General features: G+C 68.4%; 53 protein-coding genes (1 of these 53 running past the window's edge). 28 read left to right on the top strand and 25 right to left on the bottom strand.

Going from position 1 to position 56,637, the window contains the following annotated elements; translation table 11 throughout:
* Positions 1-18: 18 nt before the first annotated feature.
* Positions 19-954, bottom strand: coding sequence for a 1-phosphofructokinase family hexose kinase (locus HWX25_RS15680; RefSeq protein ID WP_059542047.1), 936 nt, complete (start codon positions 952-954; stop codon positions 19-21).
* 217 nt (positions 955-1,171) lie between these two features.
* On the opposite strand from HWX25_RS15680, the gene HWX25_RS15675 reads away from it, so the two are divergent.
* A complete protein-coding gene (locus HWX25_RS15675; protein ID WP_175909034.1) occupies positions 1,172-2,968 on the top strand; it encodes an adenosylcobalamin-dependent ribonucleoside-diphosphate reductase in 1,797 nt (598 codons plus the stop codon).
* Between the two features lie 54 nt (positions 2,969-3,022).
* Here the strand turns inward: HWX25_RS15675 and ftsH are convergent, their stop codons facing one another.
* The 3 genes from ftsH to HWX25_RS15660 are packed head-to-tail and all read right to left on the bottom strand — an operon-like array spanning position 3,023 to position 6,159.
* Positions 3,023-4,930: an ATP-dependent zinc metalloprotease FtsH gene (ftsH, locus tag HWX25_RS15670; RefSeq protein ID WP_175909033.1), complete on the bottom strand. Its 1,908-nt coding sequence runs from the start codon at positions 4,928-4,930 to the stop codon at positions 3,023-3,025.
* 32 nt (positions 4,931-4,962) lie between these two features.
* Positions 4,963-5,472 (bottom strand): BCAM0308 family protein, encoded by a 510-nt coding sequence (locus HWX25_RS15665; protein ID WP_175909032.1) that lies wholly within the window; start codon positions 5,470-5,472, stop codon positions 4,963-4,965.
* 39 nt (positions 5,473-5,511) lie between these two features.
* The gene (locus HWX25_RS15660) at positions 5,512-6,159 is read right to left on the bottom strand and encodes a BON domain-containing protein (protein WP_059537371.1); all 648 of its coding nucleotides are present in this window, start codon (positions 6,157-6,159) and stop codon (positions 5,512-5,514) included.
* A 268-nt stretch (positions 6,160-6,427) separates the two neighbouring features.
* Between HWX25_RS15660 and HWX25_RS15655 the strand changes: the two genes are divergently transcribed.
* The 10 genes from HWX25_RS15655 (at position 6,428) to HWX25_RS15610 (ending at position 18,110) form a co-directional block, all read left to right on the top strand.
* Positions 6,428-6,616, top strand: coding sequence for a DUF2964 family protein (locus HWX25_RS15655; protein ID WP_059816764.1), 189 nt, complete (start codon positions 6,428-6,430; stop codon positions 6,614-6,616).
* A 273-nt stretch (positions 6,617-6,889) separates the two neighbouring features.
* Positions 6,890-8,332: an efflux transporter outer membrane subunit gene (locus tag HWX25_RS15650; RefSeq protein ID WP_244135257.1), complete on the top strand. Its 1,443-nt coding sequence runs from the start codon at positions 6,890-6,892 to the stop codon at positions 8,330-8,332.
* Positions 8,329-9,402 carry an HlyD family efflux transporter periplasmic adaptor subunit gene (locus HWX25_RS15645; RefSeq protein WP_175909030.1) on the top strand — a complete coding sequence of 358 codons (1,074 nt, stop codon included), beginning with the start codon at positions 8,329-8,331 and terminating at the stop codon, positions 9,400-9,402. Before HWX25_RS15650 ends, HWX25_RS15645 begins: the two co-directional genes overlap by 4 nt.
* Positions 9,399-12,221: a ribosome-associated ATPase/putative transporter RbbA gene (rbbA, locus tag HWX25_RS15640; protein WP_279610117.1), complete on the top strand. Its 2,823-nt coding sequence runs from the start codon at positions 9,399-9,401 to the stop codon at positions 12,219-12,221. The genes HWX25_RS15645 and rbbA overlap by 4 nt, the downstream gene beginning before the upstream one ends.
* Before the next feature lie 2 nt (positions 12,222-12,223).
* Positions 12,224-13,348: an ABC transporter permease gene (locus HWX25_RS15635; protein WP_175909029.1), complete on the top strand. Its 1,125-nt coding sequence runs from the start codon at positions 12,224-12,226 to the stop codon at positions 13,346-13,348.
* Positions 13,349-13,504: 156 nt separating this feature from the next.
* Positions 13,505-13,690 (top strand): DUF2964 family protein, encoded by a 186-nt coding sequence (locus HWX25_RS15630; protein ID WP_059536579.1) that lies wholly within the window; start codon positions 13,505-13,507, stop codon positions 13,688-13,690.
* Positions 13,691-13,722: 32 nt separating this feature from the next.
* On the top strand, positions 13,723-14,859 hold the full coding sequence (locus tag HWX25_RS15625) for an ABC transporter permease (protein ID WP_175909028.1): 1,137 nt from the start codon (positions 13,723-13,725) through the stop codon (positions 14,857-14,859).
* Positions 14,856-15,560 carry an ABC transporter ATP-binding protein gene (locus HWX25_RS15620; RefSeq protein WP_175909062.1) on the top strand — a complete coding sequence of 235 codons (705 nt, stop codon included), beginning with the start codon at positions 14,856-14,858 and terminating at the stop codon, positions 15,558-15,560. Before HWX25_RS15625 ends, HWX25_RS15620 begins: the two co-directional genes overlap by 4 nt.
* Positions 15,557-16,642 (top strand): biotin/lipoyl-binding protein, encoded by a 1,086-nt coding sequence (locus tag HWX25_RS15615; RefSeq protein WP_059542059.1) that lies wholly within the window; start codon positions 15,557-15,559, stop codon positions 16,640-16,642. Before HWX25_RS15620 ends, HWX25_RS15615 begins: the two co-directional genes overlap by 4 nt.
* Complete coding sequence (locus HWX25_RS15610) at positions 16,620-18,110, top strand: efflux transporter outer membrane subunit (RefSeq protein ID WP_244135256.1); 1,491 nt, start codon at positions 16,620-16,622, stop codon at positions 18,108-18,110. The genes HWX25_RS15615 and HWX25_RS15610 overlap by 23 nt, the downstream gene beginning before the upstream one ends.
* Positions 18,111-18,151: 41 nt before the next feature.
* Here the strand turns inward: HWX25_RS15610 and HWX25_RS15605 are convergent, their stop codons facing one another.
* Positions 18,152-18,601, bottom strand: coding sequence for a hypothetical protein (locus HWX25_RS15605; protein WP_175909027.1), 450 nt, complete (start codon positions 18,599-18,601; stop codon positions 18,152-18,154).
* Positions 18,602-18,870: 269 nt separating this feature from the next.
* Here HWX25_RS15605 and HWX25_RS15600 point away from each other — a divergent pair, with 269 nt between their 5' ends.
* Entirely contained in the window at positions 18,871-20,274 is a 1,404-nt protein-coding gene (locus tag HWX25_RS15600) for an MBL fold metallo-hydrolase (protein WP_175909026.1), read from the top strand.
* 83 nt (positions 20,275-20,357) lie between these two features.
* Here the strand turns inward: HWX25_RS15600 and HWX25_RS15595 are convergent, their stop codons facing one another.
* From HWX25_RS15595 to HWX25_RS15575, 5 genes are read right to left on the bottom strand one after another with little or no spacing between them, the layout of a single operon-like run.
* Positions 20,358-21,398: a zinc-dependent alcohol dehydrogenase family protein gene (locus HWX25_RS15595; RefSeq protein ID WP_175909025.1), complete on the bottom strand. Its 1,041-nt coding sequence runs from the start codon at positions 21,396-21,398 to the stop codon at positions 20,358-20,360.
* Complete coding sequence (locus HWX25_RS15590) at positions 21,395-22,426, bottom strand: bifunctional enoyl-CoA hydratase/phosphate acetyltransferase (RefSeq protein ID WP_175909024.1); 1,032 nt, start codon at positions 22,424-22,426, stop codon at positions 21,395-21,397. The genes HWX25_RS15595 and HWX25_RS15590 overlap by 4 nt, the downstream gene beginning before the upstream one ends.
* Positions 22,423-24,249, bottom strand: a complete 1,827-nt coding sequence (locus HWX25_RS15585; RefSeq protein ID WP_175909023.1) for an alpha/beta fold hydrolase — start codon at positions 24,247-24,249, stop codon at positions 22,423-22,425. Before HWX25_RS15585 ends, HWX25_RS15590 begins: the two co-directional genes overlap by 4 nt.
* The gene (locus tag HWX25_RS15580) at positions 24,246-24,992 is read right to left on the bottom strand and encodes a beta-ketoacyl-ACP reductase (RefSeq protein WP_175909022.1); all 747 of its coding nucleotides are present in this window, start codon (positions 24,990-24,992) and stop codon (positions 24,246-24,248) included. The genes HWX25_RS15585 and HWX25_RS15580 overlap by 4 nt, the downstream gene beginning before the upstream one ends.
* Positions 24,982-25,512, bottom strand: a complete 531-nt coding sequence (locus tag HWX25_RS15575; RefSeq protein ID WP_175909021.1) for a hypothetical protein — start codon at positions 25,510-25,512, stop codon at positions 24,982-24,984. Before HWX25_RS15575 ends, HWX25_RS15580 begins: the two co-directional genes overlap by 11 nt.
* 190 nt (positions 25,513-25,702) lie before the next feature.
* Between HWX25_RS15575 and HWX25_RS15570 the strand changes: the two genes are divergently transcribed.
* The 4 genes from HWX25_RS15570 (at position 25,703) to HWX25_RS15555 (ending at position 29,156) form a co-directional block, all read left to right on the top strand.
* A complete protein-coding gene (locus HWX25_RS15570; protein ID WP_175909020.1) occupies positions 25,703-26,542 on the top strand; it encodes a universal stress protein in 840 nt (279 codons plus the stop codon).
* A gap of 8 nt (positions 26,543-26,550) precedes the next feature.
* Positions 26,551-27,753: an acetate/propionate family kinase gene (locus tag HWX25_RS15565; RefSeq protein WP_175909019.1), complete on the top strand. Its 1,203-nt coding sequence runs from the start codon at positions 26,551-26,553 to the stop codon at positions 27,751-27,753.
* Between the two features lie 69 nt (positions 27,754-27,822).
* On the top strand, positions 27,823-28,326 hold the full coding sequence (locus HWX25_RS15560; RefSeq protein ID WP_175909018.1) for a universal stress protein: 504 nt from the start codon (positions 27,823-27,825) through the stop codon (positions 28,324-28,326).
* Complete coding sequence (locus HWX25_RS15555; protein WP_175909017.1) at positions 28,323-29,156, top strand: universal stress protein; 834 nt, start codon at positions 28,323-28,325, stop codon at positions 29,154-29,156. Before HWX25_RS15560 ends, HWX25_RS15555 begins: the two co-directional genes overlap by 4 nt.
* A gap of 50 nt (positions 29,157-29,206) precedes the next feature.
* On the opposite strand, the gene HWX25_RS15550 is transcribed toward HWX25_RS15555, so the two are convergent.
* Positions 29,207-29,677 carry a universal stress protein gene (locus HWX25_RS15550; protein WP_059816801.1) on the bottom strand — a complete coding sequence of 157 codons (471 nt, stop codon included), beginning with the start codon at positions 29,675-29,677 and terminating at the stop codon, positions 29,207-29,209.
* A gap of 247 nt (positions 29,678-29,924) precedes the next feature.
* On the opposite strand from HWX25_RS15550, the gene HWX25_RS15545 reads away from it, so the two are divergent.
* From HWX25_RS15545 to fnr, 3 genes are all read left to right on the top strand, one after another.
* Complete coding sequence (locus HWX25_RS15545) at positions 29,925-31,919, top strand: PAS domain S-box protein (protein WP_175909016.1); 1,995 nt, start codon at positions 29,925-29,927, stop codon at positions 31,917-31,919.
* Positions 31,916-32,563: a response regulator transcription factor gene (locus HWX25_RS15540; RefSeq protein ID WP_175909015.1), complete on the top strand. Its 648-nt coding sequence runs from the start codon at positions 31,916-31,918 to the stop codon at positions 32,561-32,563. The genes HWX25_RS15545 and HWX25_RS15540 overlap by 4 nt, the downstream gene beginning before the upstream one ends.
* 423 nt (positions 32,564-32,986) lie before the next feature.
* Positions 32,987-33,760 carry a fumarate/nitrate reduction transcriptional regulator Fnr gene (gene fnr / locus HWX25_RS15535; protein ID WP_175909014.1) on the top strand — a complete coding sequence of 258 codons (774 nt, stop codon included), beginning with the start codon at positions 32,987-32,989 and terminating at the stop codon, positions 33,758-33,760.
* Between the two features lie 25 nt (positions 33,761-33,785).
* On the opposite strand, the gene HWX25_RS15530 is transcribed toward fnr, so the two are convergent.
* Entirely contained in the window at positions 33,786-34,775 is a 990-nt protein-coding gene (locus HWX25_RS15530) for a zinc-dependent alcohol dehydrogenase family protein (RefSeq protein ID WP_175909013.1), read from the bottom strand.
* Between the two features lie 172 nt (positions 34,776-34,947).
* Between HWX25_RS15530 and HWX25_RS15525 the strand changes: the two genes are divergently transcribed.
* The 5 genes from HWX25_RS15525 to HWX25_RS15505 all read left to right on the top strand — a co-directional run bounded on the left by HWX25_RS15525 (position 34,948) and on the right by HWX25_RS15505 (position 39,603).
* The gene (locus HWX25_RS15525; RefSeq protein ID WP_059816812.1) at positions 34,948-35,955 is read left to right on the top strand and encodes a nitroreductase family protein; all 1,008 of its coding nucleotides are present in this window, start codon (positions 34,948-34,950) and stop codon (positions 35,953-35,955) included.
* A gap of 19 nt (positions 35,956-35,974) precedes the next feature.
* Complete coding sequence (locus HWX25_RS15520) at positions 35,975-36,310, top strand: c-type cytochrome (RefSeq protein WP_175909012.1); 336 nt, start codon at positions 35,975-35,977, stop codon at positions 36,308-36,310.
* 22 nt (positions 36,311-36,332) lie between these two features.
* Positions 36,333-37,307 (top strand): LOG family protein, encoded by a 975-nt coding sequence (locus HWX25_RS15515; RefSeq protein WP_175909011.1) that lies wholly within the window; start codon positions 36,333-36,335, stop codon positions 37,305-37,307.
* 140 nt (positions 37,308-37,447) lie between these two features.
* Positions 37,448-37,681: a hypothetical protein gene (locus tag HWX25_RS15510; RefSeq protein WP_059816818.1), complete on the top strand. Its 234-nt coding sequence runs from the start codon at positions 37,448-37,450 to the stop codon at positions 37,679-37,681.
* A 164-nt stretch (positions 37,682-37,845) separates the two neighbouring features.
* On the top strand, positions 37,846-39,603 hold the full coding sequence (locus HWX25_RS15505; RefSeq protein WP_175909010.1) for a SulP family inorganic anion transporter: 1,758 nt from the start codon (positions 37,846-37,848) through the stop codon (positions 39,601-39,603).
* A 90-nt stretch (positions 39,604-39,693) separates the two neighbouring features.
* Here the strand turns inward: HWX25_RS15505 and HWX25_RS15500 are convergent, their stop codons facing one another.
* Positions 39,694-39,933, bottom strand: coding sequence for a hypothetical protein (locus HWX25_RS15500; protein WP_059816823.1), 240 nt, complete (start codon positions 39,931-39,933; stop codon positions 39,694-39,696).
* A 48-nt stretch (positions 39,934-39,981) separates the two neighbouring features.
* Entirely contained in the window at positions 39,982-40,632 is a 651-nt protein-coding gene (locus HWX25_RS15495; RefSeq protein WP_059452433.1) for a BON domain-containing protein, read from the bottom strand.
* A gap of 230 nt (positions 40,633-40,862) precedes the next feature.
* On the opposite strand from HWX25_RS15495, the gene HWX25_RS15490 reads away from it, so the two are divergent.
* Positions 40,863-41,528, top strand: a complete 666-nt coding sequence (locus HWX25_RS15490; protein ID WP_175909009.1) for a nitroreductase family protein — start codon at positions 40,863-40,865, stop codon at positions 41,526-41,528.
* A gap of 105 nt (positions 41,529-41,633) precedes the next feature.
* Here the strand turns inward: HWX25_RS15490 and HWX25_RS15485 are convergent, their stop codons facing one another.
* The 4 genes from HWX25_RS15485 to HWX25_RS33450 all read right to left on the bottom strand — a co-directional run bounded on the left by HWX25_RS15485 (position 41,634) and on the right by HWX25_RS33450 (position 44,006).
* Positions 41,634-42,068, bottom strand: a complete 435-nt coding sequence (locus HWX25_RS15485; protein WP_175909008.1) for an Hsp20/alpha crystallin family protein — start codon at positions 42,066-42,068, stop codon at positions 41,634-41,636.
* A gap of 177 nt (positions 42,069-42,245) precedes the next feature.
* Positions 42,246-42,521 carry a DUF1488 domain-containing protein gene (locus tag HWX25_RS15480; protein WP_059452516.1) on the bottom strand — a complete coding sequence of 92 codons (276 nt, stop codon included), beginning with the start codon at positions 42,519-42,521 and terminating at the stop codon, positions 42,246-42,248.
* Between the two features lie 41 nt (positions 42,522-42,562).
* Positions 42,563-43,036, bottom strand: coding sequence for a universal stress protein (locus HWX25_RS15475; protein ID WP_059536668.1), 474 nt, complete (start codon positions 43,034-43,036; stop codon positions 42,563-42,565).
* Positions 43,037-43,190: 154 nt separating this feature from the next.
* Positions 43,191-44,006: a hypothetical protein gene (locus HWX25_RS33450; protein ID WP_244135255.1), complete on the bottom strand. Its 816-nt coding sequence runs from the start codon at positions 44,004-44,006 to the stop codon at positions 43,191-43,193.
* Positions 44,007-44,034: 28 nt separating this feature from the next.
* Here HWX25_RS33450 and HWX25_RS15465 point away from each other — a divergent pair, with 28 nt between their 5' ends.
* A complete protein-coding gene (locus tag HWX25_RS15465) occupies positions 44,035-46,419 on the top strand; it encodes an HAD-IC family P-type ATPase (RefSeq protein WP_175909007.1) in 2,385 nt (794 codons plus the stop codon).
* A gap of 311 nt (positions 46,420-46,730) precedes the next feature.
* A complete protein-coding gene (locus HWX25_RS15460; protein ID WP_175909006.1) occupies positions 46,731-48,335 on the top strand; it encodes a bifunctional aminoglycoside phosphotransferase/ATP-binding protein in 1,605 nt (534 codons plus the stop codon).
* 60 nt (positions 48,336-48,395) lie between these two features.
* Here the strand turns inward: HWX25_RS15460 and HWX25_RS15455 are convergent, their stop codons facing one another.
* A complete protein-coding gene (locus tag HWX25_RS15455; RefSeq protein ID WP_175909005.1) occupies positions 48,396-48,845 on the bottom strand; it encodes a CBS domain-containing protein in 450 nt (149 codons plus the stop codon).
* A 290-nt stretch (positions 48,846-49,135) separates the two neighbouring features.
* Here HWX25_RS15455 and HWX25_RS15450 point away from each other — a divergent pair, with 290 nt between their 5' ends.
* Positions 49,136-49,729: a rhomboid family intramembrane serine protease gene (locus tag HWX25_RS15450; RefSeq protein WP_175909004.1), complete on the top strand. Its 594-nt coding sequence runs from the start codon at positions 49,136-49,138 to the stop codon at positions 49,727-49,729.
* 31 nt (positions 49,730-49,760) lie between these two features.
* Here HWX25_RS15450 and HWX25_RS15445 read toward each other — a convergent pair whose 3' ends face one another.
* From HWX25_RS15445 to HWX25_RS15420, 6 genes are all read right to left on the bottom strand, one after another.
* Positions 49,761-50,225, bottom strand: coding sequence for a hypothetical protein (locus tag HWX25_RS15445; protein ID WP_059700864.1), 465 nt, complete (start codon positions 50,223-50,225; stop codon positions 49,761-49,763).
* A 153-nt stretch (positions 50,226-50,378) separates the two neighbouring features.
* Positions 50,379-51,638 (bottom strand): nitrate/sulfonate/bicarbonate ABC transporter ATP-binding protein, encoded by a 1,260-nt coding sequence (locus HWX25_RS15440; protein WP_175909059.1) that lies wholly within the window; start codon positions 51,636-51,638, stop codon positions 50,379-50,381.
* 119 nt (positions 51,639-51,757) lie between these two features.
* Positions 51,758-53,491: an ABC transporter permease subunit gene (locus HWX25_RS15435; RefSeq protein ID WP_175909003.1), complete on the bottom strand. Its 1,734-nt coding sequence runs from the start codon at positions 53,489-53,491 to the stop codon at positions 51,758-51,760.
* 198 nt (positions 53,492-53,689) lie between these two features.
* Complete coding sequence (locus tag HWX25_RS15430) at positions 53,690-54,649, bottom strand: acetyltransferase (protein WP_175909002.1); 960 nt, start codon at positions 54,647-54,649, stop codon at positions 53,690-53,692.
* Between the two features lie 138 nt (positions 54,650-54,787).
* Positions 54,788-56,164: a nicotinate phosphoribosyltransferase gene (locus HWX25_RS15425; protein WP_175909058.1), complete on the bottom strand. Its 1,377-nt coding sequence runs from the start codon at positions 56,162-56,164 to the stop codon at positions 54,788-54,790.
* 79 nt (positions 56,165-56,243) lie between these two features.
* Positions 56,244-56,637: the 3' portion of a hypothetical protein gene (locus HWX25_RS15420; RefSeq protein WP_175909001.1), read on the bottom strand. The gene runs 62 nt beyond the window's last position; 394 of the gene's 456 nt are visible here — the last part of the coding sequence; its start codon lies beyond the right edge, outside the window — the gene reads right to left on this strand; it ends in the stop codon at positions 56,244-56,246.

Genomic DNA, 56,637 nt, shown 5'->3' with positions numbered 1-56,637 from the left:
CGTCACACCGCGTGGCCGTCAGCTTGCCTGCGCAACCAGTTCGGCATGAATCCGCTCGACGTCCTCGCGCGTGCATAGCGCCGTCCCCGGGTGCTCGACCGACGCGGCCGATGCCGCCAGCGCATAGCGGCACGCTTCGTCGAACGGCACGCCGCGCGCCAGCGCCCAGACCATGCCGCCGACGAAACTGTCGCCGGCGCCGACCGTGCTGCATACCGCTGCCGGCCTGCCGGGCAGGCGCAGCGCGCCGTCGCGCGTGACGACCCATGCGCCGCGCGCGCCGAGCGTCAACGCGACGATGTCGGCTTGCCCTCGCGCGACGAGTTCGCTGGCCTTCCGGCATGCCGACGTGTCGTCGAGCGGTTCGCCGGCCAGCGCGCTCAGTTCGCCGAGACTGGGCTTCACGAGATGAACGCCGGCCTCGAGGGCCGCTTGCAGCGCCCTGCCCGCCGCATCGACGACCACCCGGCTGCCCCTTGCACGGGCGGTCCGCGCGAGCGTCGCATACAGGTCGTCGGGCGCGCCGGGCGGCAGGCTGCCGCTCAGCACGAGGTAGCGCGGCGCCGGTTGCATCGCGTCGATGCGGGCGGCGCAGTCGCGCCACTCGGCCTCGGTGACCATCGGCCCCGGCATCAGGAACCGGTATTCGCGCCCGGTCGCGGTCTCGGTCACGCAGACGTTCTCGCGCGTCTCGCCGGCGATCCGGATGCGCACCGCCGGCAGGCGCTCGGCTTCGAGCAGCAGCGTCAACACGTCGCCGGTCGGCCCGCCGGCCAGGTACAGCGCGACGCAGTCGCCTCCGAGGCGGTGAATGGTTCGGGCGACGTTGATCCCGCCGCCGCCGGGGTCGCGCCGCGGCCGTGCGCAGCGCAGCTTGTGCGTGTCGACGATGTGCTCGACGGACGTCGCGACATCGACGGCCGGATTCAAGGTAACGGTAACGATATCGGTCATGGTGCGTGGTTCGCAGTCGATGGCTGGCGCGACGGACGCCGGCGCGGCGATTCGCGGGCAACCGCCGCGCGCCGGCCGTGGCTCCACCTTACGTTCGACGCCGGTCGCGGCGTTGACCGCCGTCAAGCGATGTCGCGAAGGTGCCCGGTTGCGCTCGATCAACGACACGTTCGGGCAGGCTCTTACAGTGAATCATTCATCGTCGCCGAGCCCCGCCATGGATGAGCAGCCGCTGTGCACCACCGTGTTTGCCGAACGCTATGCGCAACCCGGCGAAACGTCTCGCGCGGCCGTCTTCCATCGCGTCGCGCGTGCGCTGTCGCTCGCCGAGCCGGCCGAGCGCCGTGCGCAGGCGGAGCGCGCGTTCTTCGTGAACCTGCAGCGTGGCGCGATCGGCGCGGGCCGCATCCTCGCGAATGCCGGCGCGGACAACGGCGGCACGATGATCAATTGCTTCGTCCATCCGCTCGCGATTCCGGTCGACACCCCCGTGCAGGCCGTCGACACGGCGCTCGCGCAGGCGCTCGACGAGGCACGGGTCACGCTGCTGATGGGCGGCGGAATCGGCTACGACTTCTCGCCGGTGCCGCCCGCCGACGCTTACGAACGGCGCCTGTCATCCGGGCGCGGCGCATGCGCGGCGATCGACCGCTTCGATGCGATGTGTCGGGCGCTGCCGTTCACCGGCCCGCGCCGGGGCGCGCAAATGGGTGTGCTGCGCTGCGATCATCCGGACCTCGTCGCATTCGTCGCGGCCAAGCGCGGACGCTCGCGCTGGCCGACGTTCAACCTGTCGGTCGGCGTCACGGACGCGTTCATGGAGGCGGTCCGGCACGACCTGCCGTGGGCGCTCGTTCATCATGCGCCGCCCGCCTCCGCTTCCGCCGCAACGCCCCGGCGGCCGGACGGACGTTACCTTTACGCGACGGTGCCGGCCCGCACGCTCTGGCACGAGATCGTCAACGCCGCGCGCGACAGCGCCGAACCGGGGTTGCTGTTCCTCGACACGATCCGCGACGCGAATCCGCTGCGCGAGCACGAGCGGATCGACGCGACGAACCCGTGCGGCGAACAACCGCTGCCGCCGTACGGCAGCTGCGTGCTCGGGCCGATCGACCTGTCGCGGTTCGTTCTTTACCCGTTCGGCGTCGACGGGAAGCCGCGCTTCGATTTCGCGACGCTCGCCGACGCGGTGCGCATCCAGGTCCGCATGCTCGACAACGTGCTCGACCTGACCGCGTGGCCGCTCGCCGCGCACGAGCACGAGGCGCAGCGGACACGGCGCATCGGGGTCGGCGTGACCGGGCTGGCCGACGCGCTGACGATGCTGCGGCTGCGCTACGACAGCGCGGAAGCACGCACGCTCGCACGCGGGATCGTGCTGACGATGCGTGAGCATGCGTTTTCCGCGTCGGCCGCGCTTGCCGCCGAGCGCGGCGTGTTTCCGGCCTACGACCCGGCCGCCTATCTGACCGGCCCCGCGTCTCGCACGCTGTTGCCGCTGAAGGTGCATCACGCGATCGCGCGGCACGGGCTGCGCAACAGCCATCTGCTGTCGTTCGCACCGGCCGGCAGCGTGAGCCTCGCGTTCTGCGACAACTGTTCGAACGGGATCGAGCCGGCCGTCGGCTGGACGCAGCGTCGCATGGTCCGCACCGCCGACGGGCAGGTCCAGCCGTTTCGTGCGGAGAATCACGCTTACCGGCTGTTCCGCGCGCTGCATGGCGAGACCGTCAAGCTGCCGGGCTATTTCGTCACGGCCGCGGAAATCGCGCCGGCAGATCATGTCGCGATGCTCGCGGCGCTGCAGCCGTGCGTCGACGCCGGCATCTCGAAGACCGTGACGATGCCCGGCCAGTGTTCGCTCGCGGAGGTCGACGCGTTGTTCTTCCAGGCGTGGCGCGACGGGCTCAAGGGCATCACGGTTTTTCGGCCGGATCCGCGGCTCGCGTCGGTCGTGACCGATGACGCGGCGCGCGCGCGGCGCGACGGCCCGGTCTGCATCGGCTGTTGAACGATGCGATGGCCGGCGCGGCAGGCGTCCGGCGCGATCGCGGCGGTCGTTTCTTCAGGCGGAGACGCCCGTGGTCGTTTCCGAGTCGGCTTCCGCCGGCCGGGGTGTGTCGCCGGCATCGTCCGGCGGCGCGATGAGCGCCACCAGCATGTCGTGATCGATCGATTCGTGTTGCAGCAAGCTGCACGCGATCCGTTCAAGCGCATCGCGGTGCGCGCCGAGCGTCGCCGTGACTCGCGCATGCGCATCCTCGAGCAGCGCGCGCACCTCTTCGTCGATCAGTTGCGCCGTGTGCTCGCTGCAGTGACCGTCGCCCGGCGTCCACACGCCTGGCGCCCCGCCCTGGCGTGCGCCGTCGTCGAGCGTCGCGAGGCCGACCTTCTCGCTCATCCCGTACTGCATCACCATGTGGCGCGCCAGCGCGGTCGCGCGTTCGAGATCGTTCTGCGCGCCCGTCGACACGTCGCCGAACGCGATTTCCTCGGCCACCCGCCCGCCGAGCAACACGTCGAGCCGGTCGAGCAATTCGCTCCTGCGCAGCACGTAGCGATCCTCGGTCGGCACCTGCTGCGTGTAACCGAGCGCCGCGATTCCGCGCGGGATGATCGACACCTTCTTCACGGGGTCGCAGTGCGCGCGGCTTTGCGCGACGAGCGCATGCCCCGACTCGTGATACGCGATGGTCCGCTTTTCCTGTTCGTTCATCACGCGGCTCTTGCGCTCCATGCCGGTCATCGCGCGATCGATGGCTTCGTCGAAATCGGCCATCCCGATCGCGGGCTTGCCCAGTTCGGCCGCATGCAACGCGGCTTCGTTGACGACGTTCGCGAGATCGGCGCCGACGAAGCCCGGCGTGCGCTGCGCCAGCTCGGCCAGATCGACTTCCGGCGCGAGCTTCACGCGCTTCGTATGCACGGCCAGGATCTGCTTGCGTCCGGTCAGGTCCGGCCGGTCGATCGCGATGTGACGGTCGAAACGCCCGGGGCGCAGCAGCGCGGGATCCAGGATCTCCGGCCGGTTGGTCGCGGCCATGATGATGACGCCCGAATTGGCCTGAAAGCCGTCCATCTCGACGAGCAACTGGTTGAGCGTCTGCTCGCGCTCGTCGTTGCCCGACATCAGGCCGACGCCGCGCGCCTTGCCGAGCGCATCGAGTTCGTCGATGAACACGATGCACGGCGCGCTCTGCTGCGCCTGCTCGAAGAGATCGCGCACACGCGCCGCGCCGACGCCGACGAACATCTCGACAAACGCCGAGCCGCTGATCGTGAAGAACGGCACCGCGGCCTCGCCGGCGACCGCACGCGCCAGCAGCGTCTTGCCGGTGCCGGGCGCACCGACGATCAGCACGCCCTTCGGGATCTTGCCGCCGAGCCGCTGGTAGCGTTCGGGGTTGCGCAGGAACGCGACGATCTGCTGCAACTCGGCCTTCGCCTCGTCGATGCCCGCGATATCGTCGAACGTGATGCCGGTTTCCTTCTGCATGTACACGCGGGCGCGGCTTTTGCCCATGCCGCTCAGGTCCCGCATCCCGCCCGGCCGTCGCATCATGAAACTCCAGATCACGACGAAGCCGATCAACGGGAAGATCCAGGACGCGAGCGTCCCGATCCAGCCCGTATCCGTCGCGCCGCGGTAGCGAATTCCGGCGGCCGTCAGCGCGGCGACCAGGCCTTCGTCGCTCACCCGGTTCGTCGTGAAGCGCCACGGCGGGCCGATCTCCTTCACCTCGGCCGCGTCGGACGCGGGCAGCGCGGCGCCGGCCTGCGGCATGCGCAGCGTGCCCGAGATCGACGTTTGGCCGATCTCGAGATCGTCGACGAGCCGTGCGTCCACCAGGTGGTGAAAATCGCTGTAGGAAATCGACGTCGCCGCCGGCTGGCGCGCCAGCAGTTGAACCGCGACCAGCACGGCGAACGCGATCGGGATCAGCAACCCGGAGTAGTCGAATGATTTTTTCATGGGATCGAACCTGCCCGGCGGACCGCCGCCGCTCACGCGTCGTCGCGCTTCCAGTGCGCTCGCAGCACGTCCTCGCCGTCGCGATAGTTGATCGCGAGATCGCCGTGGTGTGCATGCAGCAACGCTTCGCCGAGGCGACGGACCATATGCACGCCCGTCGTTCGAACGATCAGCGAATCGGCGGATTTCTCGATGTCCATGATGCGTTCGAGCGCGTGCTCGCTCGTCTCCAGATCGGCCTGACGCTCGAGCAGCTCGAGAATCGTCGAGCGGTGCGCGCGCAGATACTCGCCGCGCAACACCAGCTCGCCCGCTGGCACGTTTTCCCGCATGCGCTTGCAGGCTGGGCATTCGAGCTGGCGCCGGTCGAGCGCGGTCGCGGACCAGGTCCAGCGGCCCGCTTCGCAGACCGCGCCGCAGCCTTCGCAGATGCGGTCGCTCGTCGGCCGCTTCGGATCACGGTAACTGTCTTTCGTATGCGGCTGCATGCGCTTGTCGCGGCGCAGATGGTTTCGGCCGGGGCCGGTATGCGGACGGTTCATCGCTGTTTCTCCTGGTAGTAGACAGCACGTGCAAGCCGGTCAGGCAACGGTCAGCCGGTCGACGACCTGCCTGACGCCCCTCACCGACCCCGCCGCGCCGCATGCGGCGCGCCGTTCGGCCAGCGACGCGACCGTGCCCGTCAGCGTGACGATGCCGTCGGTGGCGTCGATCGAGATTCCCGCGGTTTCGCGCTGCGCGCGGCGCGCAAGCGCCTCGGCGATCCGGGCGCCGACGTCCGGCACCGTATGGTCGGCGCGCACCCGGATGCGGTTCGCCACGCCGACGACGCCGATCATCCGGCTCACCATCGCTTCCGCCGCGCGGCTCTGATACGCATGATCGACTTCGCCGTCGAGCGTCACGCAGCCGTGATCGACCTCGACGCCGATCTTGTGATCGCGCAACGCCTCCTGCCATCCGAGCGCGAACGTGATCGCGATCGCCAGTTCCTGGTCCGCGCACGCGTTCTCCGGCGGCGCGACATTCAGTTCGAGCACCAGCGCGCGCGCATCGGCGACGTGGAGTGCCGTTTTCTGCGCCTCGAGCTTCTGGGCCCAGCTGTCGACCGTGCCGCGCAACGTCACGATCCGGTCGCGGACCTCGACGTCGATCCGGCGCGCATCGATCGCCGGATTCCAGAACAACGCCTGCTCGACATCCTGCTTGAGTACTGCATCGGACTTCATGTCGGTCTCCCGTCGGCCCGTGCCGGCCGCAAAGCTGGCGAGCGATGCGTGCGGCACCCAGTTCAGCATCGCGCACGGCCGCGCCGGCGGCTTGACGAGGATCAATCAAAGGCGGGCCGGCGATGGCCGATTTTGTCTGTTGACGCAGATCAACCGTGCGACCACGCGCGACGCGATCATGAATCGGCAGACGTCGTGAAAACCGCGGCAACCGCGACGTTTCGCATTCGTACGACCGTCGACGTCCACCGCTTTCCGGGAGACCGTCATGATCCAGAAGCAGTACCGCATCGTGCTCGCGACGCTCAGCGTGTTCATCGCGATTGCGTCGCTGGTCGGCATCGTTCACGGGATGCTGTTCGACGAGGAGGTGTTCAGGTACTCGATCGTCACGTTGATCTCCAGCATCCTCGCGTTCGTCGTGCTGCTCAATCCCGGGCCGGGCGACCGGCCGTGACGGGCCTTGCGTGGTTCGGTCCGGCACGCCGTCACGAGCCCGGCCGAGGCACGCTGCGACACGCGCGTCAAGCGAGGGGCCGCTCGAAACGCATTCCCGCCCGAGTGATACAGATCAAGGGGAAACCCTGTAATCGTCGGATATAAGTGAATCCGAAGCGGCGACGCCTGGCGGGCGGCGCCATCCCGTATTCCCGCATTTCCGTATTCGACGAGGCATCCCATGCGCGCTGCCGCGCCTCCCGTTCGCTTTCATCCTGCCGTCGTGCGGCGCATGCGTGCCGTCGCGCTCGCGGCGGGCATGGTGCTGCTGTCGGGCTGCCTGTCGCTTGCGCCGCCGGACGAGCGTCCCGCCGCACCGATTCCCGCATCCTTTCCGGATCCCTCCGCCGACGCGACACCGGCGGCACCCGTGCCCGAGTGGCAGGCCTACTTCGTCGACGCACGCCTGCGCGCGTTGATCGGGCAGGCGCTCGCCAACAACCGGGATCTGCGCGCGGCGGTGGCACGCGTCGAGCAGGCGCGCGCGGTCTACGGCATCCGCAGCGCGGATCAATGGCCGACGATCGGTGCGGGCGCCGCGTATGCGCGGTTTCGCACGCCGGGCGGTTTCCTCACTCCGACGCCCGTCATCGGCCAGATTTACGAAGTGCAGCTGGCCGAGACGCAATGGGAGATCGATTTCTGGGGCCGCGTGCGCAACCTGAAAGCGGCGGCGCTCCAGCGCTACCTCGCGAGCGACGCGGCGCGGCAGGCGGTGACGCTGAGCGTCGTCACCGGCGTCGCGGACGCGTATCTGACCCTGTGCGAGATCGACGAACGCATCGCGCTGACCCGCGCGACGATCGACACACGCCGCGAATCGCTGCGGATTTTCCGGCTTCGTCACGCGGCCGGCGCGATCTCGCGCCTCGACCTGACGCAATCGGAAATCCTGCTCCAGCAGGCGGAATCGCTCGGCGTCCAGTTGCAGCAAGCCCGCTCGACGGCGGCCGATGCGCTGGCGTTGCTCGTCGGTGCGCCGCCGGCGCTGGCCGCCACGCCGCTCGCGCTCGACGACGGCGCGGTGCTGCCGTCGCTCGCCCCCGGCCTGCCTTCGTCGCTGCTGACCCGGCGTCCGGACGTGATCGCGGCGGAGCATGAGCTGCAGGCGACCCGCGCGAACATCGGCGCGGCGCGCGCGGCATTCTTCCCGCGCATCGCATTGACGAGCGCGATCGGCTCGGGCAGCACCGCGCTGCATGACCTGCTGTCGTCCGGCACGGGCGTGTGGTCGGTGATTCCCAACGTCACGCTGCCGCTCGTCGACGGCGGCCGCAACCGGTCGAATCTCGCGCTCTCGCATGCGCAACGCGACGAGGCGCTCGCGCAGTACGAGAAGACGCTGCAGCGCGCGTTCCGCGACGTGTCCGATGCGCTCGCGGCGCGCCACTGGCTCGCCGACCAGGTCGCCATCGAGCGCGCCACGCTGGCGTCGCAGGCCGAGCGGGCACGCCTCGCGAAGCTGCGCTACGACAGCGGGGCAACCCGCTTCCTCGAAGTGCTCGATGCGCAACGGGACCTGATGAACGCCGAGCAGCAATTGGTCATGACACGTCGTGCGCTGCTGTCGAGCCGCGTCGCGCTGTACGGCGCGCTCGGCGGCGGCGTGATCGACACCGGCAAGACTGCCGCGGCAACGGCTCCCCTTTCGACAGACTCGGACAACACACCATGAAAACCATCCCGCGCCCTCTTCTGATCGGTGTCGGTGCGGCCGTGCTCGCGATCGGCCTCGCGTACTACGGGTGGACGCGCTGGCGCGACGGCCAGGCGGATGCGGGGCTCGTCAGCGGCAACGGCCGCATCGAGGCGACCGAAATCGACGTCGCGACCAAGCTGCCGGGGCGCGTGACCGCCATGCTCGTCGACGAAGGCGACTTCGTGACGGCCGGCCAGCCGCTCGCACGCATGGACGTCGTCGTCCTGCAGGCGCAGCTCGACGAGGCACAGGCGCGGGAGCAACAGGCGGTGAACACCGCGGCGAGCATCGACGCGCAGGTCGCGCAGCGCCGCAGCGACAAGGCGGCGGCCGCGGCCGTCGTCGTGCAACGGGAAAGCGAGCTGGACGCGGCCACGCGGCGGCTCGCGCGGTCCGAAACGCTGTCGCGCGACGGTGCGTCGTCGATGCAGGAGTTGGACGACGATCGCGCGCGCGCCGGCAGCCTGCGCGCGACCGTGAATGCCGCGCGCGCCCAGGTGGAAGCGGCCCAGGCCGCCGTCGACGCAACGCGGGCCCAGCTCGTCGCGGCGCGCTCGGCCGTGACGGCCGCGCAGGCGACCGTGGCGCGCGTGCGGGCCGACATCTCGGACAGCGAACTGACGTCGCCGCGCGACGGGCGCGTCCAGTACCGGATTGCCGAATCGGGCGAAGTCCTGCCGGCGGGCGGCAAGGTGCTCAACGTCGTCGACCTGTCCGATGTCTACATGACGTTCTTCCTGCCCGAAGCGGTCGTCGGCCGGGTGCCGCTCGGCGCCGACGTGCGGATCGTGCTCGATGCGGCACCGGAATACGTGATTCCCGCACGCGTGTCGTATGTGTCGAGCACCGCGCAGTTCACGCCGAAGACGGTCGAGACGGCCACCGAGCGGCAGAAGCTGATGTTCCGGGTCAAGGCGCGCATCGATCGAGATCTGTTACAGCGCCACCTGAAACTCGTGAAGACCGGCTTGCCGGGCGTCGCCTGGCTGAAGACCGACCCGCACGCGGCCTGGCCGGATCGCCTCGCGATCAGGGTGCCGCAATGAATGCGACGACGCCCGTCGAGACCGATGCCGGATCGATCGACGGTTCGCCGGTGTCGGGCGATCCGCGCATGGTCGCCCGGCTGTCGGGCGTCTCGCTGCGCTACGGCAACAAGTACGCGCTCGACGACGTGACCCTCGACATCCCCGCCGGCCGCATGATCGGGCTGATCGGGCCGGACGGCGTTGGCAAGTCGAGCCTGCTCGCGCTCGTGTCCGGCGCGCGCGCGATCCAGCAGGGCCGCGTATGGACGCTCGACGGCGACCTGTCGTCGCGTCGCCATCGCGCGCGCGTATGCCGGCGCATCGCCTACATGCCGCAAGGCCTCGGCCGGAACCTGTACGCGACGCTGTCGGTCGAGGAAAACCTGCAGTTCTTCGCGAGACTGTTCGGCCACGATGCTGCGGAGCGCCGCCGCCGGATCGACGCGCTGACGCACAGCACCGGCCTGCAGCCGTTCCTGGATCGCCCGGCCGGCAAGCTGTCCGGCGGCATGAAGCAGAAGCTCGGCCTGTGCTGCGCGCTGATCCACGACCCCGACCTGCTGATCCTGGACGAACCGACGACCGGCGTCGATCCGCTGTCGCGCGCGCAGTTCTGGGACCTGATCGGACGCATTCGCGCCGCCCGCCCGGCGATGAGCGTGCTGGTCGCCACCGCGTACATGGACGAGGCCCGGCGATTCGACCGGCTGATCGCGATGGACGCGGGCCGCGTGCTGGCGACCGGCAGCCCCGGCGAGCTGCTCGAACGCACCGGTTGCGCCACGCTGGAAGCGGCGTTCATCTCGTTGCTGCCGGAGGCCCGCCGGCGCGGACACCAGCCGGTCGTGATCGCACCGTTCCAGCCCGATCCGGCGGCCGGCTACGCGATCGAGGCCGACGCGCTGACGATGCGGTTCGGCGATTTCGTCGCGGTCGACCACGTGAGCCTGCAGATCCGACGTGGCGAGATCTTCGGCTTTCTCGGCTCCAACGGCTGCGGCAAGTCGACGACCATGAAGATGCTCACCGGCCTGCTGCCCGCGTCGGAAGGCACGGCGACGCTGTTCGGCCGGCCGATCGCCGCGAACGACATCGACACGCGCAGACGCGTCGGCTACATGTCGCAAGGGTTTTCGCTCTACGGCGAACTGACCGTCCGGCAGAACCTCGTGCTGCACGCGCGCCTGTTCGGCGTACCGGAACCGGATGTGCCCGCACGCGCGACCGAAATGGTCGAGCGCTTCGGGCTCGCGGACGCCCTCGACGCGCTGCCCGAGCGCCTGCCGCTCGGCATGCGGCAGCGGCTGTCCCTCGCGGTGGCGATGGTGCACAAGCCCGAGCTGCTGATCCTGGACGAGCCGACCTCGGGCGTGGACCCGGTCGCGCGCGACGACTTCTGGCGGTTGATGATCGAGCTCGCGCGCAACGATCGCGTCACCATCTTCATTTCGACGCACTTCATGAACGAGGCAGCGCGGTGCGACCGCATCTCGCTGATGCATGCGGGCCGTGTGCTCGCGAGCGCCGCGCCCGAGGAACTGGTGCGCCTGCGCGGTGCGGCCACGCTCGAGGACGCGTTCATCGGCTACCTGACCGACGCGCAGAAAGCGGACGACGCGGGCGATACGGACGACGCGACGGCTGATGCCCCTTCCGACGCCGGCTGGCTCGCCGCGCCGAGCGCTGCGGCCGGCGCCGGCCATGCGGCCGCATGGTTCAGCCCGGCGCGCGCCGGCAGCTATCTGTGGCGCGAAGTGCTGGAACTGCGACGCGACCCGTTGCGCGCGACGCTGGCGCTGTTCGGCTCGCTCGTGCTGATGTGCGTGATCAGCATCGGGATCAGCCTCGACGTCGACAACCTGACGTTCGCGGTGCTCGATCGCGATCAGTCGATCCTGAGCCAGGACTATGCGCAGAATCTCGCCGGTTCCCGCTATTTCGTGCCGCGCGCGCCGCTCGCGGACGACCGCGACATCGAGCGCCGCATGCGCAACGGCCAGCTGTCGCTCGCGCTCGAGATCCCGCCCGGTTTCGCGCGCGACGTGGCGCGCGGCCGGCGCGTGGAGATCGGCGCATGGGTCGACGGCGCGATGCCGATGCGCGCGGAGACGATCCGCGGCTACGTGGCCGGCATGCACGAAAACTGGCTGCGCGACCAGGCGAAGCGCCGGCTCGGCGTGTCGCTCGTCCCGGCCGTGGACATCGCGATCCGCTATCGCTACAACCCCGACGTCAAGAGTCTGCCGGCGATGATTCCGGCGATCATGCCGATGCTGCTGCTGATGCTGCCCGCGATGCTGACGGCGCTCGCCGTCGTGCGGGAACGCGAGCTCGGGTCGATCGTCAACCTGTACGTGACGCCCGTCACGCGGGCCGAATTCCTGCTCGGCAAGCAGGCGCCATATGTCATGCTGGCGATGCTGAACTTCCTGCTGATGGTCGTGCTGGCCGACGTCGTGTTCGGCGTGCGGATCAAGGGCAGTTTCGCGACGCTGGCGGCCGCGGTGCTGATATTCAATGTCGTGGCCACCGGCATCGGGCTGTTCGCGTCGACGTTTACCCGCAGCCAGATCGCCGCGATCTTCATGACGATCGTCGGCACGCTGATTCCCGTCGTGCAGTTCTCGGGCCTGCTCACGCCGCTGTCGTCGCTCGAGGGCAGCGGCAAGTGGGTCGGCACCGTCTATCCGGCCACCTACATGCTCGCGATCAGCCGCGGCGTCTACAACAAGGCGCTCGGACCGGCCGACCTGTCGTCGCAGTTCTGGCCGATGCTCGCGGCCGTGCCGGTCATCCTGGTCATGACCGGCGTGCTGCTGCGCAAGCAGGAGCGCTGACCATGTCGCGCCTGCTCGTCATTTTCCGGCTCGGGGTCAAGGAACTGTGGAGCCTCGCTCGCGACCCGATCCTGCTCGCGCTCATCGTCTATACGTTCAGCGCGTCGATCTACGTCGCCGCCACCGCCCGCCCGGAAACGCTGCACAAGGTGCCGATCGCGATCGTCGACGAGGATGCGTCGCCGCTGTCGGCGCGCATCGCGGCGGCGTTCTTCCAGCCGCAGTTCGCGCCGCCGCCGATCGTCGACGCCGGCGCGGCCGATCGCGGGCTGGACGACGGCGACTACACGTTCTCGCTCGACATTCCGCCCGATTTCCAGCGTGACGTGCTCGCCGGCCGCCACGCGACGGTCCAGCTCAACGTCGACGCGACCCGCATGACGCAGGCGTTCACCGGCGGCGGTTACGTCCAGCAGATCGTGGCGGGCGAGATCGATGCCTTCGTGCGGCGCCATCGCGGCACGTCCTTGCCGCCCGTCGATCTCGCGATGCGGATGCGCTTCAACCCGAATCTCGACGAAGTCTGGTTCGGCGCGCTGATGGAGCTGATCAACAACGTGACGATGCTGTCGATGATCCTCACCGGGGCCGCGCTGATTCGCGAGCGCGAGCACGGCACGATCGAGCATCTGCTCGTCATGCCGGTGACCGCGGCGGAAATCATGCTCGCGAAGGTCTGGTCGATGGGGCTCGTCGTCGCGGCGGCGGCCGTCGCGTCGCTGACGTTCGTCGTGGGCGGCGCGCTGCACGTGCCGATTCCCGGGTCCGTGCCGCTGTTCGTGGCCGGCATGGCGTTGCATCTGTTCGCGACGACGTCGATGGGGATCTTTCTCGCGACGCTGGTGCGCAGCATGCCGCAGTTCGGCATGCTGCTCGTCCTCGTGCTGCTGCCGCTGCAACTGCTGTCGGGCGGGCTGACGCCGCGTGAAAGCATGCCGCCCGTCGTCCAGGACATCATGCTGGCCGCGCCGACCACCCATTTCGTCGAACTCGCGCAGCGCATCCTGTATCGCGGCGCCGGGCTCGACGCGGTGTGGGCCCAGTTCGCCGCGCTGTTCGCGATCGGCTGCGTGCTGTTCCTGCTGTCGCTGACGCGATTCCGCAAGACGATTGGTCAGATGACTTGATCGGCGCGTCGCGCCCGTGACGCCGGAATTTGTCCGTTGATACAGATCAATCGTGCCGGAGCGCGGCACGCGATCATGGCGCCATGTCTTGCGCAACCAGCGGCAGCGACGTCGACGGCAATGCCGTCCACGGCGGCCGCTTCCCGGGAGAACGTCATGATGGGTCTGCCATACCGAAGCGCGCTTGCGACGCTCTGCGTGTTCATTGCGCTCGCCTCGCTGCTGGGCGTCGTGCACGCGATGCTGATCGACGCGCCGGTCGTTCCATACGCGATCATCGCGCTGGTTTCAGGCATCGTCGCGTTCGTCGCGCAACTGGATCCGGCGGCGTCCCGGCGATAGCGGCACGGACCGGGCGCGCTGGATTCGCGATCATGAACGGCATTCTGCGTCTCGCGTTCAAGCTGCTCGTCAACGACAGCGCGAAATTCACCGCGCTGACCGTCGGCATCACGTTCTCGGTGCTGCTGATGATCGAGATGACGTCGCTGTTCGCCGGCATCCTGAACAAGTCGTCGGCGTCGGTCATCAATATCGGCGCGAAGGTCTGGGTGATGGACCCGGCCGTGAAGACGATCGCGAACAGCATCGGCATGCCCGACTACGTGCTCGACGCCGTGCGCAGCATCGACGGCGTCAAGTATGCGGTGCCGCTCTATTCCGGCGGCGCGCTCGTCAAGCTGCGCTCCGGCACGTACCAGGCCGTGACGGTCGTCGGCCTCGACGACGCCAGCCTGCTCGGCCGCCCGACGATGCTGCAGGGCCGCATCGAGGACATTTACGCGGAAAACGGCTTCATCGCGATTCAGGATCCCGAGTTTCGCAAGCTCGAGAATCCGTCCGTCGGCACCGATTTCGAGTTGAACGATCATCGCGGCGTGATCGTCGGCATCGCGAAGGTCGCCGCGAGCGGCCTGTTCGGCACGCCGACGCTTTACACCACCTACGCCCGCGCGATCCGCTACATTCCGTCGCCGCGCTTCACGACCTCGTACATCCTAGTCGAGCCGAAGTCGGATGCGGACGTCGCCCACATCAAGGCCGTCGTGCAATCGCTCGGCTATCGGGCGTACACACGCGACGAATTCATCGCGCAGATCTCGCGTTTTTACAAGTACGAGACGGGGCTCGGCACCAACATCATGCTGATGACGATCATCAGCTTCATCATCGGCCTGTCGATTTCCGGGCAGACGTTCTACGCGTTCATCCTCGAAAACCTGGATAAATTCGGCGCGCTGAAGGCGATCGGCGCAAAAAGCCGCGAGCTGGTCGCGATGATTTTGTTCCAGGCCACGTTCACCGCGCTGACCGGCTACGGCATCGGCGTCGGGCTGTGCGTGCTGATGATCAGTCTCGCGAAACTGCGGATTCCCGACTATGCGGCGCTCGTTACGTACGGCAACCTGTTGCTCGCGTTCGGGATGGTGGTCGTGATCGCGACGATCTCGAGCTATCTCGGCGTGCGGCGCGTGCTGCGCATCGAGCCGTTCGACATCTTCCGGGGCTGACGATGGCCGGCATCGCGATCGACGCGCGCGGCGTCAGCAAGTGGTTCGGCGAAGGCGATGCGCGCACGCAGGCATTGCGCGACGTGTCGATGCAGGCGAACTTCGGCGAGATGCTGCTGATCGTCGGGCCGTCCGGCAGCGGCAAGACGACGCTGCTCAGCGTGATCTCCGGCATCCTGCGGCCGGACGGCGGTTCGGTGTCGATCGACGGTGTCGACCTGTGGGCGCAGCCGAACGACGCGATCGCCGATTTCCGGCTGAACCGGATCGGCTTCGTGTTCCAGGACTACCACCTGTTCCCGCGGCTCACGACCGCCGAGAACGTCGCGATCCCGCTGATCCTGAGGCGCCGGCCGTGGGACGACGCGATCAAGGAAGCGCACGCGTATCTGGACGTGGTCGGGCTCGCGAACCGCGCGCAATTGCCGCCCGTGAAGCTGTCCGGCGGCGAACAGCAGCGCGTCGCGATCGCGCGCGCGATCGTCAGCCAGCCCGACCTGCTGATCCTCGACGAACCGACCGCGTCGCTCGACGGCGACACGGGCCGCATGATCATCGACTTCGTCAAGCACAAGGTGCTCAACGACACGCGCTGCATCGTGATCGTCACGCACGACGCGCGGATCTTCGAGTACGCGGATCGCGTCCTGCGGATGGAAGACGGCAAGCTGAACGGTATCGAGCGCGGAGGTGCACGATGAAACACCGGCTCGTGTTCGTGGCGGCCCTGCTCGGCTTCCTGGCAAGCGTCGTCGCCGCGTGGGTCTACAGCCGCCAGGAGCCGCCGCAGCCGCCGGTATTCAAGCCGGCAGCCAATCCGTACGCACGCGGCGTCTATGCGAACGGCATCGTCGAGAGCGAGCAGCCGGCCGGCGCGAACGTGAACGTCTATCCGGACGTCTCCGGCGCCGTGACGCGCATCCTCGTGCACGACGGCGATCCGGTGAAGGCCGGCGACGCGCTGCTGACGATCGACGACTCGGTGCAACGCGCGACCGCCGCCCAGCTCGCGGCGCAGGCCGACGCGGCAGCCGCGCTGCTCGACGAGCTGAAGGCGCAGCCGCGCCGCGAGGTGCTCGACGTGGCCAGCGCGCAGACCACGGCCGCACAGGCGAGCCTGAAGCTCGCGCAGGATCAGTACGACAAGCAGCGGCACGCGTACGACATCGATCCGAAAGCCGTCAGCCGCGACGCGCTCGACACGGCCGCGAACGCGGTGCGCGTCGCGGCGGCCAACCTGGACGTCGTGACGCGGCAGTATCGTCTGACCAAAGCCGGCGCGTGGAGCTACGACATACGCAACCAGGAAGCGCAGGCCATCGCGCTGCGGCGCGCGGCCGACGCGGCGGCCGCCCTGCTCGCCCGCTACACGCTGCGCGCGCCGGCCGACGGCACCGTTCTGGCGATGAACGCGGCCGTGGGGGCCTACCTGACCTCGCAGGGGCTGTACGACACCTATACGCGCGGCAGCACGCCGGTCGTGGTGCTCGGCACACCGGTCGATCGGTTGCAGGTGCGCTGCTACATCGACGAAATCCTGATCCACCAGCTCCCCGATCTGCATGCGTTGAAGGCGCACATGTTCGTGCGCGGCACGTCGGTCGAGGCCGATCTTCAGTTCGTGCGCGTGCAGCCGTACGTCACGCCGAAGATCGAGCTGTCCGACCAGCGCACCGAGCGCGTCGACGTGCGCGTGCTGCCGGTCATTTTCCGTATCGTGCCGAACAGGAATGTACGGCTGTTTCCCGGGCAGATCGTCGATGTCTACGTCGCAGGCAAATAACGGCGCCCGCTGCGCGCACGCGCTGCGCCGCGGAACCGGCGCGCTGGCCGTCGCCGGGCTGCTCGCCGGATGCACGGTCGGACCGAATTTCGTCCCGCCGCCCGCGCCGCGCGTCGCGCGCTTCGTGCCGCCCGACGATCCGGGCGCGGCGTCCGGCTCCTGGCGCGGCGGTGGCCGGACACAGGCGTTGTCGGCGGACGCGGCGCTCACACGCGACTGGTGGACGCGCTTCGGCAGCCGCGCGATCGACTCGACCGTCGCCGAAGCGCTGACCGGCAGCCCGACGCTCGATCTCGCCGAAGCGACGCTGCGGCGCAGCGAGCACGCGCTGCGGGCCGGCCAGGGCGTCTTCTTTCCGCAGGTGGATGCGCAGGCCGACGCGTTGCGCCAGCGCGCCACGCCGCTGCGCACCGGCCAGGCGGTGCCGGCGTCGATCTTCAACCTGTTCACGCTGTCGGCGACGGTCAGCTACACGCTCGACCTGTGGGGCGGCGAACGGCGCCAGGTCGAAGCGCTCGCGGCCGACGTCGATGCGCAGCGGCAAGCGCTGGCTGGCGCCTATCTGATGCTGACCGCGAACGTTGTCAATACGATGGTCGCGCGCGCAGCCTATCGCGACGAAGCCGCGGCGACCCGCGAAATGATCGGCCTGCTCGACGAGCAGATTCGTCTGACGCGCGCACAGGTGACGGCCGGCGCGGCGGCCTACGTCGCGGTGCTGACGCTGGAAGCGCAGCGGGCGTCGTTCGAGGCGACGCTGCCCGCGCTCGACCAGAAACGCGCGCAGGCCGACGATCTGCTCGCGCTGCTGGCCGGCCGCTACCCGGTCGACTGGCGCACGCCGGACCTGTCGCTCGACGGGATCGAACTGCCCGCCAGCCTGTCCGACACGGCGCCGTCGTCGCTGGTGCGCCGCCGCCCCGACATCCTGCAGGCCGAGGCTCAACTGCACGTGGCCAGCGCGCAGGTCGGCGTCGCGACGGCCGCGCTCTATCCGAACCTCACGCTGTCCGCATCGGGCGGATTCGAAAGCGTCGTCGCCGGCAAGCTGTTCGCGCCGGCCGGCCGCGCATGGAGTGTCGGCGCGGGGCTCACCGCGCCGATCTTTCATGGCGGCACGCTGCTGAACCAGCGGCGCGCCGCGCAGGACGCGTACGACGAAGCCGATGCGACCTATCGCCAGGTCGTCCTGTCGGCGTTCTCGCAGGTGGCCGACACGTTGCGCGCGCTCGCCAACGACGCGGCGGCGCTCGATGCGCAGGCGCGCGCGATGGCCGCGGCCCGTGATGCGCTGAAGCTCACGCAGGCCGGTTACGACGCGGGAATCGCCGGTTACGTCCAGTTGCTGGTCGCCGACGTGCAATACCATCAGACGCGGATTGCATGGCTGCAGACGGTCGCGCAGCGGTTGCAGGACACGGTCGCGTTCTACGTCGCGCTCGGTGGCGGCTGGGGCGACGCGGGCTGACAAGCCGCACCACACGGGCATTCAGCGCCGTTTAGCCCCATTCAGCCCGTCTGCGCCACGACGTCGGGCCGCTGCCACGGCGGCAATTCCGCCCAGCCGAGCGGCCCGTAGACGGTGCCGCCGGCGGCCTCGATCCGTTCGACGAACGTGGCGAGCGTCACCCCGGCCGGCACGGTCAGCGTCAGCGCGTCGACGAAATCTTCGCTGCGCAGCCATGGCGCCGCGCCGTGGTTGATCTGCTGGACGCTCCATGCGTGCCCGTGCCGCCCGGCCTCGGGCGGCAGCAGACCCGGCGCGTCGAACGCGACCCGCAGCAATTGCGCGCGCGAATCGCTGTACGGCGGTTTCGCGGCATTCTGGTACGGCACGTCCGCCCAGCGCTCGCCGCATTGCTCGTCGAGCGGCAGGCAGGTAAACCACGCCCAGGGCGAGCGGACGAAGCACAGCCGGTAAAGGTGCCCGGCGCCATCCAGATTGGCGATCAACGTCATGATGGGTTCATCCCGAAAGGCTCGTGATGCCGATACGCGCGGCGCGCACGGCATGCGCGGATAACGGGATCACGACGCCGCAAGCGCGCACGAAATCACTATCCCGCCGCCGCCGTTGCCCGAGGTTGATCGTCGTCAAACCGCGCGCCGTCCGGGAATCTTGCCCGACCGGCATGGGGATCCCGAAATTCCTGATTTCGGTCAACCGCCGCGCGCACGTTCGGGATGTAATCGACTTACTGTTCCGTCGACTCCCGATGAGGCAATTCATGAAACTGACATTTCTCGGCGCGACCGAAACGGTGACCGGCTCGAAGTATCTGGTCGAGCACGGCAGCCGGCGCGTCCTGGTCGATTGCGGCCTGTTCCAGGGGACCAAGAACCTGCGGCTGCGCAACTGGCGAGCGCTGCCGTTCGCGCCCGACACGCTGGACGCGGTCGTGCTCACGCACGCGCATGTCGATCACACCGGCTATCTTCCGGTGCTGGTGCGCGAAGGCTATCGCGGGCCGGTGTACTGCACGGCGGCCACGGCCGAACTCTGCGACATCATGCTGCGCGACAGCGCGCGGCTGCAGGAGGAGGAAGCCGATTTCGCGAACCGGCACGGCTACTCGAAGCATCATCCGGCGCAACCGCTCTACACGCTGGACGACGCCCAGCGCGCGCTGCGCCTGCTGAAGCCGGTCGCCTTCGACGAATGCACGGCGCTGGGCGGCAGCCTGTCGTTCCGCCTGCTACCGGCCGGGCACATCCTCGGCGCGGCGAGCGTCGTGATGCACTGGGATCACAAGGTGCTCGCGTTCTCGGGCGACCTCGGCCGGTATCACGACCCGATCATGCAGCCGCCGCGCCCGCCCGCGCATGCGGACTATCTGGTCGTGGAATCGACATACGGCGACCGGCTGCATCCGGCGTCGGATCCCGAAGCCGAACTGGCCGCAATGTTCGACAAGACCTTCGCGCGCGGCGGTGTCGTCGTGATGCCCTGCTTCACCGTCGGCCGCGCGCAGGAAATCCTGCATTACATCGCGCGGCTGAAGGCGTCCGGCCGCATGGCGCGCGTCCCGGTGTTCCTCGACAGCCCGATGGCAACCGACGTGACGGAGATCTATCGTCACCATATCCTCGAGCACCGCCTGACCGTCTCGGAGGCGAACGCGCTCGGCCACGCGGCGACGATGATCCGGTCGGTGGACCAGTCGAAGGCTATTGCCGACCACCACGGCCCGATGGTCATCATCGCCGGCAGCGGCATGGCGACGGGCGGGCGCGTGCTGCATCACCTGACCCGCTATGCGCCGGATGCGCGCAACACGATCGCGCTGGTCGGCTACCAGGCCGCCGGCACGCGCGGGGCGGCACTGGCCGCGCACGAGCCGACGGTGAAGATTCACGGCGAGTACGTCCGCGTGCGCGCTCAGGTCGAGATGATCACGACGCTGTCGGCCCATGGCGACTACGAAGAGATTCTGAAGTGGCTCGGCACGATGCAGTGCGCGCCCGTGCGGACGTTCGTCACGCATGGCGAACCCGCTGCCGCGGATGCGATGCGCCGGCGCATCGCGGAGACCCTGCACTGGCGGTGCGAGGTGCCGACCTACGAGCAGTGCGTCGATCTGGACGAGGTTGAATCGAACGACACGCAGGAACCCGCCGCGCTGTCGTCCTGATTGACGGCGAATCGCGGGCGAAACGCCCGCCGCGCGTGACGGGAGGCGAAGGCTCCCGATTCCCGTCACACGCGGCCCGGCAATCAGCCGACTTCGATGATGACCTTCAACGCGTTGGTCTGCGCAGCGCGCCCGAACGTGTCGTACGCGCGTTCCACGTCGTCGAGCGAGAACCGGTGCGTGATCAGGCGTGCCGGATCGAGGCGCCCGGCGCCCACGGTTTTCAGCAGCATCGGCGTGCTGACCGTGTCGACGAGCCGCGTCGTGATCGAGATGTTGCGATCCCACAGCTTCTCGAGGTGCAGGTCGGCCTTGACACCGTGCACGCCGACGTTCGCGACGACCCCGCCGGGCGCCACGAGCGACGTGCACATTTCGAACGTCGCCGGAATGCCGACCGCTTCGATAGCGCAATCCACGCCCACGCCGTCGGTCAGCTTCATGACTTCCGCCACCGGGTCGCTATCGCGACCGTCGAAGCAGTCGGTCGCGCCGAAGCGCCGCGCGACCTCCAGCCGGTTGCTGTCCGGATCGATCATGATGATCCGCGCGGGCGAATAGAACTGCGCGGTCAGCAACGCTGCGAGCCCGATCGGCCCCGCGCCGACGATCGCGACCGAGCAGCCCGGCTGCACCTTGCCGTTCAGCACGCCGCATTCGAATCCGGTCGGCAGGATGTCGGACAGCATCACGAGCGCATCCTCGTCCGCGCCGGCCGGAATCCGGTACAGGCTGGTCGGCGCATGCGGGATGCGCACGAACTCGGCCTGCGTGCCGTCGATCCGGTTACCGAGGATCCAGCCGCCGGTCGTGCAATGCGAATACAGTCCGCGGCGGCAGTATTCGCAGCGGCCGCACGACGAGATGCACGAAATCAGCACGTGATCGCCCGGCTTCAGCGAATCGACCGCCGCGCCGACCTGCTCGACGATACCCACGCCTTCATGGCCCAGAATGCGGCCCGGTTCGCACGTCGGCACGTCGCCCTTGAGGATGTGCAGATCGGTGCCGCAGATCGTCGTGCGCGTCACGCGGACGATCGCGTCGGTGGGCGACTGCAATTCCGGTTTGGGTCGCCGTTCGAGCGCCTTGCGCCCGGGGCCGTGGTAAACGAGTGCTTTCATCGCGATTCCTCCATCGAAAGGGGGGCCTGTTCAGGCATCGGGGCGGTGTCATGCCGGACCTGCGCCAGCAACACCGCGAGCGCACAGGAGGCGACGCGGACGGCGACGCCGTCGGCGCGGCTCGTCAGCACGATCGGCACGCGCGCGCCCACGACGACGCCCGCGTTCGCGGCACCGCCCAGGTATTCGAGCTGTTTCGCGAGCATGTTGCCCGCTTCGATATCGGGCACGACCAGGATGTCGGCACGGCCGGCAACCGGAGAATCGATCCCTTTTTCGCGCGCGGCCCGCTGCGATATCGCGTTGTCGAACGCGAGCGGGCCGTCGACGATCGCCCCCGTGATCTGCCCGCGCTCGGCCATCTTCGCCAGGGCCGCCGCGTCGAGCGTCGAACGCATCGCCGGATTGACGGTCTCGACCGCGCACAGCACGGCCACGCGCGGGCAGGCAACGCCCAGCGCATGCGCGACGTCGATCGCGTTCTGCGTGATGGCCGCCTTTTGCGCGAGATCCGGCGCGATATTGACGGCCGCGTCGGTGAGCAGGAACGGGCGCGGATAGGCGGGCGCCTCGATCAGGAAACAGTGAGACATGCGCTTGTCCGTGCGCAGGCCCGATTCCGCGGCGACGACCGCCCCCATCAGCTCGTCGGTATGCAGGCTGCCCTTCATCAGCGCGCCGGCGCGGCCCGACGCCGCGAGCTCCACCGCCCGGGCCGCCGCCGCGTGGCTGTGCGGCACGTCCTCGATCGTCCATTTCGCCAGATCGACGCCCGCCTCGTCCGCCACGCGCGACACCTTCGCGCGCGGCGCGACGATCAGCGGCTCGATCGACGCGCCCAGCGGCGACGCATCCAGCGCGGCAAGCGCGACGAGACTGGCCGCGTCGCACGGATGCACGACGGCCATCGTCAACGGCGGCGCATGGCGCGCACGCGCGATCAGCTCGGGCAGTTCGCCGTCCGCGCGCGGCAACAGGCCGGGCAGGCGCGCGCCGACGGACACATCCGGATGCAGGTTCATGTTCATGTCTCGAGCACGTAGGTGCCGGGTGCCGCGCCGAAACCGGCGGCCGGCACGCGTGCCGGCACGTCGCCCGACGAATGCGCGCGCAACCAGTCGCGCCAGCACGTCCACCACGATCCGTCGACCGCGGGCGTTTCGCTCACGAAGTCGTGCCGGCTGCGGTAAGGCGCGCCGTGCTCGCGCGTCGCGCAGCGATAGTGGCGCCCCGGATGACCGGGCTCGGACACGATGCCGGCATTGTGGCCGCCGGAGGTCAGCACGAACGTCAGCGCGTGGTGCGTGAGCAGATGCAGCTTGTAGACGGAACGCCAGGGCGACACGTGATCGCGTTCGGTCCCGACCACGAACGTCGGCACGTCGATATCCGACAGCGCGACCGGTCGCCCGTCGACGCAATAGCGACCGGCCGCGAGATCGTTGTCGAGGAAAAGCCGCGTCAGGTATTCCGTATGCATCCGGTACGGCATGCGCGTGGTGTCCTCGTTCCACGACATCAGGTCGTTCGGCTTGGTGCGCGTGCCGAGCAGGTATTCGCTCATCATGCGCGACCAGATCAGGTCGCGCGCGTTCAGCAGCTGGAACGCGGCGGACATCTGCGCGCCGTCCAGGTAGCCCTGCCGCCACATCAGCGCGTCGAGCGCGGACAGTTCGCTCGCGTCGATGAAGAGGCCGAGTTCGCCAGGTTCGCTGAAATCGGTCTGGGCCGCCAGCAACGTGACGGACCGCAATGCGTCGTGCTGCCGCCCGTCGCGCGCGAGCGCCGCCGCGCCGATCGCCAGCAGTGTGCCGCCGAGGCAGTAACCGACCGCGTGGACGGCTTCGCCGCAGATCGACCGGACGGCGTCGAGCGCCGCCATGCACCCGTCGCGCAGGTAATCGTCGAGCCCGAGCTCGCGCGCCTCCGCGCCCGGATTGCGCCACGACACGGCAAACACCGTGTAGCCGGCATCGACCAGGAAGCGGATCAGCGAATCGTGCGGCTGCAGGTCGAGGATGTAGTACTTCATGATCCACGACGGCACGATCAGGATCGGCTCGCGTGCCACGGCGGGCGTCGTCGGGTCGTATTGCAGCAGCTCGCACAACGCGTTGCGCCATACGACGCGGCCCGGCGTGATCGCCACGTCGCGTCCCGGCAGATAGCCGTGCGTGTCGCGGGCGCGCGTGCCGCTCGTGCGATCGAGCAATGCGCTCGCGTCGTCCAGCCAGTTCCGGAAGCCTGCCGCGAGATTCGCGCCGCCGCTGCGCATCGTCGCGTCGAGCACGACCGGGTTGGTCGCCAGGAAATTGCCCGGCGAGCACGCGTCGAGCCACTGTCGCGCGATGAATCCGACCAACTCCTCGTGGTGCCGTTCGACGCCCGGCACGTCGCGCGTCGCGTCGCGCCACCAGCGCTGGATCGACAGGAAGCCGTCGCGATACGCGCGAAACGGCCATCCGGACCACGCGGGCGCGGCAAAGCGCGGATCGGCCTGCCCCGCGTGCACGGCCAGGCCGCTCGAGTCGGCCGCGTTGGCCCCGCCCTCGCTCTCGCCCTGGCTGGCGGCCGGTGCGGCGGCAGCCAGCCACGCCTGCGTCGCGAGCTCGAAGCATTTTCCCGGCGACACGGCCAGATGCGCGCCCCAGTCGAGCATGGCCAGCGCCATCGACACGGGCGACAGCCCGAACGTCATCGCGGCCACGTTCGCATGCGCGGCGCGGTTCCATTGTTCGGCGGGCGACGTACGGACCGGCGTGCATTCGGCCGTGCGCGACGCCGGTTCGCTCGTACTCGTTGGCCGCATCGTTTCGTGCCCGATCGGCAAGCGCATGACGGATGCTTTCATCGCATGTGCATGCCGCCGTTGACGTCGAATTCCGCGCCGGTCGCGAACGCCCCCGCGTCGGAACACAGGAACGCGACGAGCTCGGCGATTTCGCCGGGGTCGCCCAAGCGGCCGACCGGAATCTGCGGCAGGATCTTCGTGTCGAGCACTTCCTTCGGCACCGTCTCGAGCATCGCGGTCGCCAGATAGCCGGGCGCAACGGTGTTGACCGTGATGCCGTGGCGCGCGAGTTCGAGCGCCAGCGTCTTCGTGAAGCCATGGATGCCGGCCTTCGCAGCCGCGTAATTCGCCTGCCCGTAGGCGCCGCGCGTGCCGTTCACCGAGCCGACGTTCACGATCCGCCCGAAGCCGGCCGCGATCATGCCGGGCACGAACGGCTTCGTCATGTTGAACATGCCGTCGAGGTTGGTGCGCAGCACCGCATCCCACATGCTCTTGGTCATCTTCACGAAGGTGGCGTCGTGCGTGATCCCGGCGTTGTTGACGAGCACGTCGACATGCCCGAATTCAGCCAGCACGCGTGCTGCGCAGTGCTGGCACGAATCGTAGTCGGCGACGTCGACCTCGAACGCGTGGAACGTCCCGCCCGCCTCGCGTTCGTGCGTGAGCCACGTCGCGACGTGGTCGTTGCCTTCCGTGTGCGACACCGCCACCGTCATGCCGGCATCGTGCAGGCGCCGGCTGATCGCGGCGCCCAGGCCACCCATTCCGCCCGTGACGAACGCGACGCGGTCAGCGCACATGGTCGTTCTCCCGTGCGCCGGCCGTGCCATTCAGACGGCGGGGGGAAACCGGCGCCCCTTCGCTCGCGTCCTCGATCCCGTGCTCCAGTGCCGTCATCCATTCCGCCCACGGCATGCTGGCTTCGTTGACCACGGCCAGTCGCTCCAGATCGGGCAACCAGTCGGTCTGATAACGCGACAGCGCGCCTGCGCCGTATTCGCGCGCCCAGGTGCGCCATGCGCCGGCGCTCTCGTATTGCGCACGCATGCACAGCTCGGTGGCATCCTGCCAGATCGCGACGCTCGCGATCGCGTAGTCGCGCATCACCTGCCGGGTCGCCTCGCCGAAGGCCGTCCACTCCTTCGTATCCGCAAGCGCCTGCTGCAGGTGACGAACCGCGTCGCGGTCGCGCTCGATGCGCCGCCCCGCCAGCGCAAGCCATTCATGCTGCCAGTCGCGGTTCAACGCGACCATGCGCAGCGCGAGATCGCAGCCCGCGCGGCAGACGTCATTCGGTGTCGTCAAAGCGTACGTACTCATCGGCTTTCCTCTTTCGATCCGGTCAATGGGTTGGCATTCCGCCTCATGCCGCCTGCCCGGGATCGGCATCGCGACCGCTTCACTGTGCGGGCATCGCGCAAGGGAGCCGTTGATCTGAGTCAAGTACGCGGAAACCCTGCTCCGTAGACTGGATTGCACTGGCGGTTCCCCCGTCGATGGAGCGATTCCGATGAGCTACAAGAGCATAGTCGTGCACCTCGATTCGAGCGCCCGCGCGCATTCGCGGCTCGAATTCGCGTTGCGTCTCGCCCGGCGCTTCGGTGCGCATCTGACCGGCCTGTACGCGGTCTACACGCCGGAACCGCATTCGTTCTACGTGATGGCCGGGTCCGCCGATTACTTCCGTGAGCACCGCGAACAGCGCGACGAACGGCTCGCGGCCCTGGAACGCCTGTTCCATGCGGAGACGGCCCGCGCGAAAGTGCCGGCCGCATGGGTGTGTGCCGACGACCGCGCGAACCTGGCCGTGCCGCGCGCCGCCCGCCTGGCGGACCTCGTGATCGCGGGCCAGAGCGACCCGAACGATCCCGAGACCTTCATCGACGACCAGTTTCCGGAAAACCTCGTGTTGTCCGCCGGTCGCCCGGTGCTGTTCATGCCGTACGCCGGCGAATTCCCGTCGATCGGCGAACGGGTGTTCGTCGCGTGGGACGGCAGCCGGGAAGCGGCCCGCGCCGCGCACGACGCAATCCCCTTTCTCGAACACGCGAAGCGCACGACGGTCGCCGCCGTGATCGACGGCGATTCGGAAGCGGCAACCACGCGCATTCCGGCCGCCGACGCCGCGCTGATGCTGGCGCGCCATGCACGCGACGTGAACGTGCTCGACATCGATGCCGGCGCCGGCTCGGCGATCGGCGACACGTTGCTGTCGCGCGCGTATGAAACGGGTTCCGATCTGCTCGTGATGGGCGCCTACGGGCATCCGCGCTGGCGCGAGCTGGTGATGGGCGGCGCCACGCGCACGGTGCTGGCGTCGATGACGCTGCCGGTGCTGATGTCGCACTGAGCCGGCCGATGCGTACGCTCGCACTGCTCGTCGTCAATGCCGGTTCATCGAGCGTCAAGTTCTCGATCTTCGCGTATCCGCCGCACGGCGATCCCGTGCGGCGGCCGTTGCACGACGGCGAAGCGGTCGCGGCCGGCAACAGCGTGTCGATCCGCTTCGACGCCGAGCCGGACGGTTCGCTGCCGCTCGGCACGGATGACGATCCCTACCGCGCCGTGCTCGCGCGGATCGCGACGTGGATCCGCGTGAAGTTGCCGCATGTCACGCTGGGCGCGATCGCGCACCGCGTCGTGCACGGCGGCGCGCGATACGTGGAGCCGGTGGTCGTCGACGACGACGTGCTGGACGCGTTGCGCACGCTGACGCCGCTGGCGCCGTTGCATCAGCCGCACAGCCTGGATGCGATCGATGCGCTGCGCGACGCGTTTCCGGACGTCCCGCAGATCGCCGTATTCGACACGGCGTTTCATCGCACGCTGCCGCGCGTCGAGCAGCTGCTGCCGTTGCCGCACGCGTGGTTCGACCAGGGGGTGCGCCGCTACGGGTTCCATGGCCTGTCGTACGAATACCTGTCCGTCGCGCTCGCCGAATCGTTCGGCGAGCGTGCGCATGGCCGCGTGATCGCCGCCCATCTCGGCAGCGGCGCAAGCCTGTGCGCGCTGCGCGACTGCCGCAGCGTCGCGACGACCATGGGCTTCTCCGCGCTCGACGGATTGATGATGAGCACCCGCTGCGGAACGCTCGACCCCGGCGTCGTCCTGCACCTGCTCGACGTCGACAAGCTGTCCGGCGACGCACTGGGACACATGCTGTATCACGAGTCCGGGCTCAAGGGCGTGTCGGGGGCATCCGGCGATCCGCGCGTGCTGCTCGCGCGCGAAGCGGCCGGCGACGAGCCGGCCCGCGACGCGCTGGCGCTGTACGTCCATCGCATCGTGCGCGAGACCGGCGCGCTGACCGCGCTGCTCGGCGGCCTCGACATGCTCGTCTTCACCGCCGGCATCGGCGAACACTCGGCCGAACTGCGCGAGCGGATCTGCGCGTCGCTCGGCTGGCTCGGCGTCGCGCTCGACGCGCGCGCGAATGCCGCCCATGCGCATGTGGTGTCGTGCGCGTCGAGCGCGGTCACGGTGGTCGTCGAGCCGACCAACGAAGCGTGGGTCGCGGCGCGCGCCGCGGTGCGCGTGCTGCGCGGCAACCTCGACGGTTGATCCAGATCAGCGCGATCGGCGTGCGCGCGCCGATGATGATTGCATCAACATCCGTTCAAGGGAATCGTCATGTACTCGAACATTCTGGTTGCGCTCGACGGCAGCGATACGTCGTCCCGCGCACTCGACGCCGCGCTGAATCTCGCGTCGGAGACGGGTGCACGGCTGACCCCCGTCTATGTCGTCGATTTCCTGGTGCCGGCTTACGACACGTACGGATACGACCCGTCGATCCTGATCGATGCATTCCGCGAGGAAGGGCTGCGCGTCACGGAGGACGCAGCGAAACGCATGAAGGCGCGTGACGTGGCCGGCACGCCGCGGATTTCCAACGTCGCGCCGTCGGGTGAAGACGTCGCGCAACACATCGTCGCGCTCGCCAGCGAGATCAAGGCCGACCTGATCGTGATGGGCACGCACGGCCGCCGCGGCTTCCAGCGCCTCTTCCTCGGCAGCGTGGCCGAGCGCGTGCTGCGTCAGGCCACGTGCCCGGTCCTGATGATTCCGGCGAGCTGCGCCGCGAAGGCGGCCGCCGAGACCACTGCGGCATCAACCGAAAAGGAGCCGTCATGAGCTACAAGACCCTGCTCGTCCATCTCGACGACAGCGAGCGCTGTGCGACGCGCGTCGACCTCGCGCTCGAACTCGCGGGGCGCTGGAACGCCCATCTGATCGGCCTCTACGTGGTTTGCCAGGACCTGTTCGAGCCGTTGCGACGGCCCGACGAACCGCTGAAGCTGGCCGTCTACGAACGCCTGTGCGAACAGCGGCGCAAGGAAGCGGAAGAAAAATTCCTGATCGCCGCCGAACGCGCCGGACGCAGCGTCGAATGGCAGGCGCCGACCGGCAACGCCACCGAGGCCGCGGTCCTGCATGCACGCCACGCCGATCTGCTGGTGCTCGGCCAGGAGAACCCCGACGACCGCCTGACCTTCGTCGCACGCCATTTCGTCGAGGACGTTGTGATGGGCAGCGGACGCCCGGCGCTCGTCGTGCCCTACGCGGGCGACGTGCGAACGCTCGGCGAGAACGTGCTGATCGGCTGGGACGGCGGGCGCGAAGCCGCCCGCGTGATGGCCGACGCCCTGCCGCTGCTCGCCCGCGCACGCTTCGTCAACGTCGAGACGGTCAGCCGCGGGCAACCCGATCCGGACAAGACGCCGGCAGGCGTCGACGTCGCCGCGTATCTCGAACGGCACGGCATTCGCGCGTCGTTCTCGACCACGCCGCGCCAACGGTCGGTGAGCGTGGGCGCGACGCTGCTGAACCGGGTGACCGACCTGCACGCGGATCTGCTGGTGATGGGCCTGTACAGCCATGCGCGCATGCACGAACGCGTGCTCGGCGGTGCCACCCGCACGATCCTCGAAACGATGACGGTGCCGGTCCTGCTGTCTCACTGAGCGCGCGAAAACGGGCAGCCGCTTGCGGCTGCCCGCCTCTTGTCACACCCTCACAGCACGCCGGCACACGCGCCCGGCCCTTCGCGTACGACCAGCACCGGCCGGTCCGCGATGCGCACGAGCGATTCGGCGACGCTGCCGAGCAACGCACGGCGCACGCCGCGCCGGCCATGCGTGCCCATCACGATCAGGTCCGCGTTGCATTCGGCGGCGGCTCGCGCGAGCACGTCTGAGATGTCCTCTCCGCATGCGTCGATCGTTTGCGCGACGCCGCGTACGCCGGATAGCTGGAACGCGGTTTCCGCATCCGAGACCGCGATCGCGGCCTTGTCCGCGTCCAGGCCTGCCGGGTCACGCTGGTCGATATAGCCGCTGTCGACGTCGGCCAGCCGCGGCGCATCCGATACCACGCACATGGCGATGACCAGGCTGCCCGAGTCGCGGGCGAGCGAAATCGCCTCGTCGAGCGCGAGCCGTGCACCGCGGCTGCCGTCGAGTGCCGCAAAGATCCTCTGGTACATGGCGCCTCCCTGCCGTCGTCCTGGTTCGATCGGTTCCTGAAGCCAGTCTGATCCCGGCGGGCGCCTTTCCGTTGACACGGGTCAAACACGCACGGCGCCGCCCGTGCGCATCGGTCCCGATTGGCGAACGTCGGTAAACCGCGCACAATCAGGGCGAAATTGCAGTTGCGGCCTGCCCGGCTGTTCGTGCCTCGTGTCCGGCCCGCCGCCAGCCAGCCACCGACGAAGTCCGTCAGGATGAACGGCAATGACAACGAATTCGCCCCCCTCCAGGGCCGGGCCGGCGTCGCACCGGATCCGTCCCGCGCGATATGCCACCATGGCCGCGCTGCTGACGCTGGCGCTTGGCCTGACTGCAACGTTTGCGGCGTCCCGGGCACTGCAGAACGGGGCACAGCACGTCGCGCAGGCGAGGTTCGAGCAAACCGCGACGCTCGCGACGGCCGACCTGCGGCGCACGCTCCTCGGCGCGGCTGCCGTTTTGCGCGGCGCGCACGGCTTCGCGTCGACGCTGCCCGCGCCGCAATCCGGGGCCGCGTGGCGCCGCTATCTCGCCAGTCTCAATCTGGACGGATTGCAGTCGCCGGTCCGCAGTCTCGGGAGAATCGAGCCGAGCGCGGCGGACGACAATCAATCGACCCGGCAGGCACTTCAGCGCGCGGCGGAAACCGGCAAGGTCACGCTCGCCGCGAACGCGTTCCAGGACAGCACCGATGCGGCGATCGCCCGGACGGAGCTGACGCTGTACCTGCCGATTTATGCGAACGCTGAAGACATTCCTTCGTCCGGGTCGCGGCACGCGACGGCCACCGGGTACGTTTATGCCGCGCTGAATCCGGACCGCCTCGTCGATTCGTCCGTTCTCGATCGGTTGCACCTGGAAATCACGGCCGACAATCCGGCCGCGCCGGTGTATTCCGGCGGCTTGCGCGCCGGCGATTCGACCGCAGCCGGCGACATGCTCCAGCGCACCGATTCGCTGACGTTCGGCGGCACGCCGCTCTCGCTGCGCTACAGCGCGCCGCGCGCCGACACGTCCGGCGTCATGCCGGCCGTCCTGCTGGTCGGCACCATGCTCTCGCTGACGCTGGCCGCGCTCGTGGGGCAGGCCGTCGCGAAACGTGGGCTCGCCGATACCCCCGCCGGCGACAGCCAACCCACCGAGGCGCGGATGATGGGCATCATCCGGTCGTCGATGGAGGCCATCATCACCGTCGACGAACATCAGACGATCGTCATCTTCAACCCGGCCGCCGAACAGGTGTTCGGCGTCTCCGCGATGGAGGCGGTCGGTGCGCCGCTGTCCCGTTTCATCCCCGAGCGCTTCCGCGCCGCGCATGCGCGACACGTCGAGCAGTTCGGCGTGACGGGTGTGTCGGAGCGCCAGATGGGGCGGCAACGCGTGCTGTTCGGTTTGCGCGCGGACGGCACGGAGTTTCCGATCGAGGCGTCGATCTCGCAGATTCGCGACGGCACCGGCAAGCTGTACACGGTCATGCTGCGCGACGTGACCGAGCGGATGCGCGCGGAAAATGCCCTCAAGCAGTCGCGTGAGGAACTGCGCGACCTCTCCGCCAACCTGCAGAACGTGCGCGAGGAAGAGAAGACGCGCATCGCCCGCGAGTTGCACGACGATCTCGGCCAGCAACTCACCGCTCTCAAGATGGATCTCTCGGCTGTGGAGTTGGGGCTCCGTGGTGTCGTCGCCCCCAACACCGGCGTGCGCGAGCAGCTGGGCGGCATGCATCGCCTGATCGATTCGATCGTCGCGTCCGTCCGGCGCATCGCGGCCGATCTGCGGCCGGTGATGCTCGACGACCTGGGCCTCGTGCCGGCGATCGAATGGCTTGCAAACGATTTCACGCGCCGCTACCGGATCACGGTCGACCGGGACATCGCCCCTGTCGACACCGCGTTCACCGGCACCGGCGCGACCACGCTGTTCCGCATCGTGCAAGAGGCGCTGACCAACGTCGCGCGACACTCGGACGCAACGAACGTGACGCTGGCATTGAAAGTGGAAGACGGATATTGCATGCTGCGCATCGCGGACAACGGTCACGGCGCGCCCGAGCACGCCGGCAATGTGCAGGACCGCCCGTCGTTCGGCCTGATCGGCATCCGCGAGCGCGCGCACATGCTCGAAGGTACGGTGACGATCGACAACCGGCCGGGCGCAGGATTCACGATCACCGTGGCGCTGCCGCTTCACGCCATCAAGCAAGGAGATGTGCTTTCATGATCAGGGTACTCATCGCCGACGATCACGCACTCGTCAGGGACGGTCTTCGACACATCCTGAAGAGCGCGAGCGGTTTCGAGGTCGTCGGGGAAGCGCAGGACAGCGCCTCGACGATCGCGCTCATACGCGACACCGACGCCAGCGTGCTGGTGCTCGATCTGTCGATGCCCGGCCGCAACGGTGTCGAACTCATCAAGCAGATCAAGGACGAGAAGCCGGGATTGCATATCCTCGTGCTGACGATGCATGCCGAGCAACAGTACGCGGTACGCGCATTCCGCGCGGGCGCCTCGGGCTACATGACCAAGGAAAGCGCCAGCGCCGAACTGGTCGCCGCATTGACCAAGATCGCGGCCGGCGGCGTCTACGTCAGCCTGACCATGGCCGAGCAGTTCGCGCAGAGCCTGAACGAGCCGACCGATCTTCTTCCGCATCAGCGCCTGTCCGACCGCGAGTTCGACGTCTTCCGCCGCGTGACCACCGGCGAGTCGATTTCCGAAATCGCGCAGGCGCTCTGCGTGAGCGTCAAGACCGTCAGCACGTACAAGACGCGGATCCTCGAGAAGATGCAGATGCCGAACGACACGGCACTCGTGCGCTACGCGATGCGCCACAAGCTGTTCGAGGACCCGGACGAGCTGTGACGTCGGCCTCGGGCAGGGTCGCGCCCGGTCTTGATGTCCCGGCAGTATCGTTGACGACGGCCAGGCGGGCGCGGCGACGCAGCGCCCGCCCTCGGCGGCCGGCGCATGCCGGCGACGCTCGCGACAAGTTGCCGCGCCTCTGTAGGAAACCCCCTACAAGACTTCCCTCTCACCTACTCCAACTTCAATTCCGGCTGATTTTCTTGACGTTGCGCAACATCCATACTGCACATCAAGAAAAACGAACAAACGTGCCTCCCGGAGCCAAGGCAGCATCATCGACGAGACCGGTGTATCGGTCTCCCGGCGCGTCCGGTGGGGCTTCCCCGACAGGAAGGCGGCAGACACCAAGGCCGCCGGTACAACGGTCAGCGCGACCCCGCCCGACGGCGAGCCGCCGCTGCCCCCGAACTGGAGCCGATCATGCACAGCAGTGCCGAAGTCTCGACGACCATGCCGTTACGCCCGTTCATCCCGCTGCATCCGGTCGAACCGACGGATCAGCCCAAGCGCGCCGCGTCCCGCTGTTCGACGTGCGCATTGCGTACCGTCTGCATGCCGCCCGATCTTTCGCCCGAGGATTTCGCGCGCGTCGACGCGATGATCTGCACGACGCGACACATCCGGCGCGGCGAAACGCTGTTTCGCGCGGGCGACGCATTCAGCAGCATCTATGCAGTGAGAACCGGATCGTTCAAGACCATCGTGATGCATCGCGACGGCGACGAGCAGATCACCGGTTTCCAGATCGTCGGCGAATCGCTCGGCCTCGACGGCGTGCACACCGGGCACCACAACGGCGACGCGATCGCGCTCGAGGACAGCACGGTCTGCATCATCCCGTTCGGCCAGCTCGAGCAGATGTGCCGCGAAGTGCGGCCGATGCAGCATCACGTGTATCAGATGATGGGCGGCGAGATCGTGCGCGAATCGTCGCAGATGCTGCTGCTCGGCACGATGAGCGCCGAGCAGCGCGTGGCCGCGTTCCTGCTGAATCTTTCCGCGCGCTTCAAGGCGCGCGGCTACTCGGCCGCGGAATTCGTGCTGCGGATGACGCGCGACGAGATCGGCGAATATCTCGGCATGAAGCTCGAAACGGTCAGCCGCATGCTGTCGAAGTTCCAGCACAAGGGGCTCGTCGCGGCGCAAGGCAAGCAGATCCGGATCGTCGATTCGGACGGCTTGCGGCAGATCTGAGCGCGCCACCGATCCGTCGAGCGGATCAACCGCGCATGCCCAGCACGGCCGCGCCCGATACGCGCCCGCCGCGCAGGTCGTCCAGTGCGCGGTTCGCATCGGTCAGCGCGTAGCGGACCGCCTCGACCCGCAGCGGCGTCGCGGCGGCGATCCGCATGAATTCGACCGCGTCCGCACGCGTCAGGTTGGCCACCGACGCGATGCGGCGCTCGCCCCACAGCCACGCGTACGGAAAGCCCGGGATGTCGCTCATGTGAATGCCGCCGCACACGACGATCCCGCCTTTGTCGACCGCGCGCAGCGCCGCCGGCACCAGTGCGCCCACCGGCGCGAAAATCAGCGCGGCATCGAGCGGCTCCGGCGGCGCTTCGTCGCTGCCGCCGGCCCACGCGGCGCCCAGCGACAGCGCAAGCTGCCGCGCCGCCGTGTCGCCGGGCTTCGTCAGCGCGAACACCGTGCGCCCTTCGACATGCGCGACCTGCGCGACGAGGTGGGCCGCCGCACCGAAACCGTAGATGCCGATGCGACGCGCGTCGCCCGCCATGCGCAAGGTTCGATAGCCGATCAGGCCGGCACACAGGAGCGGAGCGGCTTCCAGATCCGAATAGCGTTGCGGCAGATGCACGCAATAGCGGTGATCGGCGACCGCGCACTCGGCGTAGCCGCCGTCGATCGTATAGCCGGTGAATCCGGGGCTGTCGCACAGGTTCTCGCGGCCGGACGCGCAGTACGCGCAATGCCCGCACGTCGAGCCCAGCCAGGGGACGCCCACCCGGTCGCCCACGGCGAAGCCCGTCACGCCTTCGCCGAGCCGGCGCACCGTTCCGACGATTTCGTGCCCTGGAATCAGCGGCAGCTTCGGGTGCGCGAGTTCGCCGTCGACGACGTGCAGATCGGTCCGGCATACGCCGCATGCGTGTACGTCGATCAGCAGCTGGCCCGCCGCGGGCGACGGCTCCGGCACGCGCGCTTCGCGCAATTGCGGTGTCGTGCCGTCAAACATCATCGCAAGCATGCTCGTCTCCCTGCGCGACGGGTGTCGCGCGCTTCGCTTCCAAGGCTAGTCGCCTGGCCTCGCCCGCGGTTGGCCCGATGACGGGCGCTTGACGTGCATCAACGGCCGCCGGACGGTTGCTGACACGATGAAGTGGCGAGACGCCGCCCGCGCGGCAACCTGGAGATGATCGATGATATCCGTTCCCCCGCTTGCCGCAAGCGCCCATCCCGACCAGCAGTTGAGGGAGTTGCTGGGCTACGCGGTGCTGGCTCCGTCCAGCCACAATTCCCAGCCGTGGCGCTTCCTGGTCAACGGCGCCACGATTTCCGTGTGCGCGGACCGCGTTCGCGCGTTGCCCGTGGTCGATCCGTTCGATCGCGAACTGATCATCAGCTGCGGCGCAGCGTTGCTCAACCTGCGCGTCGCGCTCGATCACGCCGGGCTCGCGCACACGATCAGCACGTTTCCTTCCGAAGTCGACCCCGATCTCCTTGCGACGGTCCGGGTCTGCGACGACGGCTATTCCGATGCGTCGCTCGGCGCGCTGTTCGATGCGATTCCGGACCGCGTCACGACGCGCGCCCCGTTCGAATCGACGGCCGTGCCCGAGGAAATCCAGCATGAACTGATCGCGGCCGGCGTCGCGGAAGGCGCCGACGTCGCGTGCGTCGACTCGATCGCGCATCGCGCACGTGTCGCGGAGCTGGTCGCCGAGGCCGACCGCCAGCAGTTCTCGGACCCGCGCTTCCGGCGCGAACTGGCAAGCTGGATCGATCCGCGCCGGCATGTCGACGGCATGCCCGCCTTCGCGGCCGGCGTGCCGACGTTGCTGGACTTCGCCGCACCCGTCGTGACGATGGCGGTACGGACCTTCGATCTCGGCAACGGGCTGGCCGCGCTGCATCACCAACTCGTCGGCGCATCGCCGTTGATCGTGTGCATCGCGACCGTGCGCGACGATCGCGAAGCGTGGCTCGCCGCCGGCCAGGCGCTGGAGCGCATCCTGCTCGTCGCGACGCGCGCGGGCTACACCGCGTCGTACCTGAACCAGCCGATCGAGACGGCCGGGTTGCGTGCCCATTTGCGCCACATGATCGGGCTGCGCGGCGAGCCGCAGTTGCTGCTGCGCGTCGGGCGCGGTCCGCACACGCTGCATTCGCCGCGACGCCCGCTCGACGAAGTGGTCTCCTTCTCCTGATCTCGACAAGGAAACGAACATGAGCATCATGCGTTGCGCCGCCCTCTGCGCGATTGCGCTGACAGCCGGCACGGCCGCCGCGCAGACGACCGTGCCCGAGCCGACCGAACTCGTCAACGCGCAGCACTGCATGTTCTGTCATACGCCGGACATGACGTTCCTCGGGCCGTCGTTTCACGAGATCGCCGAGCGCTATCGCGGCGATCCGCGTGCCGCCGCGGAGCTGGAGCGCAAGCTGCGCGTCGGCGGCCGCGTGCACTGGGGCGACACGCCGATGCCGTCGGCCATCGATCGCGGCGGGCCGCTGTCTCGCGACGACGCGCATCTGCTCGTGCAATGGGTGTTGAGCCAGTGACCGTCGCGCGGCGCTTCCATTGATGTCGACACCCGTCAAACGCGCTTCCGCCGGCACGGCAAAAGGCGCCGCACGCCGCCGTCCCGCCCCCGTCGCGACGATCGCGAAGGCGCGCGGCAAACGGCTACGCGCGCGGCGCGTCACCCAAAGCCCGAACCGCGCCCCGGCCGACGACGATGCGGCCCTTCTGCGGGGTTCCGGCATGCGCGGCATCCGGCTGCAATTCGATTACTGGAAAGCTGAGGAGCGCCTGCAGAACGAGCGGATCGGCCATGCGGTCGTGATCTACGGCAGCACGCGTATCGTCGCGCCATCGGTCGCCAACGCGCGGCTGGACGAAGCGAATCGCCTGCTCGCGGAGCGTCCGTACGACCCGAGCCGGCGGCGCGCCGTCACGATTGCCAGCCGGCTCGTCGAATACAGCGTGTATTACCGCGTCGCGCGCGAGTTCGGGCGCATCGTCGCCCATGCCGACCGGTGCACGCGCACCGCGCGGCTCGCCATCGTCACCGGCGGCGGCCCCGGCATCATGGAAGCCGCCAACCGCGGCGCCTACGAGCGCGGCGCCCCGAGCATCGGCTTCAATATCGAGCTGCCGCGCGAACAGGCGCCAAATCCGTACATCACGCCGGATCTCCACTTCCGGTTCCACTATTTCGCGATCCGCAAGCTGCATCTGCTCGAACGCGCGAAAGCGGCCGTCTTCTTCCCCGGCGGCTACGGCACGTTCGACGAGTTGTTCGAGGTGCTGACCCTGCTGCAAACGCGCAAGATCGCGCCGCTGCCGGTCATCCTCGTCGGCGAGGCGTACTGGCGCCGCGCGGTCGACCTGGCGTTTCTCGCGGACGAAGGGATGATCGACCGCCGCGATCTGGAACTGTTCACGTATTGCGAATCGGCCGCGGCGATCTGGCACGCGATCGGAAGCTGGTACGCGCGGCGCCGGGAACGCGCGCCGGCACGCTGCAAGGAGCCGGCGAAGCCACGCACGGTGTAGGAATCCGCCGACGAAGCGGGCGCGATTCCTACCGCGACTTCGGGACCGGCTGATTGAATCGGGGGCGCGCGGCAACGATACTGGAATCACGGATACCGGCCCACCGGCACACCGATCGCACAACAACCAGGAGAGACGTCATGTCACACGCCGACTATCGTTCCGATTCGGGGATGCGGGCCGCCACATCCGACACGTCCGACCCCGCCGCGCTCGACACGCTGGCACTCGTCGCGCTCGCCCGAGACGCCGGCATGCTGGTGATACTCGACGGGCAGATCGGGCGCGAGCGGTACGAAAGCGTCACCGGATCGATCGCCACGCTGGCCCGCTTCGCCCAGGCGTTGCAGCTTTCCACGGTCAAGGTCGCGTGATGCCGGGCGTCGTGGCGTCGAGCCTCGGTAGCCGTCGCCGGCGCGACGGCCCCTGTCGCTGCGCGGTTTCGCGCGTCCATGCGGGGGCAGTCACATTCCGATGAGCGCCTGCCTGTCGGGGCACGGCAACCCTTTCACCCCGACCTTTCAGCGATGAAGCCGCGATGAACCGCCCGCTATCCGGACGGATCGTCCGCATGCTCCCGGGCGTCGCGCTGCTCGCGCACTACCGGCGTGCCTGGCTTTCTCGCGACCTGTACGCGGGGATCGCGCTTTCGGCCATCCTGGTGCCGGTCGGCATGAGTTATGCGCAGGCAGCCGGATTGCCCGCCATCACGGGCCTCTATGCGTCGATCGCTGCATTGCTCGCCTATGCGCTGCTCGGCCCGAGCCGGGTCCTCGTTCTCGGCCCGGATTCCGCGCTGGCGGCCCTGATCGCGGGCGCCATCGCCCCGCTCGCCGCCCATGATCCGCAGCGCGCAATCGCGCTTTCCGGCGCGCTGGCGCTGTCCGCCGGCGCGATCTGCATCCTGCTCGGCGCGCTTGGCCTCGGCTTCGTCACCGATTTGCTGTCGCGCCCGATCCAGTACGGTTACCTGAACGGCATCGCGATCGCGCTCGTGGTCGGGCGACTGCCCGAACTGTTCGGTATGCCGGTGTCGGGCAGCGACGTGTTTTCCAGCGTGACGCGCATCACGCATGCCTTCGTCGACGGCCGTTTTTCGATCGCGGCCGGTCTGCTCGGCGTCGCGGTGCTGGCGTCCATATTCCTGATCAAACGCGTGACGCCGCGCTGGCCCGCGATATTGATCGCCGTGCTGGCGGCCACGCTCGTCGCTCGCCTGTCGCCGTTGCACGGCGTCGCGACGGTCGGCGCGTTGCCGGCCGGCTTGCCTGTTCCGCGCTTGCCGGCCGTCTCGCTGGCCGACGTGGGCGCACTCGCATCCGGCGCGATCGCGGTGGCGCTGGTGTCGTTCGCCGACATCAGCATGCTGTCGCGCGCGCTTTCCGCACGGGCGGGCGACGCGCCGGACCGCAACCAGGAACTGATCGCACTGGGCGCGGCCAATCTGCTCGCCGGCGTGACGCAGGGCTGCGCGGTCAGCAGCAGCGCGTCCCGCACGCCGGTCGCGATCGCCGCGGGCGCGCAAAGCCAGGTCACGAATGTCGTCGCGGCCGCGTGCATCGCGATTCTGCTCGTTGCCGCGCCGATGCTGCTCACGTTCGTCCCGCGCACGGCACTGGCCGCGGTCGTGATCTATGCGGCGTTCGGCATCGCCGACGTGCGCGGTGTCGTGCGGCTATACCGGATGCGCCGCGGCGAATGCCTGATTTCGATGCTGTGTTTCGCCGGCGTGATCGCAATGGGCGTCGTGCCCGGCATCCTGCTGGCCAGCGCGCTGTCGCTGCTGTCGTTCGTCTGGCGGGCCTGGCACCCGTACGACGCGGTGCTGGGCCGGCTGACGGGCGTGCGCGGCTATCACGACGTCGCGCGGCATCCCGAAGCCGAACAAACACCGGGGCTCGTGCTGTTTCGCTGGGATGCGCCGCTCTTCTATGCGAACGTCGAGATCTTCTGCGAGCATCTGGACGCCGCGATCGCACGAGCGGCGGGCCCGGTCACGCGCATCGTGGTCGCCGCCGAGCCCGTCACCGACATCGACGTCAGCGCCGCGGATCGGCTCGTGGCGCTGCACGAGGAGCTTGGGGAGCGCGGCATCGCGATGAATTTCGCGGAGATGAAGGGGCCGGTGAAGGATCGCCTGCGCGCCTACGGTTTGTTCGACGTGTTCGGCGCGGCCAGCTTCTTTCCGACCGTGACCGACGCGGTTGCCCGTCACGTCCGGCGGCCGGAACAACATGCGCGTGCGTGCAAGAAAAAGCGTGCGCGGCGTTGGCGCGTCTCGCACAAGACGCGGTAGACGACCGCGGCACGCATCGGCGCGGGGATCGCCGTACCGCGCATTGCGCGACGGGACCGACGCCTTCGTCGGTCTGCCCCGTCAACCGGTTCAGACCGTGAAGGTATTCGACTTCTTCATCTCGATCCACGTCATCCCGGCGCGCAGTGCGTCGATCGCGGCTTCGCGCTCGGTTGGATGCGTCCTGCCGTGCTCGAACGTCCGCTCGCAAATGCCGTCCGGCGATTTGAGCGTGACGTGGATCCGGCAGCGGAAGCCGCCGGATTCGGCCGCGACCGTTTCGATCGCGACCGACCAGTCCGCTTCGTGAAGTTCACCCGAAACTGTCATCCGATTGCCCTCCTGGTTCGCCGTGGACTGCCCATCCGGCTGCCGGACTTACTCGACCACCAGGTCGTCGACGACGGCACGCACGCCGCGCGCGGACCACGCGGCACCGCGCACGGCCTTGCGCTCGGAGAACGAGCCGACCTTGCCGGACAGCCGCACGGTGCCGTCGTGCACGTCGATCGCGATGTGCTTCGCCTCGCGCTCCGCGTGACGCATGATCGCGCGCTTGATGTTCCCGCCGATGTCGTCCGCACCGACCGTCCCCTGCACCGCGATGTGGTCGGTCACGCCCGTCACGCTGCGCATCTGCGAGATCGCGCGCACGGCCAGGTGGCTCTGGTACGCCCAGTCGACCTTGCCGGACAACGTGATCCAGCCGCGTTCGACCTGCACCTTGACCGCGTCGTCATGCAGCCCGACCGTCCAGTGCAGCACCGAGCGCACCGCTTTGGCGATGTCCTCGTCGGTGCGCACGTCGTCGTCCGGCAGATGCACGGTCATGTCCACGACGAGCGCCTTGACACCGGCCACGCGGTTCGCCGCGCGCTCGATCGCCAGCTTCTCCGCGTAGCTCGGCGGGTGCCCCGAAAGCGTCACGATCCGGTCGGTCACCTCGACGCCGATGCGCGTCGAATCGATCGACGGGTCGGACTCCAGTTCGTCCTGGACATCCTGCTTCAACTGCTTGTCGGTTTTCATCGTCTGCTCTCCTGTGAGCCGCGGCGTGCCTGTCCGCCGCACGTAGCCAGATTTGCACAAGCGCGGCGCCCGGGCGCTGATGCAGGTCAACGGATGCCGCGCGCCGCCCGTCGTGGCCGGCCGGTGCGCCGCTTGACGGAAGTCAAGCCGCGACGGCCCGGCCGTCTTATCGTGAAATCGCCGATGCGCGACGTTCCAGGCACGCGCAATCACGCTTCAAGGAGACTCGAATGACCGAACAGCAGCTGTTGACCTATTCGCCGGCGCCCGTGATGCAGCCGGCATCGCCCGAGGGCGAGTCGCCGGCGATCGTCGACCTGCCGCGCCCGATGCTCGACAACGACGTGCCGCTGATGGCGGCGCTGGCGACCCGAATGAGCTCCCGCGAATTCGCCGCCACACCGCTCCCGCCAATGACCCTCGGCACGATGCTGTGGGCGGCGGACGGCATCAACCGCCCGGCGAGCGGCGGCCGGACGGCGCCGTCCGCGCACGCATTCAATGAAATCGACATCTACGTCGCGCTGCCCTACGGCGTCTATCGCTACGATGCGCCCGCGCACCGGCTCGTGCTGAAACACGCGGTCGATGCGCGCAACCTCACGGGCTATCAGGATTTCGTCGGCCGCGCGCCGCTGGATCTCGTCTACGTCGTCCGGACGGCCGCGATACTCGACATGCCGCCGCCGCAGCGTGACGTGTTCTCGGCGATCGCGGCCGGCGCCATCGCGCAGAACGTCTCGCTGTACTGCGCGGCGGTCGGCCTCGGAACGGTCGTGCGCGGCTGGATCAATCACCGCACGCTCGCCGACGCGTTGCGACTGAACGAGGACGAACTGCCGATCCTCGCGCAGACGGTCGGTTATCGGCCCGGCAGTACGCCGTCGCATGCGTGACGCGCAGATTCGATCGCGCCAACGACATGGCGCGCGGATCGCTCCGCGCGCCGGATCCTCCCGATGGGCGATGCGTGCCTGCATCGCCCGTTGCCCGCCGTCCGATCAGCTGATCGTGAGTTTCTTCTGCCCGACCGGCGCCTTCTTCGGCAGCGTCAGCGACAGCACGCCATCCTGATACGTCGCCGTCGCGCCGGCATCGTCGATGTCGCCAGACAGCGAGAACGAACGGCTGATCGCACCGCTGTAGCGCTCGCGCCGGATCACGCGCTCGCCGTCCTTCTGTTCGCTTTTGCGCTCGATCTTCGCGTTGATCGAGACGGTGTTCCCCGTCACCTGGACGTCGATGTCGTCCTTTGCGACGCCCGGCAGTTCCGCATTGACGGTGTACGCCTTGTCGTTTTCGGTGACGTCGATCTTCATCGACGCAAGATCGGGCTCGTCTGCCAGCGCCATGCCGCGCAGCGGCCTGAACAGCCCCTGGAACAGGTCGGATACGGGTTCGATCGAAAACGGATCGTAACGCGTCATGTTGCTCATGGTTCGTACTCCTCATACTGTGACAGACGACCGGCGCTTTCGTCCCGACAGCATCGGCCGCAATGAAGATCGGATGGCGCGACACCACATGCCGCGCATGGGACGAATGATCTTTAGGAATCCAGCGTACCCGCACGCCCCGGTACGCGCTTGATGCGCGTCAAGGGCGGCGGCCGATCACGTACAGAACCGGAAATGGCCGCTGTGCAGCAGGATCGGCCGTCCGCCGATTTCCTCGAGCAGGGAGCGGGCCGCGCGCTCGATGGCGGGACGATGGCGCGCGAAGGCGTCGACGAGATCCTGCTCGCGAGGCGACGCCGCGCGGAAGTGATCTTCCAGCGCCGCCGATGTGATCGCGCAGCGCACGCGGCGCCCTTCGACGAGCGCCGGAAAGCTCAGCGCGGAATCGAGGTCGCAATACGTCGGATGTTCGGAAGGAAACGATATCTGCATGATGATCACCTGGGCGGATGGCGCACTGGCCGGCAGCGACACTAGGCCACCGCGACCGTGGCGGGTGAGGTATCCTCGCCGCGCACGAGCAGGACCGGGCAACTCGATGCGCGAAGGAAACGTTCGGCGACGCTGCCGAGCACCAGCCGCCGGACACCGCGCCGACCGTGCGTGCCGATCACGGCCAGATCGATCGCATGATCGACGACGTAGCGCTGCAGGCGCTCCGCGACGTCCTGGCCGAATTCGGTCTCGATGACTTCCGTCTCGCCGTTGACGGCCGCGCGCGAGATCGTCCGGTCGGCGTCTCGGAGGATCGCGGCGCCATGCCGCCGGATTTCGTCGAGCAAGGCTTCCGGCTCCATGCGGCCGCCGTAGACGAACAGCGTGGATTTGTCGACGACGAACACGGCAAACAGGCGCGCGCCGCATAACCTGGCCATCCTGAGACCTTCGTCGAGCGCCCGATTCGCCGAAGGACTGCCGTCCGTGGCAACCATGATATTCGTGTACATGCGAACCTCGCTGATGAACCGACGCGCCGGCGGCGTTGGATTCGCTTCCATCATCGGTGCTTGCCGCGAGCAGGCGTTGACCGAAGTCAACGGTTCGGGGCCGCTACGAAACCGGCGCGAGAAGAAGCTGCCGGCCGCTGGCCCACATCCGCCGCTAGCCCGGCGACTTCTCGTCCGACCGGAAACCTTGCTCGATATCGAGGATCTTCCGGGCGCACACGTCGTATTGCCATCCCGGGCCGCCGTTGCTGTCGTACATGCCCTTGCACATCGCCTTGAGCCGGATCACGGAGCCACCGCCACCCGATTCCGCGCGTGACGCCCACAGATAGACTTCTCCGGCCAGATACGGCTGCGCCGTTTCGATCCGGTCCGTGCCGAATCGCGTGATCCGGGTCGACGAATGATCCTGGACGTAGCGCCGCGTGCGGCTCCATGCCCGGTCGCATTCGGACGGTGTCGAACATTGCAGCGATGCGGCCTGACGCATCGCAAGAAGTTGCGTCTCCGTCGACCTGAAGGCCGCGAGCCGGTCCGGTCCTGCACACGCACCCGACGCAAGCAGCACGCCAACCATCAACAACCGTCGTTTCATCGCCAATGCCTCGTGAGGCCGAGAGTTCCGCTCGCAACGGAAGGGCATGATCGCGCTCGGCGTCAAGCCGACGGTATCGCGACCGGTATGCTGCATCCCGCATGCAGCCGCGCGCCACATTGCGCAAGCGCTGAGTTCAACTGTATTGCCACTCCAGCGAACGCGGTTGACGTGTGTCAATCGCGCCTGCGCAGCGAGCGGCGGCGCGCCGATGCCGACCGCGCCGGTGCAGCCGCCGAAAAAGCGGTGCTCGCTGCATCGATGCCGTTGACCGGCGTCAACACCGACGAATCGGCGTGCGATAGCGTCATCACAGACAAGCAACGGGAACACCACTCGCGGCCCGGGTGGGCCGCCCTCGTCACCCGCGTCCACGTGGCGCCATCCATCCGGTTACTGCACTATGTCAGCCCCCGTCAACACGGCTCCTGCGGAATCGACGCGCCAGACGGCGCACGCGTCGTCGGAACTCGCAGCACCGCCCGGCCTGTCGAGCGCAGAAGCCCGCTCGCGCAAGGCCGAATTCGGACCCAATACGGTCAGGGAAACGACACCTTCGTTCACTCGGGTGTTACTGACCAAACTATGGGCGCCGGTACCGTGGTTGCTTGAAGCCTCGATCGTCCTTCAGCTCGCCATCGGCGCGTATATCGAAGCAGCAGTGATTACCGTTCTGCTCGCATTCAACGTCGTACTGTCCCTGATACAGGAGCAGCGCGCGGCAACCGCGCTCTCGGTGCTGCGCAAACAACTCGAACCGACGGCCCGGGTCCGTCGCGACGGCCGCTGGATCCGCGTTCCGGCCGCCGATCTCGTGCCGGACGATGCCATCGAGCTGCCGATCGGAGCGGTCGTCCCGGCGGACGTACACGTAACGAACGGCTTCGCTACGGTCGACCAGGCGATGTTGACAGGCGAGTCGACGCTGGTGGACGTCCCCGCTGGATCGCTGGTCCACTCGGGTTCGATCGTGAAGCGCGGTCATGCGCTCGGCATCGTCACGGCAACGGGCACGCGGACCTATTTCGGTCGAACCGTCGAACTGGTGCGCATCGCCCATGCCCCGAGCACCGAACAGCATGCGGTGCTCGCGGCGGTCAGATATCTCGGGATGATCAATGGCGCTATCGCGCTCGTCGCGCTCGGCTATGCCCGTTATCTTGGTTTCTCCTCCGGCGAGTTGCTCCGCCTCGCGCTCACGATGCTGCTCGCGACCGTTCCCGTGGCATTGCCCGCGACCTTTACCCTGTCCGCCGCACTCAGCGCGCTTTCGCTCAGTCGGCGCGGTGCGTTGCCGACACGCCTGTCGGCCGTTCACGAGGCCGCGGCCATGGACGTGCTGTGCTCCGACAAGACCGGCACGCTCACACGGAACGCGGCGGAAGTCACCGAAGTCGCGCCTCAGCCCGGTTACACACCGGAACAGCTGTTGGACCTCGCGGCACTCACTTGCGAACCGGCCGGAGACGATCCGCTCGATGCCGCGATCCTTCGCGCGGTGGCCATGCGAGGCGGCGAACCGTGTCCGGACCGAACGGTTCGACGCGTGCCGTTCGACCCCGACACGAAGATGTCGCAAGCGTTCGTGCAAGACGCCGACGGAAGACCGATGCATGTCGTAAAAGGCGCGTTGCAGGCGCTCGAACGGATCATGGAGTGCAATTCCGACGTGCGCGCGAACTCAGACGCCCTCGCGCGCGACGGACGGCGCATCATCGCGGTCGGGGTGGAGACGGCGGACGGCCGGCGCAGCCTGGCCGGACTCATCGCACTCACCGATCCGCCGCGCGCGGATGCCGCGACGCTGATCGAGTCGCTCCGCGCGCTCGGCGTGCGCACGATCATGGTAACGGGCGACTCGGCCGCGACGGCTGCCGCCATCGCGCACGACATCGGCCTGCGGCCGACGCCGTACCCACGCGACAATGGTTTCGATGGAGCGAAGCTGGCGCGATTCGACGTATTCGCGCGCGTGATGCCCGAGGACAAGTACCGCCTCGTCCAGGCACTGCAGGGAGCCGGTCACGTGGTCGGCATGTGCGGCGACGGCGTCAACGATGCGCCCGCATTGCGCCAGGCCCAAGTGGGCATAGCCGTGTCGAACGCCAGCGATGCCGCGAAGGCCGCCGCCGCGATCGTTCTCACGGAACCCGGACTGTCGGGAGTCGTCGCGGCCGTCAGCGAAGGGAGAATGGCGTTCCGGCGACTGCTCACCTATACGCTGAACATGCTCGTCAAAAAGATCGAGATCGTATTGTTGTTGACGGTCGGCCTCATCACTTTGCACCGACCGTTGATCACGCCGATGATCATGATCATCCTGCTGGTCACGAACGACTTCCTGACGATGTCGCTGACGACCGATCGCGCGGAGCCTGCGCAAGCCCCGCAGCGCTGGAACATGCCACGCATCGTTCTTGCCGCAACGCTCTTCGGTTTCGGCAAGCTCGCGTTTTCGGCTTGCGTGATTGCCTTCGGCGCATTCGAGGGCCATCTGGCGCCCTCGTCCATCCTGACGCTCGGTTTCCTGGCGATTGCATTCGGCAATCAAGCGATGATCTACGTGCTCCGGTCGCGCAAGCGTGTCTGGAGTTCGATGCCGAGCCGCTGGCTGCTGATTTCTTCCGTCGTCGACGTCGCGATCGTCTGTGCGCTCGCCTTGTCCGGCACCCTGGTGACCGCGCTCCCGCTACAGTGGATCGTCGGCGTCGCCGTGGCGGCATCGGGTTTCGCGCTCGTCGTGGATCAACTGAAGGTTTTTGCCGGCCGCCGACTGAACATCGGCTAGCATGCCAACTGCATGTCCGTACCGCGTGCCGGGCCGCACGGCTTGCCGTCTGCACGGCGCGGAGACTTCACACGGCAAGCGTGGCCGTCGACGATCGGCCGCCCCCCAGGGCGCCTGCTTGACGGACATCAAGTGGAAACATGCGTGGGTCGGCTGCAATAGAGGGCGTCGAATCGGCGATCCTTGGCCGGTCAACCCGATCCGGTGACATCGAGCTAGCGAGAACGTGCCATTGCCCGATGCTCGTTTGGAACCCACTCCAGCGGGGGCGGCAACACGTATGCGCGCCCCGTATAACCGATCCGTTCATCATGTCCCGAGCGCCGCATGTCCCGTTCGCGCTGCATCGCGGAAATGCACGACGAAAGTCGACGCAATTCGATCGCGCAATGCGCCGACCCGCCATCTATCCCCACCCCGCGGGCCGGATCGAGCGGATCGAAACCCATCTGTCCGTCGTTTATCTGGCCGGGCGCTATGCGTACAAGCGCATCAAGCCGGTGCACTTCGCCTTCGTCGATCTGATGCGGCCTGAAGAGCGGCGGCGCTGCGCGCTCGCGGAATGCACGCTCAATCGGCCGTTCGCCGGCCCGCTGTACCTGGGTGTCTGGCCGCTCGTCGCGCACGGCCGGCGATGCGCGTTCGCCGCACCGGTGCCGACCGGCGGGCGCCGGCGCCGGCAGCAGACGGTCCCGGGCGAGTATGTGGTGCGCATGCGCCGGTTCGACGCGCAGGCGATGTTGTCGGTTCGCAGCGCATCGCGCGACGACGGTCTGGCGGATGCGGATGCCCTCGCCGATACGCTGGCCCACCATCATCTGCACGCGCCGCGCCGGGCGCCACGCGGCCATTCCGGCAGCGCGGCGAGCGTCGCGGCCCAGTGCCGCCCCTTGCTCGACACGCTCGACGTCACGGTGCCGGACGAAGCCGCGCTGAGCGCATGGTACGAAGCCGAACTGGCCCGCATCGCACCGTTGCTCGCCGATCGGCATGCGCGCGGTTTCGTGCGCGCATGTCACGGCGACCTGCATCTCGAGAACATCGTGCGCTGGCGGAACCGGATCCTGATGTTCGACTGCATCGAATTCGACGACGCGCTGCGCTGGATCGACGTGGCGAGCGATCTCGCGTTCGCGCTGATGGATTTCTCCGCTCACGGACGCGCGGATTGCGCCCACCGCCTCCTTTCCGGCTGGCTGGCACGCACGGGCGACCATGCGGCACTGGGCGTGCTGCCGTGCTACTTCGTCTACCGTGCGCTGGTGCGCGCGCTGACCGCCCGGCTGCGCGGCGACGAAGCGGCGCGCGCCGGCTATCTGCGCGTTGCGTCGGCGATGGCCGATGCGCGACGCGATGCGCCGCCGGCGCTGCTCCTGTGTCACGGGGTTTCCGGGTCGGGCAAATCGGTGGCCAGCCATGCGCTGGCCGCGCAACTCGGCGCGATCCGGTTGTCCAGCGACGTCGAGCGCAAGCGCCTGGCCGGTGCATCGACCGACACCCGCCTGTCCCCCGGCGCCTATTCGGACACCGCGATCGACGAGATCTACGAACGGCTGCTTTCGGAGGCTCGCGTGGTTCTCGACAGCGGCTACACGGCGATCGTCGATGCGACGTTCCTGCGCCAGCACAACCGGACGGCGTTCATCGCCCTCGCCGCACGGCTCGACGTACGCGTTGCGATGCTCGATTTCACCGCGAGTCCGGCAACGCTCGCCCGGCGTGTCGCGGCCCGCGCGGCGCACGGACGCGATGCCTCCGATGCCGACACCGCCGTACTGGCCCGACAGATCGAGCATGCCGACCCGCTGACCGAAGCCGAATTGGCAATCGCGATTCGTTTCGACACCGATTGCGATGCCTCGGCGTACGAAAGCCGCGCATTCTGGGCGCCGTTGCTCGCCACGCTGCGCACGTAAGCACGCGGGGCGCATGCCTCAAGCAAGCGGGCCGCCGCGCCGGACGCCGGCCCCGCAACGTCACGCGCGGAAACGCTGCTCCTCGATCTGCTGCAGCTTGCCGACTTCCACGACGCCGCCGAGCAACCCCGCGAGATGCTCGACGATATCGTCCAGCGTCACGATGCCGGCGAGGCGCCCTGCATCGTCGACGACCGGCAGTCTCCGAATGCCCGAGCGGCGCATCTCCTCGAGCGCGACGCCGATCTCGTCGGTGTCGGACACGACGACGAGGCCCCGCGACATGATCTGGCCGGCCGTCACGTCGCCCGGATCGTCGCCGCGGGCCATCACCTCGATCACCAGGTCGCGGTCGGTCACCAGGCCGATCGGAATGGCTTCGCCGTTGCGGTACTCGATCACGACGATGTCGCCGACATGCGCGTGCCGCATGCGATCGGCGAGTTCAAACGCACTGCAGTCGACCGTGCACGATTCGACCGGTTGGGTACTGATTCTTCCGATGTGCATGATGAAGCTCCCGTTGCCCTTCGCGTGGACGATACGCATGCGCAGCGCCCTGCGGCGACGCATGTTTCCCGAGTTCAGGGTAAGCGCGGCGCCCCGGGCAGGGTTGACGCACGTCAACCTGCTGCTCGCCGTCGTTGCCGACAACGCGCGGACGGCAACGCGGCGACCGTCCATGATCTGTCTCAACGGCCACGCACGTGCCACCGCTAACGTGACGGTATGTCGTGAAATTCGATTCCGGCCGCACCGCCGGCCGGCAACGCCACATCCGTCCCGCGGATTCCGTCGCCATGACCTACGCATTGATTCTGGTGAACTTCGCCGTGTTCATCGCCGAGGCGAGCGGCTGGCCGGTGCTCATCGACCTGTTCGCGCTATGGCCGCCCGCACGACCGGGCGCGCCGGCGACACCGGATTTCCACGTCTGGCAGTTGCTGACCTACAGCGTGCTGCATGCCAGCCTCGCCCATATCGCGTTCAACATGTTCGGGCTCTACATGTTCGGACGCGACGTCGAACGCGTGCTCGGGCGCGCGCGCTTTCTCGCGCTCTATCTGGCGAGCGTGCTGGCCGGCGCGATCACGCAGCTCGCGGTGATCCGGGCGCTGCCGCCCAGCGACGCACCGACCGTCGGTGCGTCGGCCGGCGTTTTCGGCGCGTTGATCGCTTATGCCGTGCTGTTTCCGAAACGGCGCGTCGTGCTGCTGTTTCCGCCGGTGCCGATGCCAGCATGGCTCTTCGCGACCGGTTATGCGTTGACCGAATTGCTGTCCGGCCTCAGCGGCGACACGAGCGGCGTCGCGCATTTCGCCCATCTCGGCGGAATGCTCGGCGCCCTCGTGTGCCTCGCCTTCTGGCGAACACGCGCGGACGAGCGCGCGTGACACCTGGTCCCGCCGATGGCGGGCACGGTCGCTAGATGCTGAGATATCCCTGGAACAGCCACGGCGGGCCGGTTCTCTCGCCTGTCGCGCGACCGCTCGCAGCGGGCACGCAGACGCCCGAGAAACCGGGCGATCCGTCCTGCCAGAACGACGGCACGAAGGAGAATTCGCCGTTGACCGTCACGACGAAGTCGCGATTGAACTGCGACGGCGCAAAAATCGTTACCTCGTGGAAGAACGACGCGGCGTCGTCGTGCGCCGTGCTGCGCGCGGCAAGCAGCCCCCTGGAGTCATAGCGCGCCGGCAGCGTGTAGATCTTCCCGCCACGCTCGACCGCTTCCGCCGGCGTGAACACGAGTTCCACCCCCGGGTACGGCAAACGGTAAGGCTCGCGACAGATCGGGCCGTCGGGCCCAAGCGCGAGCGGCGGATGAGCCCAGAGCGAAAGCGACAGCGGGCTCGTGCGCTGGGCGAAGTATTCGGAAAGCCAGTTCATGGTCAGTCCTCCCGTGAACGGTCATTGACGTCGAGTTGCGGAGCGTGTCTGCCGGATCGACGCGGTTGCGTCGACGGTTCGTCCAGCGTCGCACGCCCCGCCGCGCGACGCTTGATGCCGATCAAGCACGCGATCGACATGCGCCCCGAATGGTCAGCGGCCGAACGTGCGGGTATGGTCGTCGTAGTCGAACAGTCCTGCGTAGCGGCCCCAGTCGGTCACGACCCGCAGCGCCTGCTCCGCGCTGCGCGGATCGAGATGATCCTCGAGTTCGAGCTCGAAACGCGCGCGCGGCGCGCGGTGCCCTTCGCGTTCGCCCAGCACTTCGTCGATATGTTCGGCGAGCGGCACGAACCGGACGACATGCTCGCGAAACAGACACCGCCGGGCATCGTCGTCGCTTTGCGCGAACACGTGGCCCGCGGCACTCAGCCGGATGCTCCGGTCGTGCCATTCGGCAAACGCGAGCAGATGAAGCGCGGCCGCCGTCGAATACAGCGCGTCGGTCCGGAGCGCCAGCGCCGATGCAATCGTGCCGAGCTCCGCATGACCGTCGTATGGCGCGGCCGCGAGCGTGTCGATGAATCCCGCGAGATGGTGGCTCGACACGTCGGGCAGCTTCATGGCCAACGCACTGCCCGTCGCTTCCCGGCCTGCCGCCGCGTCGGTGATGCGTGCGGTGAGCGTCGCATAGATCCGGCCGACGATCGCCTGAACGGCCGGATCGTGCCGACTGCGCGGACGCGGCAACGGCACGCTCAGCGTCGCCTCGATGTGCGCCGGACCGGCGCCGAGCACCAGGATGCGATCGCACATCAGCACGGCTTCCTCGATGTTGTGCGTCACCATCAGCACCGACCGGATCGACAGCTGGTGCGCGTCCCACAGGTCGAGAAAATCCGTGCGCAGCGTTTCCGCGGTCAGCACGTCGAGCGCCGAGAACGGCTCGTCCATCAACATCAGCACGGGTTCGCTGACGAGCGCGCGGGCGAAACCGACCCGCTGACGCATGCCGCCCGACAGTTCGCGGGGAAACGCCGATTCGAACCCGTCGAGCCCGATCAGCTCGATCGCAGCGGCCGCGCGGGCGCGTGCGTCGCTCGGCGCCAGACCCAGCGCGTCGAGGCCAAGCTCGACGTTTTCGATGACGGTCAGCCACGGGTACAGCGCGAAGGTCTGGAACACCACCGCGATGCCGTCGGTCGGACCGGCGAGCGGCGCACCGCGATACGTCACCGCGCCGGACGACGGCTTGACGAGCCCGCCGGCGATCCTCAGCAGCGTGGACTTGCCCGAGCCGGAGCGGCCGAGTAGCCCGAGGATCTCGCCTTCGTGCAGCGCGAGATCGATATCGGCCAGCACGTGCAGCGGCTCGCCGGACGGCTTCGTGAACGATTTGCATACGGCCCGCATCTCGAGCACGACCGCCGCCGGGTCCGAAGGCGGTGCGGCCGCGCTCGCGACATTTCCTTCCGTGTATTCGCTGAGGTTCGGCACACGGGTCTCCCGTGAGTAAATGATCGGTGGAGGGCTCAATCGAGCCGCGTGCGGCGCTCCGCGAACGCGTACATCGGGCGCCACACGAGCCGATTGGTCGCGATCACGAGCAGCGACATCACGGCGACGCCGAGCGCGATGCGCGGATAGTCGCCGGCGTCGGTCATCCGCGCGATGTAGGCGCCGAGTCCGCCGGCGTCCAGGCGCGTGCTGCCCCAGCTCACGGCCTCGGCGACGATGCTCGCATTCCATGCGCCGCCCGACGCGGTAATCGCGCCCGTCACGAAGTACGGCAGGACGCCCGGCAGCATGACGTGTCGCCACCAGGTCGCCGGCCGCACCCGGAAGCATGCGGCCGCTTCGCGCAGGTCGGCCGGGAACGCGCTCGCACCGGCGATCACGTTGAACAGGACATACCATTGCGCGCCCAATATCATCAGCGGGCACAGCCAGATGTCGGGTTCGAGCCGCAGGCGCACGATCGCGAACACCGCGACCGGAAACAGCAGGTTCGCAGGGAACGCGGCAAGGAACTGCGTGACGGGCTGGATGCGAGCGGCCACGCGCGGCCGGAGTCCGATCGCAATGCCGATCGGCACCCAAATCGCCGACGCGAGCGTGACCAGCACGGTCACGCGCACGAACGTGAGCCCGCCTTCGGTTGCGACGACGCGCAGGTCCGCCCAGGTGAGCGTCGCGCGGCCGAGCCGGAACAGTTCGTACGCCGCATACGCGCATCCCGCGCCGCACAGGGCGAACCAGAGCACGTCGCCCGTGTGTCGCGGGAGCACGACCCGGTCGCGCCATCCCGACATGAACCCGTGCAGCCGCGCGCGCGCCGCTCGACGCAGCACCGCGCGGATCGGGCCGGCCGCACGGCCGATCCATCGCGACCGGTGGAACAGGTCGAGCATCCAGCTGCGCGACGCGACCGTGGGCGCGGCATCGCCATAGCGGAACCGTTCCGACCATGCGACCAGCGGCCTGAACAGCAACTGGTCGTACAGGACGATCGCGACGCTCATCGCGACGATCGCCCAGCCCACGGCAGCGAGGTCGCGATTCGCGATCGCCTGCGCGACGTAGGCGCCGACGCCCGGCAGGTCGACGTGCAGGTTGCCGACCGCGATCGCCTCGGACGCGACCACGAAAAACCAGCCGCCCGACATCGACATCATCGCGTTCCAGACGAGCCCCGGCATCGCGAACGGCACGTCGAGGCGCCAGAAGCGCTGCCACGCGGACAGCCGGAAGCTGCGGCTGGCCTCGTCGAGATCGAGCGGCACCGTGCGTAGCGCCTGATAGAAGCTGAACGTCATGTTCCAGGCCTGGCTGGTGAAGATCGCGAAGATCGCTGCGCACTCGGCGCCGAGGATCCGCCCGGGAAACAACGACAGGAAGAACAGCACCGTAAACGACAGGTAGCCGAGGATCGGCACCGACTGCAACACGTCGAGCAGCGGGATCAGCACGCGCTCGGCGCGACGGCTGCGCGCCGCCGCGGTCGCGTAGACGAACGTGAAGACGATCGACGCGAGCAGTGCCGCGAACATGCGCGCGACGGTGCGCAGCGTGTAGCCGGGCAGCGCCATGGGCGACAGCGAAATGGCCGGGGGATGCGCCACCGCGAGCGGGCCGGCCATCTGGTGCGCCGAGATGCCGGCCAGCAACAGGAAACCGACCACGATCAGCATCGCGGCGAGATCCCGCCAGCCCGGCACGGGCAGCGTCCAGCGCCCGCCCCGCAATACCTCCGCATGGTGCTCCACGACGCCTCTCCCGCCGATGATGGCGGTTCATCTTCCCGGGCGGGACGGCCGGCACGCTTGACCTGCGTCAACCGCCCTGCAATGCGTGGCGCCACGATTGCAGCGAGTCCTGCCGCGCAACGGCCACCGTTCAGGAGCATCCCGATGACACCCGTTCCGGCCACGCCGTACCGCACCGACGAGCGCGCCTGCGTCGGCTCACGCGGCGGGGTACGCGTTCGCGAGCGCCTCGACGAACGCGTCGAGGCGCTCCGGCGCGAGCCGGTTGATGCCGGCCGCCCCTTCCCGGCCGCCGCCCTCCGGAAATGCGCGACAAAGACGATCGGCGCCGTACGGTGCGGCGACGGGCGCGCGAACGCTGACGGTGTACCCACCGAAGGGCGACAACGTCAGCACCGCGTGAGCGCGCGCCGCGTCACCACGCGCGAGCCGATTCGCGAAAACGCCGCGCACGCGACGCGCCCAGCGCGCGTCGGGGAGGATATAGACGTCCGCCCCCGGCAGCGCGATGTTCGCGCGCTGTCGCTCCGCACGCGCGATATCGCGTCGCCGGTTGGCGTCGAGCCGCCGCGCGAGGGGCGAACTCGCGAACTCGAGCGGGTTCGCATATTGCCGCACCGCCGCATACACGGCCAGCGGTGCCATGAAGAGATCGTCCGGGTAATCGCCGTAACCGTTGTAGTTGACGGATTCGCCGAGCACCTGCAGACGGTAGGCATCGGCATCCGTCAGGCCGCAGGCGGCGGCGAGCCTGCCGGCCACGACGACGAGATTGTCGCCATAGGCGCCGACCACCGCCCAGAGGCGCTGCCGGCCCGCCAGATACCGGTCGACGATGACGCTCGTACAGGTGTCCGGCGCCGTGTCGATATGCGCGCGAAGGTGCGGATGAGCGGGCACGGCGCCGGGCATATGGTGATCGAAATAGTCGACGTCGACCCCGCGCGCAAGCAGCGCATCGAGTGCCGCGCGGTTCGCGTCGAGCGAAACGTCCAGGACGGTGACGATGTCGCCTCCGACGGCCGGCACGCGCGCGAGCAGCGCGATGTCGCGCTTGGGGCCCGTCACGAGCACCGACTCGGCCGGCATCTCGAGCCGGAGCTGCTGAAGCGAACACATGCCGTCCGCATCGCCGTTGAACACGTCAAAGCGCGTCATGATTCGCGACGCCCGACGACTGCATGAATCGAGGTGGCCATGCCATGGAACGACGCCCTTTCAGCGAACGAGGCTCGCGCAACGCCGCCACCTTGTCGCTCAGCGTGATCGCGCGGCCTGCCGGGATGTGGGCGTCGTTCATGCCGCTTGCTGCCCCGCGTGCGCGTCCAGCCTCGCATTCTCCTGCGCGACGAGTGCCGCCAGCGCCGGAGAAATCGCCGGCTGCAGCGGCATGACGGGCGCCAGCGTCTGCATCGGATCGGGCAGCGTGGACAGTTCGCGCATTGCGTGAATGCGGCTCTCGCCGAGCGTGGGGGCCGCGAGTCGTGCCCCTCCGATCATGACGGGCTGCAACAGCGGGGTGCCGTCGAGTTGCTCGCCGTCGAGTCCGAGGCTGTCGGCGGCGATTCGTCCGTCCGGGCCGTATTGCCGAAACACCTGCTTGCGGCCGGGCAGCGTCGCCTTGCCCTCCGAGCATTTGCAGCGCGCCCGGCCCGCATACTCGACGAGCTTGTACGCGCAGTCGAGGCACGGCGCGTCCGCCGACGTGCTCATCTGCGTGCCGATTCCGAAACCGTCGATCGGCGCATGCTGGTGGACGAGCTCCCGCAGCCGGAATTCGTCGAGATTGCCGCTCGCGAAAATCGTCGCGTCCGTCAGGCCGCCGTGGTCGAGAATCGCGCGCACGTTGCGAGCGTGCGCCGCCAGATCGCCGCTGTCGATCCGGACGCCCTTGATGCGCACGTTGTCGGGCGCAAGCCGCCGCGCCAGTTCGACGACCTTGTGTGCCGCGTGCTCCGTATCGTATGTGTCGATCAGCAGCAACGCGTTGTCCGGTTGCGATCGCGCGAAATGCTCGAACGCGAGCGCTTCGTCGTCGTGCGCCTGGACGTATGAATGCGCCATCGTGCCGTACACGGGAATGTCGTAGCGCAACCCCGCGAGCAGCGTCGCCGTGCCGCAGAATCCCGCCAGGTAGCTGGCCCGCGCGGACAGCATCGCCGCCTCCGCGCCATGCGCGCGCCGCATGCCGAAGTCGACCAGCAACCTGCCATGCGCGACGAGCGTGGCGCGTGCGGCCTTGCTGGCAACCAGCGTCGCGTAATGGAGCAGGTTCATCACGCGGCTCTCGACGAACTGCGCCTCGCGAAGCGGCGCCGTGATCCGCACGATCGGTTCGTCGGCGAAGAACACCGTGCCTTCCGGCATCGCGTCGACCGTACCCGTAAAGCGCAAGCCGGCGAGCGACGCGAGGAAATCGGCGCGCAAGCGCCCGGTCGCAGCCAGTCGTTCAACGGCGGCAGCCGGAAAGCGCAGGCCCGCCAGATAGTCGAGCACGGACGCCAGTCCCGCCGCCATCAGGAATGCCCGATGCTCGGGCAGCGCCCGTACGAAGAACTCGAAGCTGGCCGTGTCGTTCATTCCGGCATCGAACGCGGCCTGCATCATCGTCAGTTCATACCAATCCGTCAGCAGCACGTCGTCGACGTCAGCGTCCGGCCAGGATCCGTTCATCATGTGCCCTCCCGCGCCGCTCGCGCGCATTCGTGCAGCCTGTAGCCGGCCGCTGCGATACCGACAAGCGTCGCTTCCGTCATTGCGGCGCGGGGCCCGAGGTCGAGGGAACCGCGGTCCACACGCCATTGCACGACGCGACATACGGATAGTATCCGCGCGGGTCGTTGCAGTAGTACCACGCGCGCGCAGGCGGCAGCCGCGCCGGCGTGGGTGGCGGCCGCTGAACGACGATCGCAGGCGGAATGTAGGTCGGATACGGATACATCGGTTCAGGATAGATGTACCAGTAGCCGTCGACGACCCACCACCACGCGTAGCGCCCGCCGTGCCAGTCCTGAACCCATCGACCGCGCTGCCACCGCGTACGCTCCCTCGGCGCGAAATGGCGAAAGTCCCGCCCGTGGAAATCCCTGCCGTGGAAATCGTGGCGGGGCACATGGCGCGCATGCTGCGCATGTGCCGGCTGCGTC

The organism is Burkholderia sp. BCC1640 (assembly GCF_902833125.1).
GTDB classification, from domain to species: Bacteria; Pseudomonadota; Gammaproteobacteria; order Burkholderiales; family Burkholderiaceae; genus Burkholderia; species Burkholderia diffusa.
The sequence above is the reverse complement of the archived record's forward strand: the minus strand, read 5'-3'. Positions and strand labels throughout refer to the sequence as shown.

Bases quoted from the DNA above. Each gene is read 5' to 3' on its own strand.
- HWX25_RS15680 (WP_059542047.1), bottom strand. From the start codon at position 954: ATGACCGATATCGTTACCGTTACCTTGAATCCGGCCGTCGATGTCGCG.
- HWX25_RS15675 (WP_175909034.1), top strand. From the start codon at position 1,172: ATGGATGAGCAGCCGCTGTGCACCACCGTGTTTGCCGAACGCTATGCG.
- ftsH (WP_175909033.1), bottom strand. From the start codon at position 4,930: ATGAAAAAATCATTCGACTACTCCGGGTTGCTGATCCCGATCGCGTTC.
- HWX25_RS15665 (WP_175909032.1), bottom strand. From the start codon at position 5,472: ATGAACCGTCCGCATACCGGCCCCGGCCGAAACCATCTGCGCCGCGAC.
- HWX25_RS15660 (WP_059537371.1), bottom strand. From the start codon at position 6,159: ATGAAGTCCGATGCAGTACTCAAGCAGGATGTCGAGCAGGCGTTGTTC.
- HWX25_RS15655 (WP_059816764.1), top strand. From the start codon at position 6,428: ATGATCCAGAAGCAGTACCGCATCGTGCTCGCGACGCTCAGCGTGTTC.
- HWX25_RS15650 (WP_244135257.1), top strand. From the start codon at position 6,890: ATGCGTGCCGTCGCGCTCGCGGCGGGCATGGTGCTGCTGTCGGGCTGC.
- HWX25_RS15645 (WP_175909030.1), top strand. From the start codon at position 8,329: ATGAAAACCATCCCGCGCCCTCTTCTGATCGGTGTCGGTGCGGCCGTG.
- rbbA (WP_279610117.1), top strand. From the start codon at position 9,399: ATGAATGCGACGACGCCCGTCGAGACCGATGCCGGATCGATCGACGGT.
- HWX25_RS15635 (WP_175909029.1), top strand. From the start codon at position 12,224: ATGTCGCGCCTGCTCGTCATTTTCCGGCTCGGGGTCAAGGAACTGTGG.
- HWX25_RS15630 (WP_059536579.1), top strand. From the start codon at position 13,505: ATGATGGGTCTGCCATACCGAAGCGCGCTTGCGACGCTCTGCGTGTTC.
- HWX25_RS15625 (WP_175909028.1), top strand. From the start codon at position 13,723: ATGAACGGCATTCTGCGTCTCGCGTTCAAGCTGCTCGTCAACGACAGC.
- HWX25_RS15615 (WP_059542059.1), top strand. From the start codon at position 15,557: ATGAAACACCGGCTCGTGTTCGTGGCGGCCCTGCTCGGCTTCCTGGCA.
- HWX25_RS15610 (WP_244135256.1), top strand. From the start codon at position 16,620: ATGTCTACGTCGCAGGCAAATAACGGCGCCCGCTGCGCGCACGCGCTG.
- HWX25_RS15605 (WP_175909027.1), bottom strand. From the start codon at position 18,601: ATGACGTTGATCGCCAATCTGGATGGCGCCGGGCACCTTTACCGGCTG.
- HWX25_RS15600 (WP_175909026.1), top strand. From the start codon at position 18,871: ATGAAACTGACATTTCTCGGCGCGACCGAAACGGTGACCGGCTCGAAG.
- HWX25_RS15595 (WP_175909025.1), bottom strand. From the start codon at position 21,398: ATGAAAGCACTCGTTTACCACGGCCCCGGGCGCAAGGCGCTCGAACGG.
- HWX25_RS15590 (WP_175909024.1), bottom strand. From the start codon at position 22,426: ATGAACATGAACCTGCATCCGGATGTGTCCGTCGGCGCGCGCCTGCCC.
- HWX25_RS15585 (WP_175909023.1), bottom strand. From the start codon at position 24,249: ATGAAAGCATCCGTCATGCGCTTGCCGATCGGGCACGAAACGATGCGG.
- HWX25_RS15580 (WP_175909022.1), bottom strand. From the start codon at position 24,992: ATGTGCGCTGACCGCGTCGCGTTCGTCACGGGCGGAATGGGTGGCCTG.
- HWX25_RS15575 (WP_175909021.1), bottom strand. From the start codon at position 25,512: ATGAGTACGTACGCTTTGACGACACCGAATGACGTCTGCCGCGCGGGC.
- HWX25_RS15570 (WP_175909020.1), top strand. From the start codon at position 25,703: ATGAGCTACAAGAGCATAGTCGTGCACCTCGATTCGAGCGCCCGCGCG.
- HWX25_RS15565 (WP_175909019.1), top strand. From the start codon at position 26,551: ATGCGTACGCTCGCACTGCTCGTCGTCAATGCCGGTTCATCGAGCGTC.
- HWX25_RS15560 (WP_175909018.1), top strand. From the start codon at position 27,823: ATGTACTCGAACATTCTGGTTGCGCTCGACGGCAGCGATACGTCGTCC.
- HWX25_RS15555 (WP_175909017.1), top strand. From the start codon at position 28,323: ATGAGCTACAAGACCCTGCTCGTCCATCTCGACGACAGCGAGCGCTGT.
- HWX25_RS15550 (WP_059816801.1), bottom strand. From the start codon at position 29,677: ATGTACCAGAGGATCTTTGCGGCACTCGACGGCAGCCGCGGTGCACGG.
- HWX25_RS15545 (WP_175909016.1), top strand. From the start codon at position 29,925: ATGACAACGAATTCGCCCCCCTCCAGGGCCGGGCCGGCGTCGCACCGG.
- HWX25_RS15540 (WP_175909015.1), top strand. From the start codon at position 31,916: ATGATCAGGGTACTCATCGCCGACGATCACGCACTCGTCAGGGACGGT.
- fnr (WP_175909014.1), top strand. From the start codon at position 32,987: ATGCACAGCAGTGCCGAAGTCTCGACGACCATGCCGTTACGCCCGTTC.
- HWX25_RS15530 (WP_175909013.1), bottom strand. From the start codon at position 34,775: ATGCTTGCGATGATGTTTGACGGCACGACACCGCAATTGCGCGAAGCG.
- HWX25_RS15525 (WP_059816812.1), top strand. From the start codon at position 34,948: ATGATATCCGTTCCCCCGCTTGCCGCAAGCGCCCATCCCGACCAGCAG.
- HWX25_RS15520 (WP_175909012.1), top strand. From the start codon at position 35,975: ATGAGCATCATGCGTTGCGCCGCCCTCTGCGCGATTGCGCTGACAGCC.
- HWX25_RS15515 (WP_175909011.1), top strand. From the start codon at position 36,333: ATGTCGACACCCGTCAAACGCGCTTCCGCCGGCACGGCAAAAGGCGCC.
- HWX25_RS15510 (WP_059816818.1), top strand. From the start codon at position 37,448: ATGTCACACGCCGACTATCGTTCCGATTCGGGGATGCGGGCCGCCACA.
- HWX25_RS15505 (WP_175909010.1), top strand. From the start codon at position 37,846: ATGAACCGCCCGCTATCCGGACGGATCGTCCGCATGCTCCCGGGCGTC.
- HWX25_RS15500 (WP_059816823.1), bottom strand. From the start codon at position 39,933: ATGACAGTTTCGGGTGAACTTCACGAAGCGGACTGGTCGGTCGCGATC.
- HWX25_RS15495 (WP_059452433.1), bottom strand. From the start codon at position 40,632: ATGAAAACCGACAAGCAGTTGAAGCAGGATGTCCAGGACGAACTGGAG.
- HWX25_RS15490 (WP_175909009.1), top strand. From the start codon at position 40,863: ATGACCGAACAGCAGCTGTTGACCTATTCGCCGGCGCCCGTGATGCAG.
- HWX25_RS15485 (WP_175909008.1), bottom strand. From the start codon at position 42,068: ATGAGCAACATGACGCGTTACGATCCGTTTTCGATCGAACCCGTATCC.
- HWX25_RS15480 (WP_059452516.1), bottom strand. From the start codon at position 42,521: ATGCAGATATCGTTTCCTTCCGAACATCCGACGTATTGCGACCTCGAT.
- HWX25_RS15475 (WP_059536668.1), bottom strand. From the start codon at position 43,036: ATGTACACGAATATCATGGTTGCCACGGACGGCAGTCCTTCGGCGAAT.
- HWX25_RS15465 (WP_175909007.1), top strand. From the start codon at position 44,035: ATGTCAGCCCCCGTCAACACGGCTCCTGCGGAATCGACGCGCCAGACG.
- HWX25_RS15460 (WP_175909006.1), top strand. From the start codon at position 46,731: ATGTCCCGAGCGCCGCATGTCCCGTTCGCGCTGCATCGCGGAAATGCA.
- HWX25_RS15455 (WP_175909005.1), bottom strand. From the start codon at position 48,845: ATGCACATCGGAAGAATCAGTACCCAACCGGTCGAATCGTGCACGGTC.
- HWX25_RS15450 (WP_175909004.1), top strand. From the start codon at position 49,136: ATGACCTACGCATTGATTCTGGTGAACTTCGCCGTGTTCATCGCCGAG.
- HWX25_RS15445 (WP_059700864.1), bottom strand. From the start codon at position 50,225: ATGAACTGGCTTTCCGAATACTTCGCCCAGCGCACGAGCCCGCTGTCG.
- HWX25_RS15440 (WP_175909059.1), bottom strand. From the start codon at position 51,638: ATGCGGGCCGTATGCAAATCGTTCACGAAGCCGTCCGGCGAGCCGCTG.
- HWX25_RS15430 (WP_175909002.1), bottom strand. From the start codon at position 54,649: ATGACGCGCTTTGACGTGTTCAACGGCGATGCGGACGGCATGTGTTCG.
- HWX25_RS15425 (WP_175909058.1), bottom strand. From the start codon at position 56,164: ATGAACGGATCCTGGCCGGACGCTGACGTCGACGACGTGCTGCTGACG.